This is a genomic window from Enterococcus sp. FDAARGOS_553 (assembly GCF_003812305.1).
In the GTDB taxonomy this organism is placed as follows: Bacteria; Bacillota; Bacilli; order Lactobacillales; family Enterococcaceae; genus Enterococcus_D; species Enterococcus_D gallinarum.
Genome location: NZ_CP033740.1, coordinates 2,720,933 through 2,778,603, shown reverse-complemented (window position 1 = coordinate 2,778,603; position 57,671 = coordinate 2,720,933). Strand labels below are relative to the sequence as shown.

Genomic DNA, 57,671 nt, shown 5'->3' with positions numbered 1-57,671 from the left:
ATCAAGCAGAAGATCTAGCAGGTAAAGATGCAGTCTTTAAAGTAACAGTTCACGAAGTCAAAGCAAAAGAATTGCCTGAATTAGATGATGAATTTGCCAAAGATGTTGATGATAGCGTTGAAACACTTGCTGAACTAAAAGAAAAATACCGCAAAGAATTGACAGAAACAAAAGAAAAAGCTGCTGGAGATGCAAAAGATGAAGCAGCGATTCGCCAAGCAGTTGAAAACGCAGAAATCGTTGAATTACCACATTCTATGGTCCATGACGAAGTTCACCGCTCAATGGATGAGTTCTTGAACAACATGCAACGTCAAGGAATTTCACCAGAAATGTACTATCAATTGACTGGTTCAACGGAAGCTGACTTGCATCAACAATTTGAAGGCGAAGCAGAAACTCGTGTGAAAACTAACCTTGTGATTGAAGCAATCGCAAAAGCAGAAGGTTTGGAAGCAACTGAAGAAGACATCGAAAAAGAAATTCAAGAGCTTTCAGAAGCTTACAACATGCCTGTTGATCAAATCAAACGCGTCTTGACAGAAGATATGTTGAAACATGACATCACAATGAAGAAAGCCGTTGAAATCGTAACTGGTACGGCGAAAGAAGCTTAATTTTCATCAAAAGAGCGGCAAACGTCTTTTCCGATGTTTGCCCTTTTTGATTGATCAAAAAGCAATGGTGTGTATATTTCATACGATCGTTTTTTGCTTACTTTGCCTTTTTGAGCAGGATGATCTTGACTTATTTTGCGGACGTGGTCAATTGCTAAGAAAACGTAACGGCCATGAGAAATAGCTTTTTCTTTCAAATGAGTTATGATAAGATGATTAAAGACTGTAAAGATAGTAAAACCAATTCCACTCCTTTACAGGTTAGAAATTTATCAAGGGGTGAACAGTATGTACGACAACACAAATGGAAATGACGCTGTTCGTTGTTCTTTTTGCGGGAAGACGCAAGAGGAAGTAAAGAAGATCGTTGCCGGTCCTGGTGTATACATATGTAATGAATGTATCGACTTGTGCAAGGAGATCATTGACGAAGAGTTCTACGAAGAAGCCATTCGTGAATTTACCGAGGTACCTAAACCACAAGAATTGCTGCATATATTAAATGATTACGTCATCGGACAAGATCGTGCGAAAAAGACACTTGCTGTAGCGGTTTACAATCATTACAAACGAGTGAACGTTGAGCCGACCGCAGAAGACGTTGAGTTGCAAAAAAGCAATATTTGTCTAATTGGACCAACTGGCTCTGGGAAAACGTTCCTTGCTCAAACATTGGCCCGTTCATTGAATGTGCCATTTGCTATCGCCGATGCCACCAGCTTGACGGAAGCTGGATATGTCGGAGAAGATGTAGAAAATATTTTGCTGAAACTTCTGCAAGCAGCGGACTATAACGTTGAAATGGCAGAAAAGGGCATCATTTATATTGATGAAATCGACAAAATCGCTCGTAAAAGCGAAAATGTTTCGATCACGCGAGATGTATCGGGTGAAGGGGTGCAACAAGCGTTGCTGAAGATCTTGGAAGGGACACAAGCAAGTGTACCGCCTCAAGGTGGACGGAAGCATCCTCATCAAGAAATGATTCAAATCGATACGACGAATATTTTATTCATCGTTGGTGGTGCATTTGACGGGATTGATACCATCGTTAAAAACCGGATGGGTGAAAAAACGATCGGTTTTGGAACGAACAACAAACGGTTCTCAGAAGATGAAAGCATCATGCAACATATCATTCCTGAAGACTTGTTGAAATTCGGCTTGATCCCAGAATTTATTGGCCGTTTGCCGGTTATGGCAGCTTTAGACAAATTGACGACCGATGACTTGGTCCGTATTTTGACGGAGCCGAAAAATGCGCTAGTCAAACAATACCAAAAACTGTTAGCATTAGACGATACTGAGCTTGAGTTTGAACCAGCTGCTCTACGCGCGATTGCGGATAAAGCGATCGAACGCAATACGGGTGCTCGTGGTTTACGTTCGATTATCGAAAATATCATGATGGACGTGATGTTCAATGTTCCTTCTGATGAGTCGATTGAAAAAGTCATTATTACCGAAGATGCAGCCAAAGAAATCGGTGAACCGACAATCATTTATAATGAAGAAACAAAAAAAGCAGTTTGATTTTAGTAAGTCGGATAGTTTGATGACTATCCGACTTTCTTTCTGAAAGCATATGAGATTTTATTAGAAGGGAGCGAGCAGATGAAAGTACATGATGCAGAAATTGTGATTAGTGCTGTTTCACCGGCACAATATCCGGATACGCATTTACCGGAAATCGCGTTAGCGGGTCGTTCCAATGTTGGGAAGTCTTCCTTTATCAATACATTGATTAATCGAAAAAATTTAGCGCGAACGTCTTCGAAACCTGGTAAGACCCAAACATTGAATTTTTACTTGATTGAAAACACCTTGCATTTTGTGGATGTGCCAGGATATGGCTATGCAAAAGTTTCAAAAACGGAGCGGGCAAAGTGGGGGAAGATGATCGAGACGTATCTTGCAGAGAGACAGCAGCTGCGGGCAGTCGTCTCTCTAGTGGATCTGCGCCATGCGCCTTCTCAGGAAGATATTCAAATGTATCAGTTTTTGAAATATTATGAGATTCCAGTAATCGTGGTGGCCACGAAAGCAGACAAGATTCCTCGCGGGAAATGGAACAAGCATGAAAGTGTGATCAAAAAAGCGCTGGAATTCGATCCAGCAGACACCTTTATTCTTTTTTCTTCCATCACTAAACAGGGGAAAGAAGAAGCTTGGCAAGCGATAGAAGCGGCCATCAAGCAATAATAGATAAGAGGTAAGATGCATGGGGCAATCTCTCAGGACTAGAAAATAAACGGAGAAAGTTTGCTCCGGAACATCTTTTATCGGAAAAATTCTGTGCAAACAAAAAAAACATCGATTAGGATGTTTTTTTTGTTTGTTTTTTAAGATCCGTATTTTTTTCAGTTTCTTCTTTATCTTCTTTCGCATTCAAGAAGCGTTCGATGTCGGGTTTGTTCTCTTTTTTGTCATTGTCGGGAAGAATAGCAAACTCATCGAACATTTTATCAAGAGAATCTTCACGTTGGAATTTTAATCCCATATTCCCACCTCCAAGCGCCTCTAGTTTACCATGAAAACCAAAGTTTTTCATCTCAAAAGTAAGCGAAATAGTGTTCAATCATGAATCCCTTTACTATAATAAAATAAGAAGTACATAAAGAGGTGAGAAAGATGATCAAAACGAAGAAAATCTATGCCTTTATTCAATCGGCACAACTCGCCGATGCTCTGATGCGTGAACAAATAGCCAACTGGTTCGCTTTGGTCCGTCTTTCCTTTACCCCCACCAGCTACTATTTAAATCAAAAGGAAATCCACTCCTATGATATCGCTGAAGTACGCTCATTGCTGGAGGGAAGTATTGACGAGGTCAATTTTGAACTGATTTTAACCGATGGACAAAATGAATCCAGTATACACGTTGTCCAAGAAGCCGTACTGCAACGACATCTTTTTACATTTGATGTTTTTCAGGGATCGCGAGAACTATTACTGAGTTATATAAAGACCACAATGGAACAAGGCGGTCTCTTTAGTTATATTCGAGCTTATGATGAATTCCTCAATCATAATGTCGAAAGTGTAGAGAAACGCTATAACTTTCAGAAACCAGAAGAAATCGCTGAATTACCAAAGCGAAAAAACCATGCCAAAGAAATCGTGATCGATTGCAATCAATTTGCCGGATATGATGTTTTTTATAACGGGTTTTGTTTAACTTCCTGTTGGCGCATGTATTTCTCAGAGTACTATGAGCGAGTGTTGCCGTTAGTGATTATTAAAGATGCCCAACAAGTAGAACAAATCCAAACGATGGAGGAAGGGGTTGTCATGGTGGAGCTTTACCGTGATCCGTTTCAATGGGATCATCCTGCCAACCTTTCCTATCAACGTTTGTTTCGGGACCAAATCGGGGTGGATCAACTTACTTGGGATAACGGAGTAGGGATTTTGCGAGAACCGTTTATTGAATACGCGTTTGGCCATCAGTTGATCCAAACGATCCAATATCAAAATGATCGTTTACAGCCCACCGTCAAACGCAAAGCGACCCATTTTATCACTCGGAACTTTGATTTAGTTCGTGAGATTTACCAAGAACGTCGGGTGAGGGGATTGTTGAATGCACAGGCTTATTTCCCTTGGATCGACCAAGAAGGCATGCGGATGATGGATTACATTGTCTTAAAACCACAGTTAACGCTCGATAATGGCTTAGATGCTTATGAATTTTATATTCGCAGTCATTTAGAGGCGGATTACACTACGGAACATTTTGAAGAATACACCGTTTGTTTGCAGTTCTATTTGCCGCAAGAGGCGATGACAGATATTCCTATCGACGAATTGAAAGATCGTATGTCAGATGTTCGCTTTGGTTTATTGCATCGCAGCAAAAAATATACCTGGGTCAATCTAAAAAAAGAAACCCATCGCTTGCGGGTCTATTTTATGAATATGGAACGCTTAGCTGAACACCAATCCATTTCTGGAAATAAATAGAGCCATATAAAATAGCAAAGACAAGGAAGTTGAATGATTCTCGCAAAAAAATCTCCAGTGTGTTTCAAACACGCTGGAGATTTTTTTGCATAGGAGACGCTAGTTGTTTCACACAACACGTATTAAGCGGTAGTTACTTCTTTTTTTAACAAACCGAAGATGATTCCTGAAACAATCGCACCAATTAATATGAACAATAGGAATAATAATGGTTTTGATAGTAAAAGGACCACAAAGATCCCACCGTGAGGAGCCATCAATTGAATATTGAATGCACCGACTAGGGCACCAGTTAAAGCAGAACCAATCACGAAACTTGGAATGGCCCGAAGAGGATCAGCTGCTGCAAAAGGAATCGCACCTTCAGTAACAAAAGATAAGCCCATCACGATATTCGTCAAACCTGCTTCTTTTTGATCTTTAGTGAATTTATTTTTGAATAAAACTGTTGCGATAAAGATCGCCAATGGCGGCACCATTCCACCAGCCATGACTGAGGCCATTACGACACTACCACCTTCGGCAACCGTTGTGGCAAGTGTTGCTGTACCGAACACATAGGCAGCTTTGTTGATTGGACCACCTAGATCGGCTGCCATCATAGCTGCTAACAGAGCACCTAGTAAAGCGGCATTTGTTCCACTCAATCCTGTTAAGAAGCTGTTTAAGCCGTCATTGATCGCTTTCATTGGGACATTGATCATTAGCATGAGGAACCCAGTAATCAACAAACCAAAAACAGGGTAAAAGAGAATCGTTTTGATTCCGTCTAATGACTTAGGTAAACCTTTGAAAAGATTGCGCAAGAATTTGATGACATATCCTGCTAAAAATCCACCAATCAATGCACCAAGGAATCCTGCGCCACCACTGTTTGCCAATGCGCCAGCAGCAAAACCAACGATCAAACCTGGGCGATCACTGATACTCGATGCAATAAATCCAGCCAAGACAGGTAACATGAATCCGAAAGCGGCATTACCGATTTGATTGAACCAAGCAGCTTGTTGATTATAACTACCTAATTGATTTAAAGCGTCTTGCGGTACACCCATGAATTGATCGACCATAAAGGAAATAGCGATCATGATTCCGCCTGCAATAACGAATGGCAACATATGGGAAACACCATTCATCAAATCTTTATAGATTCGTTGACCAAACGTACCATCAGCAGAAGATTCTTCTGCAACTGTTTGTCCGCTACTGTGAAAGACAGGAGCATTACCGCTTAAAGCTTCATTGATCAGTTGTTCCGTCTTACGAATCCCGTCACTAACAGGACGATTCACTAGATGTTTGCCGTTGAAACGATCCATCTCGACCTTTTTATCAGCAGCGACAATGACGCCAGCTGCTCGTGCAATGTCCTCTTCTGTTAATCGATTTTTAATGCCTTCCGAACCATTCGTTTCAACTTTGATTTCTACGCCTAGTTCTTTGGCTTTTTTCTTTAATGCATCTTCAGCCATGTAAGTATGAGCAATACCTGTTGGACAGGCTGTAACAGCAACGATATAAGGGCGATCACTCACTGACTCTGTAGTTATGACATCTGTCTGTTCTTCTTTTTGTACTTCTGCTTCAGCAAATAGTTGTTGGACTGCATCCGCAGTTGGTGCTTTCTTTAATTTCTCAACAAATTCTGGATCAATCAACAAGCGTGAAAGAGCAGCTAAGGCTTGTAAATGGGTATCATTAGCTCCTTCAGGAGCAGCGATCATGAAGAAGAGGTAAGTAGGTTGACCATCCAGTGCCTCATAATCCACACCGGTTTTACTTTTAGCAAATAAAACAGTCGCTTCATTGACTGCTTGATTTTTCGCATGAGGCATTGCGATACCGTCGCCAAGACCGGTTGATGTTTGGGCTTCGCGAGCCAAGATCCCTTCTTTGTAGACAGCAATATCTGAAATGCGGCCAACTTCATAAAGTTTGGCAACCATTTCGTCAATCACACCTTTTTTATCCGTTGCTTGAAGGTCCATGATCATGGCATCTTTTAAGAGTAAATCGTTGATTTTCATTGTTTATCCTCCTTATATTAAGTCAAAGTATCTTTTCAATAACAACTTCTGGCAATAATTCTTGAATAAATGCTGATGTGGCTAAATCATCTGAAAAAGCAGTGGCGCTGCCGCAAGCAACTCCCCATTTAAAGGCTTCCAGTGCATTTTTTGTTGCTGTATATTGTCCGATAAAGCCAGCAATCATTGAGTCGCCAGCTCCAACCGAGTTTTTCAGTGAACGCTTCAGAACATTCGAGCGGTAGATTTCGTTTCCAGTAAAGAAAATGGCTCCATCTCCGCCAAGGGAGACAATGACATTCTTGGCGCCATCAGCGATTAATTTTTGTCCATAAGGTAAAATATCTTCGAAGGAGTGGAATGTCGTTTGATACAATTCCGCTAATTCATGATTGTTGGGTTTGATCAGCAACGGTTGGTCGGGTAATGCTGCGAACAACTCTGGACCCGTTGTGTCAATGACGAACTCGGCTCCAGCTTCTTTGACGATGGCGATCAACTCTTGATAGTAGTCAGCCGTCAGTCCATTTGGTTTGCTACCAGAAAAAATGACGATATCTTCCTTGGTAAGAGAAGACAGTTTGTCTTTCAATTGCTGACTTTCATCCTTTGAGATTGTTGGCCCTAATCCGTTGATTTCAGTTTCTTCGCCAGATTTTAATTTAATATTGATCCTTGTATCGGCAGCAACTTGTGTGAAATCGGTCGTGATTCTTTCATTGATCAGCCAATCTTCAATGAAACGTCCAGTGAATCCGCCAATAAATCCAAGTGCAGTGGAAGGGATCTGGATCCGCTGTAAAATACGAGAAACATTGATGCCTTTGCCGCCAGGAAGTTTAAAGTCTTGCTTCATTCGATTAAGTTCGCCCAATTGTAATGCTTCGACGTGGACAATATAGTCAATTGATGGGTTGAGTGTGACAGTATAAATCATTCGGATACCTCCATAATAGTCGTTTGTGTTCGAAATTTAGCCGCATAGTTTTTCGGACAGAAGTCTGTGATAATCTCTGCGTCTTCAATGGCAGCAACTTGAGCAAAAGTAGTTTGTTGAAATTTAGAATGGTCCAGTAATACATAAGCTTTTTGACTATTTTCAATCGCGATTTTTTTGATCATTGCTTCTTCAGGATCTGGAGTCGTAAAGCCTGCGTCTACATGAGCACCATTCATTCCAATAAAACAGCGATTGAAGCGCAGTTTTCGCAATTGCTCACTGGCACCGCTCCCCAAGACAGCGTTCGTACTGATTTTGATCGTTCCTCCTAAAATCAATGTCTCGATTCCTTGATCGATCAGTAATGCCGCATGTTTGACAGAGTTGGTTACAACCTTCACATTTGAGATCGATGACAAGAAAGGGATCATTTCTAAAGTTGTGGTTCCAGCATCCAAGTAAATGACCTCATCCTTTTTGATCAATGAGACGGCATATTGGGCGATTTTTTGTTTCTCTACTTGGAACTTTTGCGTTTTTTCTTTCATATTGGGTTCAAATCCAAGGTGCTGGATCTTTTTGGCACCTCCATGGATTCGGACCAAAACTCCCTGTGCTTCAAGTTCTTGTAAATCGCGACGGATAGTGGACTCAGATGCTTGTAATTGATGGATCAATTCGCTGACTTTCACGATATCCGTTTCTTCTAAAAGGGCTAAAATCCTTTGATGACGCTCTTCTGTAAGCATTTACATCACCTCTTCAATTGTTATGATAGCACATAAAACAGTCATAATCAATCACAATCGTTTAAAAACAATCAAAATGTAAGGGTAATACATTCTTAAACGGTCAAAAACGGTCGGCAAATTACTCAGAAAAGAATCGAAATGGGTTAATGTTTGACAAGAATGGCTATTCTTTGGCTTAATTATTTTTAGGGGGGAATTATATGAAGAATGAAGTGATATTGCAAGGCTTCGAATGGGACTTGCCTGCAGACAGTCAACATTGGAATAGATTGAAAGAAATGAGTAGTGAGCTTAAAGATTATGGATTTACAGCGGTATGGTTGCCTCCTGCATATAAAGGTACAGCGGGCGTCGAAGATGTTGGCTATGGTGTCTACGACTACTACGATCTTGGAGAATTTGATCAAAAGGGATCAATACCAACCAAGTACGGAACCAAAGATGAATATCTTGAAGCAATCAAAGCGTTGCAAGATCAGGGGTTGGAGGTTTACGCAGATATTGTATTCAATCATTTGATAGGAGCCGATGAAAAAGAAACGGCACCAGCGGTCAAATACAGTTGGGACAATCGCAACAAGCCGATAAGTGATGAAGAAGAAATCGAAGCTTGGACGAAGTTCACTTTCCCTGGAAGAAAAGGGAAATACAATGACTATGTCTGGACGTGGAAAAATTTTTCTGGCGTTGATTATGATGACCGAACCAACGATCATGCCTTGTTTAACTTTGCCCAAAAAGGGTGGGAAGATCAAGTGGATGATGAGATGGGCAACTATGATTATCTAATGGGCTGTGATTTGGATATGGAGAATCCAGAAACTATCGAACAGCTGGATAAATGGGGCAAATGGTATCAAGAGTTAACGAATGTGGATGGCTATCGCCTAGATGCTGTCAAACATATTGAGTTTAATTATTATGTTAATTGGCTTTTGAATCGCCGGGAAGAAAAAGGCAAAGATTTATTTGTGGTGGGAGAATATTGGTCGGGTGATCTGCCGAAACTAGAAGAGTATCTCGATTCTTCCGGAAATCTGATCCATCTGTTCGATGTGCCACTGCATTACAATTTCTATGAAGCATCTCATTCGAATGGTGCGTACGATATGAGTCAAATCTTTGCAGGTACATTGACTGCTTCTCGAGAAGACTACGCTGTGACTTTTGTCGATAATCATGATACGCAAGTCGGTCAGAGTTTACAGTCATGGGTAGATGGCTGGTTTAAAGTGCATGCCTATGCGTTGATCTTGTTGCGAAAAGCTGGAGTACCAGTTGTTTTCTGGGGGGATCTATTCGGTATTCCTGAACAAGGTATTGAACCAGTTGGAGAAGATTTAGAAAATCTCCTGAAATTGCGTGAAAAAATCTCCTTTGGCAATCAAGTTGATTATTTCGATGACCCAAATTGTATCGGTTGGGTACTGACAGGAGATTATGAGCACGAACTGTCTGGCTTGGCCGTGGTCATGACGAATGCCCAAGGTGCTGAGAAAGAAATGACCATCAGCGCCATTCATGGTGGTGAAACTTACGTAGATATTTTGAAAAATAATGAAGCAAAAGTTGTCTTAGACGAAACAGGTAAAGGAATTTTCCCAGTCAATGACGGTCAAGTTTCCGTTTATGTGGATGAACGTTTGGTGGAAAAATACTATAGCTAATTTCAGAAGCTGATTTTAGAAAGAACCGTTTGGTAATATTATACGACAGCGATTGTATGGCAATGAAAGAAGGAGCAAAACTGCAGAACATGTGTCTGTAGCTTTGCTCCTTCGATTTTTTTCTGATCGATAAATAAAGACAGGAGGATGTTGACGGCAATTTGGCAGCCAATGTTTAAGTCAGAGGACCATCAGCTAAATAGCTGATTTTTTTCTTCACTTCCGAAACACTATTCGAATCCGTTAAGATCAAAAGGGCATCACCAACTTTCATGATCGTATCTCCGCGGGTCAAAATTTCGTTTTCGCCACGACGAATGGAAATCAGCAACATGTTTTCTGGCCAAGGAAAGTCTCGAACGGCCATCCCATCAAATGAACTTTCTGCGGTTACCGGATACTCGATCACTGTTTTCGTTCCTCGGATATTCACAGCGGGTTCTTTATGCATCTTTTCAAGGAGAGACTCATAAATAGGATGACCACCAAGACCATCGACCACGATATAAGCTACTAAACTAACTAGTCCTAACGGCATTAGGTGATTGATTGATCCAACCATCTCTGTTACTAAAATAATAGCAGTTAAAGGAGCCTTACCGATCGCTGTAAAATAACCAGCCATTGATACGATCACGAAATTCTTGATATAAATAGGATCCAGACCGATCGACTGTGCCAAAAAGGTACCAAAGATCGCACCAATCAGCGCACCTAATGTTAAGATAGGAAGGAAAATCCCCCCAGGCAGTCCAGCTCCATATGAAATCATGGAAAAACAGTAACGCAAAATCAGCAACATGACCAAAAACAACAGGGGAGCCCCGGTTTCTCCTAAAGTCAAGATAATTTGATTCCCGCCGCCTAAATAGTCTGGTAAAAATAGACCGATTGGAATAATCAGCACAAAAGGAATCAATCCATACCAGTCAGAGGATATGGGTAGTTTTCCATACCATTTAGGCAAAGACAGCAATGTCCACTGGTAAAATCGTCCTAAGATCCCCAGTAAGATACCTAAGATGACTAAAGCACCGTAATATTTCAAAGGCAAGTCATTGATCTTTCCTTGGTAAAGGACAGGTTTCAATCCAAAAAAATTTAAAGAGACAAAGTTAGCAGTAATCACTGAAGCAAAAGATGTCAGCCATACAAGAGGTGAAAAGGAATGATGGATCTCTTCTAAAATGAACAGCAAACCGGCAATCGGTGCATTGAAAGCCGCCGACAATCCTGCACTGGCACCACTGGAAATCAATATTTTTTCTTCTGACTTTGGGGCTTTGAAGAACTGACTTAAACCTTGTCCGACAGCAGCACCTAGTTGAATCGAAGGACCTTCCCGCCCCAAAAAAAGACCCGATCCGACGGATAAAATGCCCCCGATAAACTTTTTCCAAAGGACAGAGAACCAATTATAATCGATCTCGCCACTTAACTTCCCTTCAACTTGAGGAATACCGCTGCCTTTGATTTGAGGTTCTGATTTTACTAAAAGGATCACAATAATTGCAGTGATGATAGAGAGAATTACCCACAGTATGATCTGATCTGGATGATCAGCAAGGTGTCGATAGACAGCAGCAACTTTTTCGCCTATCCATTCAATCGCAAGGCGAAACAAACTAACCACGATCCCCACAAATGCTCCTACCAAGATTCCTTTGCCTATAAAGGCCAGGCGGGTTGTATCTAAATAATGGATTTCATGTTTCTTCATCAAACTCCTCACTTTCCTTATTTAATTTAGCCCTTTTTTGAATAGATAACAAGTAATTTTTTTGAAGGACAAAAAAGAAAAATTTAGCAACTTTTCAAGGCGTTCGGTTTTCCCTACAATCGGATAATGCTATAATTGAATGGATTGAGAAAGAAAGGATGGTTAAAACCATGTCATCCAAAAACGAATTACTTGCGAATATGAATCCCCGGCAAAAAGAGGCCGTGATGCATACAGAAGGACCTCTGTTGTTAATGGCCGGAGCCGGTAGTGGCAAAACGCGGGTCTTAACCCATCGGATTGCTTATTTGATTGAAGAAAAAAATGTCAATCCTTGGAATATTCTAGCCATTACTTTTACGAATAAGGCGGCTAGAGAAATGAAAGAACGGGTGAATCAGCTTCTTGGATCTGGGGGAGAAGATGTTTGGGTCTCTACGTTTCACTCGATGTGTGTCCGGATTTTACGAAGAGATGTTGATCAGATCGGCTACTCTAGAAACTTTACGATCATTGATACCTCTGAACAAAACACTTTGATGAAACGAGTCTTAAAAGAGTTAAATATTGATCCAAAAAAATATGACCCGCGTTCCATTTTAGGAGCGATCTCCAATGCCAAAAATGAATTGTTGACTCCGGCAGATTATGAAAATCAACAAGGGAGCTTGTTTGAACAGATCGTAGGCCGCTGTTATGCGCTGTATCAAAAGGAATTACGAAATAATCAATGTATGGATTTTGATGATCTGATCATGAATACCATTCGCTTGTTTAAGGAAAATGAAGATGCACTGCAGTTTTATCAACGAAAATTTCACTATATCCATGTGGATGAATACCAAGATACGAATCATGCCCAATATACGCTTGTTAATTTATTAGCGGACCGCTTCAAAAATCTTTGTGTCGTGGGAGATGCGGATCAAAGTATCTATGGCTGGCGGGGTGCCAATATGCAAAATATTTTGGACTTCGAAAAAGATTATCCGGATGCAGCAGTGATTTTGTTGGAACAAAATTACCGCTCAACTCAGACGATTTTGAATGCTGCGAATCAAGTCATCAAAAACAACCGCAACCGTCCAGACAAAAATTTGTGGACTGAAAATAGAGCCGGTGAAAAAATCACTTACTATCGCGGGGATAGTGAACGAGATGAAGCTCGTTTTATTGTCAGTGAGATGCAAAAACAAATTGCAGATAAAGGACGTAAATTCGGCGACTTTGCTGTTTTGTATCGGACCAATGCTCAATCCCGGGTGATTGAAGAAATGCTATTAAAAGCAAACGTGCCTTATACAATGGTGGGCGGACGCAAATTCTATGATCGGAAAGAAATCCGTGATATCTTGGCTTATCTTTCGGCCATTGCTAACCCAAGCGATTCTCTAAGCCTAGAACGGATCATCAATGTGCCTAAACGTGGTATCGGGGCGACTTCTGTCGAAAAACTTCGTGAGTTTGCTTCGCTTCATGAATGGTCCTTGTTAGAAGCTGCGATGAATGTCGATTTAGCCAATATCTCAGGCAAGGCCGGCAAAGAACTTGGTAGCTTCGGCATGATGATGGACCAGTTTGCCCAAATGATTCCTTATCTGTCAGTGACAGAACTGACGAAAGAAATTTTGGATAAAACAGGTTACAAACAAGATTTGATCAATCAGAACAATCTGGAATCACAATCCCGGCTGGAGAACTTGGAAGAGTTCTTAACAGTGACCCAAGAATTTGACAAACGCTTTGAGGCACAAAATGAAGATGATGCCGATGCGCCAGAAGAAAAATTGACTGTCTTCCTCAATGACCTCGCTTTACTTTCCGATGTTGATTCCTATGAAGAAGAAAGCAGTCAAGTGACATTAATGACATTGCATGCGGCAAAAGGATTGGAATTTCCTGTGGTCTTTTTGATTGGGCTAGAAGAGAACATCTTCCCGTTATCTCGAGCATTGATGGAAGAAAGCGAACTGGAAGAAGAACGTCGTTTGGCTTATGTGGGGATTACTCGTGCAGAAGAAGAGCTATTCTTGACAAACGCATTTTCTCGTACATTGTATGGACGCACTCAATACAATCGTCCTTCTCGGTTTGTGGAAGAGATTGAACAAGATCTTCTGCAGTCACTGGGAGAAAGAACTCAGCCGAAAGGGGCAGCTGCTTCCTTTCAGCCTAAAGTTTTCAAACCAACGTATACCCAACCTCGTCAGTCCACTGTTTCGTCGAGACAAACCACGACTGCAGCCGGCAATCAATGGCAAGTGGGGGAAAAAGTCAACCATAAAAAATGGGGTGTCGGCACGATCGTTCGGACCACAGGGGCCGCCCAGGATCTAGAATTAGATGTCGCTTTTCCCCAACAAGGAGTAAAACGGCTGCTTGCAGCATTTGCTCCGATCGAAAAACTATAAGGAGGAATCGAAATGGCTGTGCCATCAACTGAAGTTCAACAACGAGCGGAAGAATTAAGAACCACTTTGAATCAATATGCCTATGAGTATTATGTGAAGGATCAGCCGTCTGTCGAAGATTACGTCTATGATCGACTTTATAAAGAACTTGTTCAATTAGAAACGGATTACCCGCAGCTGGTCACAGAAGATTCTCCTACTCAGCGAGTGGGTGGAATCGTTCTGCCTGGATTTGAAAAGGTCATCCATGATATTCCTCTGTACAGTTTGAATGATGTGTTTGATAAAGAAGAAATCATCGCTTTTGATGCGCGAGTCCAAAAAGCGCTAGGTCGTGCCGTTGATTATGTCTGTGAATTGAAGATCGATGGGCTATCAATCTCTTTGAAATATGAGAATGGACGGTTTGTGCGTGGTGCAACACGGGGTGACGGAACAGTCGGCGAGAATATTACGGAAAACTTGAAGACAGTCAAGTCAATTCCATTAAAATTGAAAGAACCTGTTTCATTAGAAGTCCGAGGCGAATGTTACATGCCTAAAGCTTCTTTCATCCGTTTGAATCAAGTACGGGAAGAAGAGGGCTTAGAGGTATTTGCCAATCCTCGAAATGCCGCAGCAGGAAGCTTGCGGCAACTGGATACACGGATTGCTGCCAGCCGTAATTTGAGCACATTCTTATATACTCTGGCAGATTTCGGTCCTATCGAGGCACACGATCAATTCTCAGCGCTTGATGAATTAGACAGTTTGGGTTTCCGGACAAATCATGAACGGCGTTTGTGCCGAACGATCGATGAAGTTTGGGCGTATATCGAAGAATTTCACGAAAAACGCAGTGAGCTGCCTTATGAAATCGATGGCGTTGTCATCAAAGTCAATGACTTCTCCGATCAAGATACACTAGGATTTACGGTTAAAGCTCCTCGGTGGGCGGCAGCTTATAAATTTCCACCCGAAGAAGCAGAAACGACCATTGAAGAGATTGAATGGACAGTTGGACGCACAGGTGTTGTGACACCAACAGCGGTCATGACGCCGGTTCGAGTAGCTGGTACAACAGTAAGTCGTGCCAGCCTGCATAATGTCGATTATATTCGCGCCAAAGATATTCGCTTGAATGACTCTGTGATTATCTATAAAGCAGGAGACATCATTCCAGAAGTTGCCAACGTATTGACGGATAAACGGTCAAAAGCCAGTGAGCCCTATCCGATTCCTACCCATTGTCCCATTTGCGACAGTGAATTGGTCCATTTAGATGAAGAGGTGGCACTGCGCTGCATCAATCCGAAGTGTCCTGCACAAATGAAAGAAGGATTGAGTCATTTTGTTTCCCGAAATGCTATGAACATTGAAGGGTTAGGCCCACGAGTTCTTGAACAAATGTATGAAAAGCACTTAGTTGCTGATGTTGCAGACCTATATTATTTGACGGAAGAACAATTGTTGACATTAGACAAAATCAAAGAAAAATCGGCAAACAATATTTTGTCAGCAATCGAAGCCAGTAAAGAAAATTCTGTTGAGCGTTTGATATTTGGCTTAGGGATTCGCCATGTCGGATCTAAAGCAGCAAGAATTCTTGCGGAACATTATCGCAATCTGCGTAATCTAAGCAAAGCGGATGAGTCGGAGATCGTTTCTTTAGAAACGATTGGGCAAACCATCGCGGATAGTATTGTCACTTATTTCAACAACGAAGAAGTCCATGATCTTTTAGATGAGTTGGAGAAAGCAGGGGTCAATTTTGATTACCTTGGTTTAAAAAATGAGGAGCTCTCGGCTATTGACTCACCCTTTAAAGGTAAGACAGTTGTCTTAACAGGAAAGTTGACTCATTTCACTCGGGAAGAAGCAAAGGAAAGAATTGAGAACCTTGGCGGAAAAGTGACGGGAAGTGTCTCAAAGAAAACAGATATCGTCGTAGCGGGAGAAGAGGCTGGTAGTAAATTGACGAAAGCGCAAAGCTTGGGCATTACAGTTTGGGAAGAGAATCAAATGGTGGCAGCGATTGAAGGGAGCCATAACCATGAAGATTAAACACTTCTTGATCGTCGCGATGTCGTTAAGCTTTTTGTCAGGTTGCGGCAATCTCAACAAAGGAATCACGAATATCAACGAAGGTGAAGAGACGGCCAGCGGTAATATTACCACTGGCCGTGTCGATAATTCTGTCTATCAGGCAGTCATGACAGACGGCAAGTACCAACCGAGTGCTGCTAGAGGATTGAATGCAGAGCAAATGAACAGCGGGTTCAATCAAACCAATTTTGAGAATGGCTTGCTGAGGCTGTCCAAGCAGACTTTTTCTGTCGATACGTGCTACTTTCAAGAAGGTCAAAAAATTCCTGCTGATACGATCAAGAATTGGCTGAAACGTGTCTCTGATGATAACCCGCAAGGTCTTAACCCTGCCGGTTCAGATCAGCCGCTTATTTTTCAACAATTGATGGAGCAAGATTTTATTAAAGAAGACGGCAAAACATTGGCAGGTATTAGTTTAGGCTTTGCCTTTAATACCGTCTACTATGGCAGCGACGAGACCATTTCTATCTCTCGTGATGAGTGGATGGCAAACGCGCGGAAGACAGTCAATGCTGTTTTGACACAAGTAAGAAAAATCAAAGGGTTGGAGACTGTACCTATCGTGATCGGTTTATTCGAACAAGCTGCTAAAGATGATATCGCCGGAGGCAATTATGTTTATCAAGCAGTCAGCCAAGATGGAGGAACAACTATCGATCAGTATGAGAAAGTAGCAGAGGCCCACATTATTTTACCTGTAGCTGCGGGGGTCACCAATGCTGCCACCGATAATGGTTTGGATAATAAGTTCAAAACATTTCGTGATGCTGTCATTAGTTTCTTTCCTGACTTGAGTGGTGTGACCGGCAATGCGTATTACGTAGATGATCAACTCCAAAAACTTGTTTTGAAAGTCGAGTCGAATTATTACAGTAAAACCGAGATCACCAGTTTTGTTCAGTATAGCGCAAAGCAAGTCGAATCTGTCTTCAAAGGAGTTCCTGGCGAGATCGAAGTCCAAGTTGGCTCTCTAGGGAAACAGCAAGCTTTTATTGCCCGTAAAGATGGGGCAGAAAAAATCGAGACCTACATTTTCAATTAAGTATGATAATTTTCAAAATGTATTTCATGATTTGCTGGAAAAGTGATACAATACATTGGAAAAACGTAAACGTATTTTTATGGATGCGAGAAAGAGGAGGATTTTATGGCGATAAGCGAAGAACAAGTCAAACACGTTGCCAAGCTAGCAAAATTATCATTCTCAGATGATGAATTACATGAGTTTACCTCTCAGCTAGGAAAAATTATTGATATGGTAGAAACCTTAGAGGAAGTAGACACAGAAGGTGTGCCATTTACATCAAACGTTGCTGAAACAATCAATGTGATGCGTGAAGATATCGCAGCAGAAGGCTGGAACCGACAAGAATTGATGCGTAATGTGCCGGAATCAGAAGATGGTTTCATTAAAGTACCAGCAATTATTGATAATGGGGAGGCCGGTGCGTAATGACAGAATTAGTAAGTAAAAGTTTGGAAGAGCTCCATGGCATGCTTGTTTCCAAAGAAATTTCAGCTGTCGATTTGACAGCAGAGACATTCGAGCAAATCAAAGCGACTGAACCAAAAGTGGATTCTTTTATTACATTGAACGAGTCAAACGCGATGGCATTAGCCAAAGCAATTGATGAGAAGGGTATTTCTGAAAGCAATGTTTTGGCAGGGATTCCGATTGGGATCAAAGACAATATCGTGACCAAAGACCTACTGACTACAGCTGCATCTAAGATCTTGGCTAACTTTGAACCAATATATGATGCAACTGTGATGGAAAAAGTCTACCAAGCAGACATGATACCAGTCGGTAAATTGAACATGGATGAATTTGCCATGGGAGCAAGTACGGAAACTTCCTACTTCAAAAAAACAAAGAATGCGTGGGATCATACCAAAGTTCCTGGCGGTTCTTCTGGTGGTTCTGCAGCTGCAGTAGCTGCTGGGCAAGTACCAGTCTCATTAGGGAGTGACACAGGTGGTTCGATCCGGCAGCCTGCTTCTTTCAATGGAATCGTAGGAATGAAACCAACATATGGTCGTGTTTCACGTTTTGGTCTGATTGCGTTTGCTTCTTCATTGGATCAAATCGGACCAATGACTCGTTCAGTAAAAGATAATGCACTGGCATTGTCTGCCATTAGTGGATTTGACGCCAAAGACAGCACTTCTGCTGGAGTAGCAGTACCAGATTTTGCTGCAGGGTTAACTGGCGATATCAAAGGTATGAAAGTTGCGCTGCCAAAAGAATATATGGGTGAGGGGATTCAACCTGGTGTCCGTGAAGCTGTGTTGAAAGCGGCAGAAACATTCCGAGCATTAGGAGCAACAGTCGAAGAAGTCAGCTTGCCTCATTCTAAATATGGCGTTTCCGTTTATTATATTATTGCCTCTTCTGAAGCAAGCTCTAACTTGCAACGTTTTGACGGAATCCGTTATGGCTACCGTTCAGAAAACGTAAAAAATCTAGACGATGTGTATGTCAATTCTCGTAGTGAAGGATTCGGAGAAGAAGTAAAACGCCGGATCATGTTAGGGACATTCTCATTAAGTGCTGGATATTATGATGCTTACTTCAAAAAGGCTGGACAAGTCCGTACATTGATCAAACAAGATTTTGACAAAGTATTTGCTGATTACGATTTGATTATTGGTCCTGCATCTCCAACCGTTGCTTTTGGTCTAGGTGAAAATATCAATGATCCAATCACAATGTACATGAATGATATCTTAACGATTCCAGTCAATTTGGCTGGATTGCCAGGTATGTCTGTACCAGCAGGATTTTCTGAAGGATTACCAGTCGGTTTGCAAATCATTGGTAAACATTTTGATGAAGCAACGATGTATCAAGCGGCTTATGCGTTTGAACAAGCAACTGATTTTCATACGAAAAAACCAGTGATTTTAGGAGGGAATAACGCATGAACTTCGAAACAGTCATTGGGCTTGAAGTCCACGTAGAATTAAAAACAAACTCAAAAATCTTTTCACCGGCGCCAGCACATTTTGGTGCCGAGCCAAATAGCAATACGAATGTGATTGACTGGGGTTATCCAGGGGTATTACCGGTGATGAATAAAGCCGCGTTAGAATTTGGGATGAAAGCAGCACTAGCGTTAAACTGTGAAATTTCCAAAGATACTCATTTCGACCGCAAAAACTATTTCTATCCGGATAATCCGAAAGCCTATCAAATTTCTCAATTTGACCAACCAATCGGTCATGATGGTTGGATCGAGATCGAAGTAGCAGGCAAAAAGAAAAAAATCCGTATTGAGCGGGTTCATCTTGAAGAAGATGCAGGGAAAAATATGCATGGCATCGGCGGCTATTCCTATGTGGATTTAAATCGTCAGGGCACGCCGTTGATCGAGATCGTTTCTGAAGCAGATATGCGCTCGCCAGAAGAAGCCTATGCTTATTTGGAAGCTTTGCGCTCTATCATCCAATTTACAGAAGTATCTGATGTGAAGATGGAAGAAGGATCCATGCGTTGTGATGCCAATATCTCTTTACGTCCTTATGGTCAAGAAGCTTTTGGTACCAAAACCGAATTGAAAAACCTAAACTCTATGTCCTTTGTCAAAAAAGGCTTGGCTTTCGAAGAAAAACGCCAAGCAAAAGTATTGCTTTCTGGCGGTGAGATCCAACAAGAAACACGTCGTTTTGATGAAACCACTAATAAGACAATCTTGATGCGGGTCAAAGAAGGATCATCTGATTACCGTTATTTCCCAGAACCAGATATTCCTAAATTTGTTATTGATGACGAATGGATCGAACGAGTACGGCAAACATTGCCAGAACTTCCACAAAAACGCCGCCAACGGTACATCAACGAACTTGGATTGCCAGAATACGACGCAATGGTCTTGACACTGACCAAAGAAATGTCCGACTTTTTTGAAGCAACCATCGATGCTGGGGCGGAACCAAAACAAGCATCAAACTGGTTGATGGGTGAAGTTTCGGCCTACTTGAACAGTGAAAAATTGGAATTAGAAGAAACCAAATTAACGCCGGATAATCTTGCAGGAATGATCCAACTGATTGCTGATGGAACGATCAGTTCTAAGATTGCGAAAAAAGTCTTTAAAGAATTGATCACCAATGGCGGCGATGCCAAAGAAGTTGTCAAAGCGAAAGGATTGATCCAACTATCCGATCCAGCACAACTTCTGCCAATGATCAATGAAGTCTTGGATAAGAATCAACAATCTGTTGATGACTTCAAGAACGGAAAAGACCGGGCAGTTGGGTTCTTAGTTGGTCAAATCATGAAAGCAACTAAAGGACAAGCGAACCCTGGCGTTGTGAACAAATTACTTCAAGAAGAATTAGCAAAACGATAAGAGGCGGAATATGAAAAGAGCCAGAGTCATTTATAATCCAACATCAGGAAAAGAACTGATTCGTAAACATCTTGCCGATATATTAGAAGTCTTAGAGAAAGCCGGTTATGAAGCCAGTGCTTTTGCGACGACTGCTCTCCCATTCTCTGCTCGCGATGAAGCGAGTAGGGCAGGGAGAGCCGGATTTGATCTGGTTGTTGCAGCCGGAGGCGACGGAACCATTAATGAGGTAGTTAATGGTATCGCTCCGCTAAAAAAGCGCCCCAAAATGGCGATCATCCCAGGCGGAACAACCAATGATTATGCTCGTGCATTGAAGATTCCTAGAAACGATGTGAAGGCTGCTGCAGAAGTCATTCTCAAGGAACAAACGATCAAAATGGATATTGGAAAAACTGATCGGGATTATTTTATCAATATCGCTGCAGGTGGACACCTGACTGAGTTGACCTATGATGTTCCTTCAGAGTTGAAGAGTGTGTTCGGTTATTTGGCATATCTTGCAAAAGGCGCAGAATTGTTGCCGCGAGTCAAACCAATCAAGATGCACTTTAAATATGACGATGGAGAATATATTGGCGGCGCTTCGATGTTCTTCCTAGGATTGACGAATTCAGTGGGAGGTTTTGAACAAATCGCCCCGGATGCGAAACTTGACGATGGGAAATTTTCGCTGATCATAGTGAAAACGGCAAATATTTTTGAGATCGTTCATCTGATTGCATTGATGATGAACGGTGGCAAACATATCAATGACCGACGCTTGATCTATACAAAAACGTCTCGTTTAGAAGTCGATGCGCCAGATGCAAAAGATCGTTTGATGATCAATTTAGATGGTGAATACGGCGGCGATGCCCCGATGATCTTTACCAACTTGCATAATCATATTGAATTTTTTGCTAACCTAGATCAAATTCCAGATGACGCAGTTGTTGGAGAATCTTACGAAGAACTTAGTCAGGGATTCATCAAAGAAGTCGAACGGTTATCAGATGAGGACATTAACGGTGATGGCTTTATCGGTGAAAAGCAGAAACAGTAGTAATCAAAAGAACATGAAGCGGTGCGCTTCCTGTTCTTTTTTTGAAAGGAAGAAAGAACATGTGGACAATTCCACTTCTTTTTTTTCAATAAAGGCTGCTGGATCAATCTTTTGTCTTTTTCCTTATTAAGTGAATCGCTTTGAATGTTTCACAATTGGTTCGTGTTTCACGATTTACAAAGCAAAGCGGAACCCAATGAAACAGAAAAAAACGAATGAAAATACTTCTTTTTTTTATATCAGTCGATAATTCGCTTTTTTTGTTAGCAAAAAAAAATTTATGTTCGTTATTTACGGTTGAATTTATGGCATCCTACTGTGCCAAATCGGTATAGAATATGCTATAATAATGAAACTAAGAAATGGGGGGACCAGAATGGCGCAGATTGATTCAGAAATGGCATTGAATCTGCTTTTAGAGGATGCCGAACGAATCAAACGATTGATTCGCAATCAAGAAAATAGTTTGTGTATTGCTCAGTGTAAAGCATTCGAGGAAGTCGTTGACACACAAATGTATGGCTTATCACGACAAGTCGCTTTCGCAACACGCTTGGGTATTGTAGACAATGCTGCTGGCCAACAATTGATGGCAGATCTGGAAAAAGACCTAAATCAATTGTATAGCGAAGTATATGAAGAACAAAAATCTACTGAAATCGGCAAGGAGGCATAATCTTGCCAGAAAAAGTTAAAAAAAGACACCTTTTAGACTATAGCATTTTAATACCTTACCTTATTTTATGCGTAACTGGTTTGATGATGGTTTACAGTTCGACCTCATATGTCGCAATGACAGCAAAGCCACCGACTACTTCAGCAGCTTATGTGATCAATCAAGCCGTTTTTTGGGTGGTAAGTTTGATTATGATCACGATCATGTACAAGATGAAAACTGATGTCTTTCGCAATAAGAAGTTTGTCCAAATTGCCATGATCGTTATTTTCTTTCTTTTGATCGCCGCCTTTTTCTTCCAAAAAAGGAATGGTGCATGGGGCTGGCTCTCGATTGCAGGATTCTCTGTTCAGCCAGCGGAGTACTTAAAGTTTATTATCATTTGGTTCTTGTCGGTCACATTCTCTTATCGCCAAGAGGGCATCCAGCAAGACTTCTGGGGTTCTGTGAGAAGACCAATGGCGATCGTATTGGCTTATACGGTGATTTTGGCCTTCTATCCCGATTTCGGGAACGCTGTTATTATTTTCATGCTGGCTTTTGTGGTTTTGCTGGCTAGCGGATTAAACTATGTGTATACCCTGATATTAGGTGGGGCCACAGTTCTCTTTAGTTTTTTGGCGATTACTTTTGTCAATTTGACAGGTGGGAAATTTCTGCCTGAATATATCTACAATCGATTTGCCGCTTTCACCAATCCTTTTGCCGATGAATTTGATACAGGACATCAAATGGTCAATGGATATTATGCCATGTTCAATGGCGGATTATTTGGTCGCGGATTAGGAAATAGTATTCAAAAACGAGGCTTCTTGAATGAAGCCCATACCGATTATATTTTTTCAATCGTGATGGAAGAACTTGGCTTGATTCCCTCAATCGTTTTGTTAGGGATTCTCTTTTATATGGTAGGAAGAATGTTTTTGATTGGCATTCGATCAAGAGATTCCTTTAATTCCATGATGTGTATTGGGATCGGGACATTATTTATGTCACAGATCTTTATCAATTTAGGTGGGATCACCGGCTTGATTCCGTTAACGGGGATCACTTTTCCTTTTTTGAGTCAAGGAGGATCAAGTTTGTTAATGTTGTCGATTTGTATCGGCTTTATTTTGAACATTAGTGCAGAAGAAAAGAGGAAACAATATAGTTTGAATTATTGATCAATGGAATGGAGTGGTATGATGAAAAAAGTATTAGTCGCTAATCGTGGAGAAATCGCGATTCGAGTTTTCCGTGCGTGTGCAGAGTTGGGCATCAAAACAGTGGGTATCTACGCTGCAGAAGATGAATATTCAGTCCATCGTTTTAAAGCGGATGAAGCGTATCTTGTCGGAAAAGGCAAGCGCCCCATTGAAGCCTATCTGGACATAGAAGATATTATTCGCACCGCGAAAAAGGCCGGTGCCGAAGCGATTCATCCCGGTTACGGATTTTTATCCGAGAATTTAGCGTTTGCGCAACGCTGTGAAGAAGAAGGCTTGATTTTTATTGGACCTTCGACACACCATCTGGATATCTTTGGCGATAAAATCAAAGCCAAAACAGCTGCAATCGAGGCTGGTATCCAATCCATTCCAGGTTCCGACGGACCCGTCAACACTATTGATGACGTTTTGCTGTTTGCTGAAACCCATGGTTATCCAATCATGATCAAAGCAGCCTTAGGCGGTGGTGGCCGCGGCATGCGGGTCGCTCACGATGAGAAAGAAGCCCGTGAAGGTTACGAACGAGCGAAAAGCGAAGCGAAAGCGGCATTTGGTAGTGATGAAGTCTATGTAGAGAAATACATCAGTAATCCAAAACATATCGAAGTGCAAATATTAGGGGACAGTCATGGCAATGTTGTCCATCTATTTGAAAGAGATTGTTCTGTCCAACGTCGACACCAAAAAGTGGTGGAAGTCGCTCCATGTGTATCAATGAATGCTGCCCAACGAGAAAAAATTTGTCAAGCTGCGGTACAGTTGATGAAACATGTCGGGTATATCAATGCGGGAACCGTAGAGTTTTTGGTAGAAGGAGACAACTTTTACTTTATCGAAGTGAATCCTCGGGTTCAAGTAGAGCATACCATTACTGAAATGATCACTAACTTGGACATTGTAACGACACAAATTTTGATTGCTCAAGGGAAAGACTTGCACAAAGAAATCGGAATCCCGCAACAAAAGGATATCCACTTTGAAGGGGTTGCGATCCAGTGTCGTGTAACGACAGAAGATCCTGCCAATAACTTTATGCCTGATACTGGAAAAATCGATACTTATCGTTCACCTGGTGGTTTTGGCGTTCGGCTAGATGTTGGTAATGCCTATGCTGGCGCCGTTGTAACTCCCTATTTTGATTCATTGCTGGTAAAAGTTTGTACCCATGCAGCGACATTTGATCAAGCGATTCAAAAAATGATGCGCTGCTTGAAAGAATTTCGGGTTCGTGGAGTCAAAACCAATATTCTCTTTATGCGCAATGTTGTTTCTCATCCGCAATTTCGTTCTGGCGAAGCGAAAACGACATTTATTGATAATACTCCTGAATTGTTTGAGTTTCCTCGCATTCGCGACCGCGGAAATAAAACAATGAAATATATCGGTGAGATTACGATCAATGGCTTTCCGGGAATCGAGAAACAAAAAAAACCATTTTATAATGATCCAAGAATTCCGCAACAGATTGAGACATTGCCTGATTTCGTATCGGCTAAAACCATTTTAGATACTCAAGGTGCTGATGGCGTCATTCGTTGGATCAATCAGCAAAAAAATGTTTTACTAACGGATACGACTTTCCGTGATGCGCATCAAAGCTTGCTGGCTACACGAGTTCGTACCCAGGACTTCAAGAAGATCGCTGCGTTGACAGAAGAGGGGATTCCTCAACTATTCTCCAGTGAAATGTGGGGCGGAGCAACGTTTGATGTTGCTTACCGTTTCTTGACAGAAGATCCATGGGAACGGCTGCGTATGTTTCGTAAGAAAATGCCGAACACATTGTTACAAATGCTGTTTCGAGGATCAAATGCGGTGGGATATTCAAATTATCCAGATAATGTGTTAGAAGAATTTATCAAAGAATCTGCTGCGCAAGGAATCGATGTCTTCCGAATTTTTGATAGCTTGAACTGGGTTCCGCAAATGGAAAAAAGCATCCAAGCAGTAAGGGACGCAGGCAAAATTGCAGAAGCAGCGATCTGTTATACCGGAGATATCAATGATCCGACTCGTCAAAAATACTCGATCGATTATTATAAGGATATGGCCAAGGAGTTGCAAAATCTTGGTGCACATATCATTGCGATCAAGGATATGGCAGGATTGCTGAAACCACAAGCGGCGTATCGCTTGATCAGTGAACTGAAAGCGAGTATTGATGTACCAATTCATCTGCACACCCACGACACGAGTGGCAATGGCATCATCACTTACTCTGCCGCAACCAAAGCGGGTGTCGATATTGTCGATGTTGCTATGTCTGCAGTCAGTGGAGCAACTAGCCAGCCAAGTATGAGTAGCCTTTACTATGCGTTAGTCAACGGCGAACGTTGTCCAGAAATTAATGTCGATAATATCCAGCAGTTGAATCATTACTGGGAAGATGTGCGTATGTATTACCATCCTTTCGAGAATGGGTTGAATGCTCCTCAGACAGAAGTGTATAAACACGAGATGCCTGGTGGTCAATATTCGAACCTGCAACAACAAGCAAAAGCAGTGGGACTTGGGGAAAAATGGGACGAAATCAAAGAAGTTTATCATGAAGTCAATATGATGTTCGGTGATATCGTCAAAGTCACGCCATCATCAAAAGTGGTTGGCGATATGGCTCTTTTCATGGTACAAAACGGGTTATCTGAACAAGACATTTATGATAAAGGTGAAACCTTAAGTTTTCCAGAATCAGTCGTTACTTTCTTCCAAGGTGAACTAGGTCAACCAGTCGGCGGTTTTCCAAAAGAATTACAACGGATCATTCTGAAAGGTCGGCCAGCATTCACAGAACGTCCTGGTGCGTTTGCTGAACCAGTAGATTTTGAAAAAGTCAAAGCCGAATTAGCAGAAAAGATCGGCTACCAGCCTAAAGCAGAAGAAGTATTGAGCTATTTGATGTATCCGCAAGTCTTTTTAGACTACCGAAAAGCATATGAACAGTTTGCCGACGTCAAGGTCCTAGATACACCAACATTCTTTAATGGGATGCGATTAGGTGAAACGATCAATGTTGAACTTGAAAAAGGGAAAATCTTGATCATCCGCTTGGATGAAATCGGCGAACCAGATATTGAAGGCAACCGCACGTTGTTCTTTAACTTGAATGGACAACGTCGGGAGATCTTAGTCAAAGATCATTCGATCATCAGCTCCGTTCAAACAAAACGCAAAGCTGAGCCAACAAATAAAGAACAAATTGGTGCAACGATGTCAGGTTCTGTTCTACAAGTATTAGTCAAAAAAGGGGATCGGGTAGCGAAAGGACAAACCGTTCTAGTAACTGAAGCGATGAAGATGGAAACAGCGATCGAAGCTCGTTTCTCAGGTGTGGTAGAACACGTCTATGTTGCAGAAGGAGAAGCCATCACATCAGGTGATTTGCTGATCGAAATCAAAGAGAAGTAGGAAGTAGGTCTTGAAGATGAAACGTAGAGGAATTTTATTTTGCTGCTTGTTTATTTTGGCGCTGGTCGTCGTCTATCTGCAGCCAGTATTTTTTCAGCGGGTTTCTCCTTCAAGACCTCTTTTTGATAATCCTGTAAAAGCGCCTACCAATTTGAATTATGAACCAATCAAAGCAGATGGCTTAGCAAAAGCGATCGGTGAACCTCTTTCTGATTTTGAAGAAGATTTTGGCTCGCCGATACGCACGTATCGCACAGGATATGACTTTGAAGTTCGCGTATACAATCACCTAGATGATCAACAATATCTCGAAATCAACACCGACGGCGAAAGTGTTCAGGCAATCAAAGTGATTGGCCAAGGCGGCGCATCCTTAGCCCCATTTTCGATTGGGATGACAATGACAGATCTTACAGAGCTTACGATGATCTATCCGAATTTTACATTGAGTCAAAATGATCGTTCAGTGAGTTTTGAACTTATGGAACAAGATATGAACTATCGTCCCTTAGTGGCGTTTGACAATGGCACTTTCGCGGTTTTGTTTTTTGATCAAAAGACATCGGAATTAGCAGCAGTCACTTATCTGGATCAAACGACATTATTGAAGCTGTCTCCTTATCAATTAACAGAAGGGGAGCTGCCGCTGTTTCAAGAGTCTCAAACAGTGAACCAAGAAACAGCTGCTCTTGAAAAAGAAACGTTAGCTTTTGTGATCATCCAAAAAATGCGTGATCAAAAAGAGCTGGAAAGTTTTGGGATGGCTTTAGATACTCATAGTGAAGCCAAAGATCTCCTTCAAGAAATCACGGAGAATCTTTCGGATCACTTAACATCTCAACGGATTCATGCCTATCAAAAAGCATTGACAGCAGAACGAACCAGCACCTTCACTCTGACCCAAGAAGAATGGCAGGATATTTTAAAGGAAAAGGAAATTTCAACCGTTTCTTCCATCTTTGAAGCACCTGTCTACGATCCGACATTTACGATTTTATCATGGTATAGTGATCCTTCGGTTTACAATGTTTTATCGAATCAAACCCCTGAGAAGATAGGAATTGCTTTTTCTAAAGCAAATATGGTAGTCTTAATCCAAGAAGATGAGAATGAACACACAGAGGATAGCACATCAGATGATTTATAATGACCATTTATATGCAATTGAAGACCAAATTGAACAATTAATTTCCAGTATCAAGAATAGTCAGTTGTTTCGCTCTTATTGTTACAACAAGAAGGCGATGTACCAAGACCAAGAAGTATTGGGATTAATTGATTCATTTGTACATAAAAAGACCGATTTTGAAAAAATCGCTGCTTATGGCACGTTTGCTCCCGGGTATAAAGAACAGCAGCGGGCATTACGCAAAGCCAAAAGGGCACTTGATTTGAATCCTCAAGTCGGAGAATTTCGACACAGTGAAAACCAGCTGCAAGTCTTGCTTGATGAGATCACAGTGTCGATTGCTGATTGTTTCTCAGAGGAAGTCAAAGTGGACGCTGGAAGTCCTTTTTTTCAATCAAAATCAACATGTGGAGGAAGTTGTCATGCAAGAGGAGACGAAAGAAACGTTTGAGATCCAAAAACGACGGGGACTGATCGTATGGGTCTATAGTTTACGCCAATTAAAAAATTTACGCAGATTCGGATTTGTCCATTATGTGTCACGCAAAATGAAATATGTGGTCATGTACTTGAATGAAGAAGACTATGAAATGAAAAAAAATAAAATCGAACAATTTCATTTCGTACGGCAAGTGGAACCTTCATATCGACCAGATGTTGAGATGAATTTTGCGGAAAAAATCGGCACTGACGCAGCATATCAAGTGAGTGATGATGGATTTGATGTGGAAGAAAAAAATACGACGATTCGATTGGCAGAAAATGTATAACAAAAGTTTGGGTGCCAATCGCACCCATTTTTGTTGCTCAAAAAGATGACGGTCACTGGAATACTTTTTTAAGAAATTATGGAACCTTTGGAGGAACGCATATGCGTGTTGTTGCAGGAGATTATCGAGGAAGAAAATTGAAGAGCTTAAGCGGGGATAATACCCGACCAACCACCGATAAAGTGAAAGAATCGATTTTTAATATGATTGGTCCTTATTTAGATGGCGGCTTGGTATTGGATTTATTTGCGGGCAGTGGCGGATTAGCTATTGAAGCTGTTTCTCGCGGCGCCGCACATGCCATCTGTGTCGATCGCAGTTATCCAGCGATTAAGATTATTCGAGAAAATATTGGCATCACAAAGGAGCCCGAAAAGTTTACTGTTTTAAAAATGGATGCCAAACAAGCCCTAAAAGAATTTGTGGGCACTCAACAGCAGTTCGACTATATTTTTTTGGATCCTCCTTATGCGAAGCAAGAGCTGGTTTTGCAGCTGGAACAAATGGTACAAGCGGATCTTATGGCAACTCATGCGGTCATTGTTTGCGAAACAGCAAAAGAAGTGGATTTGCCAGAGAGGATCGGCACATTGGTCCAAAGTAGACGGCAGGTTTATGGGATTACGGCAGTCACGATTTATAGAAATGAGGGATAAGATGAAGAGAATAGCATTATTTCCGGGCAGTTTCGACCCATTGACTGCTGGTCACGTAGATCTGATCGAACGGGGAGCTTCCCTTTTTGATGAATTGATCATTGGTGTCTTTGTGAATACTAGTAAAGTCAACTTCTTTACCGGTGGCGAAAAAGTGGAATTGATCACTGAGGCACTAGCGCATGTCCCGAATGTTCGCGTTGTTGCGCAAGAGACGGAATTGACCGTTACGGCTGCCAAAAAAATGGGTGCCCAATTTTTACTGCGAGGAATTCGGAGTGTCAAGGATTATGAGTACGAACGAGATATCATGGAAATGAATCACCACTTAGATCCGACGCTCGAAACAGTCTTTTTATTGGCAAATGCCAAATACAGTTATATTAGTTCAAGTTTGCTAAAAGAAATCTTGCATTTCGGTGGCGATGTGGAAGCCTATTTACCACCAAATATTTACCAAGCAATCGTAAAGAAGCGTGATGCTCATGAATCTTAAATCAACCGTTAAATATACCTTATTACTTGTTGCAGCATTAGTAGTTGCCGCCTGTGCCTTTTTACCAATCCCTTATTATATTGAACAGCCTGGGGCAACGATCAATTTGAAAGAACTAATTACAGTCAATGACCAAAAAGATCAAAACGATGGCTCGTTTTCATTGACCAGTGTCGGTATTCGGCAGGCAACCGTTTTTACGGCAATTGGCAGTAAATTTAATCAATTTCAAGACTTGGTTTCTGAAGAAGAACTTTTTGGCGGTGCAACGGATGAAGAGTACAATCGGATCCAACGTTACTACATGGAATCCTCTCAAAATAGTGCCATTGAGCAAGCACTGAAGCTAGCAGATATTCCCTACACAATGAACTATAAAGGTGTTTATGTTATGGGTGTAGAGTCCAACTCTAGCTTCAAAGGAAAAATTTCTGTTGGTGATACAGTAGTAGCTGTCAATGGAAAACGGTTTGACAACAGTCAAGATTTTATTGATTATGTTCAAAGTCAAAAAGTCGGTGATAAGATCCAAGTGACGTATCTCCAAGATGATGTAGAAAAAGAAGCAACCGGATCGCTGATTGAATTGCCATCGAATAAAAAAGCCGGCATCGGCATTTCGTTAGTTGACCATACGGAAATAAGTTCAGATCAAGATATTGTTATTGATGCAGGAAATATCGGTGGGCCATCAGCAGGCTTGATGTTCACATTAGAAATCTACGAACAATTGACGCAGCAAAACCTGCGTAAAGGGCATAATATTGCCGGTACTGGAACGATTTCCAGTGACGGAACCGTTGGCCGCATTGGTGGTATCGATAAAAAAGTAGCAAGCGCAAGTGAAAGTGGTGTAGAAATCTTTTTTGCACCAGAGGATGAAATCACGAAGGAAGAAAAAGAAGTTGATCCTTCGATCAAAACAAATTATCAAGAAGCTTTAGCAGCTGCGAAGAAACTAGGGACTGACATGAAGATCGTACCAGTCTCAAATGTGCAAGACGCACTAGATTATCTCAAAACGCTTAAATAAAAAATTTTACTTAACGAAATAGAAGCAAGAATCCATCAGGAAGCAAGAACCATCAGATAGAAAAACAATTTATCAAGTCAAGATTGTATCCTAACGATCCAATTGTAACGACGGAACAAGTTTTCTAGCATGGAAGAGATCTTGCTTCTTTTTGTCTGGATTTTTTTAATGAAGGTAGGCTGGATGTCATCGGTATGCTATACTTTTAATCAAGGAGTGTGAAGACTGTGGAAATCAAACGACAACAACCAATCGTCGAAGCTTATCATTTCGATATGAAGCCTAAAGACAAAGAAATGGAAACCAAATTGAATGTTGGCTTTGCCCCGTTGAAGGTACAAGATGAAGAGTATATGAAACAAAATAGTATTATTGGCGCCCGCTTGGAATTTCAACTCGTTTTTCCTGAATATGTGCTGTCCGGTCGGGTAGGGCAGGTCAATCACATCTTGAACCGGCAAGTCCGTTCAGGTGAAGACTTAAGCAAAGCGGAGACAGACCGCTTAGTGGAGCCGCTGTTTGATATTATCAAACGCTTAACCTATGAAGTAACAGAAATCATTACCGACAAACCAGGTCTGCAATTGAATTTCAATACGTCAAATGAAGCCTCAGAAACATCAGAATCATCAACAACAGAGGAGTGAGAGATATGTTTGCGAATCAAATGCAGATCATATTATATGTAGAGGACGTGCCCAAATCCGTTGCGTTTTGGCAATCATTGGGATTTGAAATCATTGAAGAGCAAACGGCAGATGGGACTTCTATCGTTGAAATAGCACCAAGCAGCGAATCAGATGCTCGTTTTGTGCTTTATGATAAAGGCTTTATTGAAGCCCATTCTCCTGAAGTAGCATTGAACTCACCATCGATCATGTTTTTTTCGGAAGATATCACAACGCTTTACAAGAAATTACTAGATACAAATGTAGAAGTTGGCGACCTGATCCAGATGGAAGAACGAATGGTCTTTAATTTTGCAGATCCAGATGGTAATTACTTTGCTGTTTCTGGAAAATAAAAAAAGAGAATTCCCAGTACTTAACTGGAGAATTCTCTTTTTTTGATTCAATCAATTAACAATCAAAATTCAAACTATTTCTTACCATGTGCAGCGATAGCCCCTGTATCAAAAGCTTCTCGCATGTCTTTTTTAAAATGGATCCATTGTTGATGCAGCCAATTCATCTTCTCGCTCCTTTAGTTGGTTTTATTATAAGGAAAGGGCTAACAGTTGTAAAGTTTCGCTGGCTTTTTTATAATAATTTAAAGAAGGGGATGAACCCAAATGAAAAAACTCATTTACGTCATTAGTGATATCCACGGGATGTATGATCTTTTTAAAAAACTTTTATTGGATTACGATCCATCACTGCATCAGCTTGTTCTGATTGGGGACTTGAATGATCGAGGGCCACGAAGTAAAGAGTGTCTCTTGTTGGGTAAACAATTGGTGGAAGAGACAGGAGCGATTTATTTGCGCGGGAACCATGAAGAATATTTTCTGCAATTTTTGAACGCACCAGAAGACTGGTATTCCGCTTATGTCCGCAATGGAGGCAAGGAGACGATGGAAAGTCTTTTACATCCGGGAGCAACAGAAGAGTACTCGCCAACTGAGATTGCATTAATGATCCGGAGTCGCTACCGTGACTTAGTGGCGTTTTTGATGGCAAGGCCGCTTTCTTATGAATGGCAAAAATATCTTTTTGTTCATGCTGGTGTTGATTTGACCAAGAAGCATTGGCAGGATACTTCTGACCACGATTTTATCTGGATCCGAGAGCCATTTCATACTGGAGAAAATCATACGGGAAAAACAATCGTCTTTGGACATACCATCACACCCATGCTTCATGGTGATATGGAAACAACGGATTTATGGTTTCATGATAATAAGATTGGCATTGATGGAGGGGCTGTTTTTGGTGGTTCCGTTCACGGCGTGATTTTTGATGAAGACGGCATTGTACAAGATATTGAATATCAAAATTTAACCGGCCCTTGGCATCCAGACTTTTAAAAAACTTTTCTAATCATAGAGGAATCTATGTGTCATTATGACTATTGGGTCTAAAGGTCCTTGGAAAAAGATAGGGTATACAAACTATTTCCAAACAGATTAGTTAAGATGGATCCGCATAGTAAAAAGGAAACATCCATGCTTGGTAATAACTAAGGCTTTCGAGGACGTTGAAGAAAGATTTTGAATGTAGATGACACTTCCTGCTGATGATTCAGCGGAAGTGTTTTTTGCTGGTTTATACCTTGAGCTTTAATTTCGCACCTCATGTTCTGTATGTTCTGTTTTTAGCCTGTTACTTACGTCTCTTTTCTGAGGTGTCTTTTTTATGTTAAACTTTTTATGTTAAACTTAGAGCAGTTAAATTGAAAGGTGAACGAATATGGCAGAATTAAATCATGATGTGTTGCACTTACTAATGCAGGAAACCACATCTTACAATCAACGACAAATCACGAAAGTACTGGAACTGCTCCATGAAGGAAACACCGTTCCGTTTATCGCTCGCTACCGCAAAGAAATGACTAGCGGTTTAGATGAGGTACAAATTCGTGAAATTGAAGAGCGCTATCAATATCTGGAGAATTTGGAAAAACGCAAGCAAGAAGTTGCTCGGTTGATCGACGAACAAGGAAAATTGACTAGTGAATTGGCGCAATCGATTCAGCAAGCAACAAAAATGCAGCAGGTCGAAGATCTTTATCGTCCTTACAAACAAAAACGGCGTACGAAAGCAACTATTGCAAAAGAAAATGGCTTGCAGCCGTTAGCTGACTGGATAGCGGCATTTCCAACAACAGGAGATGTCTATGCAAAAGCGGCAGAATTTACCAATGAAGCCATCCCTGACCCTGAATCTGCGTTACAAGGTGCCCACGAGATCATTGCTGAAACCATTGGAGATGAGCCGATCTATCGTTCTTGGATCAGAAGTTATTTTGCAAATAAGGGAAGTTACACGAGTACACTTCGCGATGCTGAAAAGGATGAGAAAGGTGTTTATGAAATGTATTACGATTTTCAGCACCCCATCAATAAAATGGTTTCTCATCGTATTTTGGCAACGAATCGCGGTGAAAAAGAAGATGTTTTAAAGGTTGCCTTAGTCGTCGATGAGTCAAAAATCACTGATTATTTTGAACGGCAACTCATTAAGCACGCCAATTCACCAGCAACTCCATTTGTTCGTGAGGCTTATCTTGATGCTTATAAACGATTCATTGCACCATCGATTGAGCGGGAAATCCGCAATGAATTAACAGAGAAAGCAGATGAACAAGCAATTGCCATCTTCGGTGAAAACTTGCGAAATCTTTTGCTGCAGCCACCTTTAAAAGGAAAAATCGTCTTAGGGTTTGACCCGGCTTACCGAACAGGTTGTAAATTAGCTGTGATTGATGAAACTGGGAAAGTATTAGCCATCGAAGTTATTTACCCTCATAAACCGGCACCGATGAATAAACGCCAAGCAGCTGGTCCAGCACTGCAACGTTTGATCAATCGATACGGTGTCCAAATGATCGCTATTGGGAATGGGACGGCAAGTCGTGAATCAGAACAATTCGTTGCCGAACAATTGAAACAAATCGATCATGAAGTATTTTATGTGATTGTGAATGAAGCGGGTGCATCCGTGTATTCCGCCAGCCCAATCGCCCGTCAAGAATTTCCGGATCTGCAAGTGGAAGAACGCAGCGCCATTAGTATCGGGCGCCGACTCCAAGATCCTTTAGCTGAACTGGTCAAAATCGATCCTCAATCTGTAGGGGTTGGTCAATACCAGCACGATGTTTCACAAAAACGATTGAGTGACCAACTTGATTTTGTGGTCGAAACTGCCGTCAACCAAGTAGGGGTCGATGTCAATACTGCTAGTCCTCAACTGCTGCAGCATGTCTCAGGATTGAATAAAACGACTGCACAAAATATTGTTGCTTACAGAGAAGAAAACGGTAGCTTCACGCAAAGAAGCCAATTAAAAAAGGTGCCTCGTTTAGGACCTAAAGCTTATGAACAAGCGATTGGATTTTTGCGGATCCCTGGTGGGAAGAATATTTTAGACAACACTGGAATCCATCCGGAAAGTTATACTGCAGCCAAAGAAATTTTAGAAGTTGCTGGAGTTAAACTAACTCAACTAGGAGCCCAATCAGCAGAAGCCAAAGAACGACTCGCACAGTTAAATGTTGCTGATCTTTCTAAACAACTAGCGATCGGAAAAGAAACGATCACAGATATCTTGAAATCACTGATGCAACCTGGAAGAGATATGCGAGATGAGATGCCGGCACCATTATTGCGTAAAGATGTCCTGAGCATGGAAGACCTTAAACCAGGAATGGAATTGATGGGAACTGTCCGGAATGTGATTGACTTTGGTGCGTTTGTTGATATTGGTGTCAAACAAGATGGTTTGGTTCATTTATCAAAATTAAGCCGAAATTTTGTCAAGCATCCGAAAGACGTTGTCGCTGTCGGAGATATCGTTACTGTCTGGATTGAACAAGTCGATACCACGAAAGGCCGAATCAGCCTGACAATGGTTGATCCAACACACGGAAAATGACCACCAAAGAATTGCAGCAGCTCGTTGAAAAAGTTTCTCTAGAATCGTTTGGCAAACCATTTCAACATGAGGCGTATTTCAATGGGCGGCTAAAGACCACCGGTGGACGTTATCACTTAAGCGATCATCATTTAGATTTCAATCCGCATTTATTAGCTGAATTTGGTGTAGATACATTCATTCAAATCATCAAGCATGAGTTGTGTCACTATCATCTGCATTTAGCTGGCAAAGGCTACCGACACCGAGATCCAGAATTCAAAGCTCTTTTGGCAGCTACTGGTGGACTTCGTTATGCTCAAAGGATGATGAAAAATGCGAAGTATCAGTACCAGTGTCAACAATGTGGAGCTGTGATCAAGCGAACGAGAAGGCTGAACACTAAACGTTATGGCTGTGGAAAGTGTCGCGGACGCTTGAAAGAAATAGCGATTTGAGCAAAAAGTCAAGCCCAAAAACAAAACTCGTTGCTATTTTTTTCATTTTGTATGATAATGTAGGACGTGCAACAAATCTAAATGTTAATAAACATGCGTTTATTGTAATGTGAACTTGAGAAAAGAGGATTTTAAAAAATGGAAAATCAAGACAAAGTATATCATTTTGTTGGAATCAAAGGTTCCGGCATGAGTTCATTGGCTTTGGTTCTGCATGAAAAGGGCTATCATGTACAAGGTTCAGATGTGGAAGAGTACTTCTTTACACAGCGTGATCTGGAAAAAGCCGGAATCACATTACTGCCTTTCGATAAAGAGAATATTCAGCCAGAAATGGTGATTATCCAAGGAAATGCCTTTCCGGATACCCACGAAGAAATCCTTCGTGCGAAGGAATTAGGGTTAGAAATTACGCGTTACCATGATTTTATTGGTAAATTCATTCAACCTTACACAAGTATTGCAGTCACTGGTTCTCATGGTAAAACCAGTACGACAGGTCTATTGTCCCATGTGTTGAGCGGTGTTCGTCCAACTAGTTTTCTGATTGGCGATGGAACAGGTCATGGAGACCCTAACGCAGAGTTCTTCTCATTTGAAGCCTGTGAATATCGTCGTCACTTTTTAGCGTATTCTCCAGATTATGCGATCATGACGAATATCGATTTTGATCACCCTGATTATTATCAATCGATCGACGATGTTTTCTCAGCTTTTCAATCGATGGCCAAGCAAGTCAAAAAAGGAATCTTTGCGTTTGGTGACGATGCCTATTTAAGAAAATTAGAAGCAGATGTACCGATCTATTATTATGGTGTGAATGATGATGATGATGTACAAGCAAAAAACATTCAGCGTACAACGACAGGTTCTGAGTTCGATGTCTATATCCATAACGAAAACATCGGTCATTTCGTGTTACCGGCATTTGGCCAACATAATATCAACAACGCTTTAGGGGTCATTGCAGTAGCCTATAAAGAAGGGCTGGATATGACAGAAGTTGCGGAAGAAATGTTGTCATTTCCTGGTGTTAAACGTCGTTTCAGTGAGAAGAAAGTCGCTGATATGACAATCGTTGATGATTATGCTCATCATCCGGCAGAAATCAGAGCAACAATTGACGGCGCACGCCAAAAATACCCTGAAAAAGAAATTATCGCTGTTTTCCAACCCCATACCTTTACCCGAACGATTGCATTGATGGACGAATTCGCAGAGGCATTGGATCTAGCCGATAGCGTTTATCTATGCGATATCTTTGGCTCGGCTCGGGAATCTCGCGGCGATGTGAAAATTGAAGATCTTGGGAACAAGATTCAAAAGGGTGGACAAGTGATCAAAGAAGAGAATGTGTCACCATTATTGGATCATCAAGATGCTGTGATCATTTTCATGGGTGCCGGGGACGTACAAAAGTTTGAATCAGCCTATGAAAAGTTGTTGAGTAATACGACTCGAAACGTGTTATAAAAAATACGGAGCGATGACCAAATCAAATCACCCGAGCAGATCAACGAAACAAATGGTATCTCATTTGCACTGGCTGTCAACAGAACTATGATACAAAATCAACCAGTGAGACTTACTATTTAGCCTTCGTTGCTATTGCTCGCATCGATTTGACAAAAGTCAGCGCCCCGTTTTTGCTTTTTTGGGACATCGCACCACGAACTTGCACTTTTATCTGCATCTGATAAAATGAAATCAGAGTAAAATTATTTATTTTGGAGGAAATAAATTTGAACATTGGTAAACCGCGAAAATTAGGTAAGAAAATTGATGAAATCGAGGAAGGCGATTCGTTATCTTTAACAGAATCGATCGAAGACAGTCAGCTTTTGTTGTATCTCGGTTTGACAAATGATGCCAATCCGCTTTATATTCAGCATGACTATACCCAAAAAACAGAATACCAACGGCCAATCGTGCCTTCGGTAATGTTGATGGGGATTATTACAAGTGCGATTTCTAAACATTTGCCAGGACCAGGTTCTCATGTGGTGAATTTTTCGGTGAACTTTATTGAACCTGTTTTTCATTATGAGACGTTGACCTTCGATTTCGAAGTGATCAAAGTCGATAAGATGAAAGACGTAGTGACGATCTCTGTTGAAGCTGTCAATACGCAAGAAGATCGTGTGTTGGATGCAGTAGTGATGGTCCAACCTCCAAAAATCGTAGAGGAAGGTGAAGAAAATGAACAATGAAGTAGTTAATGCCCAAGGGCTCAATCGTTTTTATTCCAAAGTCTATCTATTTTTTGCTGTAGGACTAGGAATTAGCGCAGTGTCTGCCTACTTTTTCGGACAAGTATTTGCAGAACAAACAATGAATTTTATCCGTAATTTTCCACTAGGCTTTACAGGGTTATGGATCCTTCAAATTATTTTGGTCTTGGTATTAGGCGCAAAAGCGCAAAAGAATCCTTCGCTGACCATAGCAGGATATCTGGTTTACTCCCTTTTAAATGGGGTGACGCTGTCAGTTACATTAATGTATTATGACTTCGGATCGATCGCAGGTGCATTTGTTTCCGCAGCGATCACTTTCGGCGTAATGTCAGCATTTGGTATCATGACAAAACGTGATTTAAGTGTTGTGGGACGAATCGGCTACGGCATATTGATCGGGATCATCATTTCGACATTGCTGAATGTGTTTATTTTGCATAGTGGTCCAGTTGACTTTTTCTTGTCGATCGTGACAGTATTTGTCTTTATGGGAATCACTGCCTATGACAACCAACAGATCCGTAATCTATACCAAGCAACGAATGGCCAAGCAAATACTGGAATGGCTGTCTTCATGGCATTACAGTTGTATCTTGACTTTATCAACTTGTTCTTAGCGATTTTGCGAATCTTTGGTAAAAACAACTAATGAGGAAATGCGAGGAAACTCGCATTTTTTTTTGCAATTGGCTTAATCGAACAAAGGCAATCCATCGCTTTTCATGGATTTCTTTGATAGAATAAGAGAGAACTTTTGAGGTGAGGAGTTATTCAAATGACAAAAAATAAATTATTGCTAGTTGACGGAAATAGTGTCGCATTTCGGGCTTTTTTTGCACTGCACAATTCATTGGAACGTTTTAAAAACAACAATGGTTTGCATACCAATGCGATTTACGCTTTTCACACCATGTTTGAAAATGTAATGGCAAAAGAACAGCCAACTCATGTCCTGGTGGCTTTCGACGCGGGCAAAACAACTTTTCGGACTGCGATGTATGAGGAATATAAAGGCGGCCGTTCAAAAACGCCTGGAGAATTCAAGGAACAAATGCCCTATATTCGCGAATTGATCACCGCTTTAGGTGTTCAGTATTATGAACTGGACAATTATGAAGCGGATGATATTATCGGCACATTGGCACAAAAAGTTGACAAAGAGCAATTTGATGTTGTGGTATTATCTGGAGATCGCGATTTGACCCAATTGGCTACCGACCATGTGAAGGTTGATATCACAGTAAAGGGTGTCAGCGAGATCGAAAGTTATACGCCAGATCACGTTGCAGAAAAATATGATGGTTTAGCGCCATTACAGATCATTGATATGAAAGGATTAGCTGGAGATGCCTCTGACAATATTCCCGGTGTCACAAAAATCGGTGAAAAGACGGCCATCAAACTTTTGAAAGAATATGGTTCAGTTGAAGGAATCTACGAGCATATCGATGAGATGAAGCCAAGCAAGATGAAAGAAAACTTGCTCAATGATAAAGAGACAGCCTTTTTGTCAAAAAAATTGGCAACGATCGATGTGGATGCGCCAGTGGATGTGGCCATTGATTCATTGAAGTACGAAGGAAAAGATCTGGATAAATTGATTCCATTCTATCAAGAAATGAACTTCAATTCTTTCTTGGAAAAATTAAATGTGGTGACTGAACCGGAAGAAATGGAAGATATTCTTTTTGACGTTGTAACAGAGGTCACTCCGGAAATGTTTACTGAGGATATGGCTCTTTATATCGAGATGCTGGGCGATAACTATCATTTAGAAGATATCGTTGGTGTCGCTTGGGGGAATCAGCAAAAAATTTATGTGACCAATCAAGATGATCTCTTTGAAAATGAGTATTTTATTGCTTGGCTAAAAAATGCCTCTTCACAGAAGAAAGTCTATGATGCAAAACGAACGTATGTGGCGCTGAATCGTTATGCGGCTGCACCACAAGGGATTGTTTTTGATACATTATTAGCTGCTTACTTGCTAGATACCAATGATTCAAATAATGATATTGCTGGTGTTGCTAAGCATTATGGATTTGATGCGATTCAATCGGACGAAGCTATCTATGGCAAAGGTGTGAAACGAGGACTACCGGCAGATGAAGAAGTCTTTTTCGCTCATTTAGCTCGAAAAGTTGCGGCGATCAACTACCTTTCTGTCCGTTTGGCGAAAGAGCTAGCAGAGAAAAATCAGACTGCACTCTTTACTGATATGGAATTGCCATTATCAAAAATTTTAGCAGAGATGGAAATCACTGGGATTCGCGTGGACGCTTCTCGTTTGCATCAGATGAAGGGCGAATTTGCAGAACGTTTGCATGAAATCGAACAAAAGATTTATCAAGAAGCTGGCGAAGAGTTCAATTTAAATTCGCCAAAACAATTAGGCGTGATTTTATTTGAAAAAATGGGGCTGCCAGTGATCAAGAAAACTAAGACTGGCTATTCAACGGCAGTGGATGTTTTGGAACAGTTGAAGGAACAGGCACCGATCGTCGAAGACATTTTGATCTATCGTCAAATTGCCAAAATCCAATCCACCTATGTGGAAGGACTGCTTAAAGTGATTCAAGGAGATGGCAAAGTCCATACCCGTTACGTGCAGACTTTAACACAAACTGGACGTTTGAGTTCCGTTGATCCAAATCTGCAGAATATCCCAATCCGATTAGAAGAAGGGCGGAAAATTCGAGAAGCCTTTGTTCCAAGAGCCAAAGATTGGGTCATTTATTCTTCGGATTATTCTCAGATCGAGCTGCGGGTTTTAGCCCATATCTCGAATGATGAGCATTTAAAAGCGGCCTTTGTAGAAGGACAAGATATTCATTCAAGTACCGCTATGCGAGTCTTTGGGATCTCCACTCCAGAAGAAGTTACACCAAACATGCGACGTCAAGCAAAAGCGGTCAACTTTGGGATCGTTTATGGTATCTCTGATTATGGTCTCTCCCAAAATCTTGGGATCACTCGCAAAGCGGCGCAGCAATATATTGATACCTACTTTGAAAAATATCCAGGGGTCAAAACTTATATGGAAGAAGTTGTCCGTGAAGCGAAAGACAAAGGCTATGTGGAAACATTGTATCATCGTCGCCGCTATTTACCAGATATCAATTCCCGCAATTTTAATTTGCGGACATTCGCGGAACGTACAGCAATCAATACACCGATCCAAGGCAGTGCTGCAGATATTTTGAAAATTGCCATGATCGATTTGGATCGTCGTCTAAAGGAAGAAAAATTACAAGCAACGATGCTTTTACAAGTCCACGATGAACTTGTCTTCGAAGTACCAGAAGATGAATTAGAACGCTTAGATGCTCTTGTCAAAGAAGTCATGGAAAATGCTGTCTCACTGCATGTGCCATTGTTGACAGATAGTAACTGGGGCAAAACGTGGTATGAAGCAAAATAAATGAGGTGAAATGTTGTGCCGGAATTACCAGAAGTGGAAACAGTTCGCAGAGGACTAGAGAAACTGATTTTAAATAAAACGATCAAAGAAATGGAGATTCGTTGGCCCCGGATCATTGAATCTCCAGAAGTACCGATTTTTGCAGCGATGCTAAAAGGACAACAATTTCAAGCTTTTGATCGTCGAGGCAAATTCTTGATTTTCAAATTGACCGATTATGATCTGATTTCCCATTTACGCATGGAAGGCAAGTATGAATTTTTTGAAAAAGAAGGGGTGCCGGACAAACACACCCATGTGATTTTTCAATTCACTGATGGCAGTGAATTGCATTATCGGGACGTGCGAAAATTTGGACGTATGACTTTAGTTGAAAAAGACCAGAGCAGTACGTATAAAGGAATCATGCAGTTGGGGCCGGAACCATTGCCGGAACTGTTTCTGTTGACAGACTTTACTCGTGACCTAAAGAAATCAAAAAAAGCCATCAAGCCGCTGCTTTTAGATCAAAAGCTTGTGACAGGTTTAGGCAATATCTATGTGGATGAGGCTTTATGGGAAGCAAAGATTCATCCCGAGCAATCGGCAGCGACACTGAATGAAGCCGAAATTAACTTGTTGCATCGGGCGATCATTGATGTCTTAGCCCGAGCAGTGGAGGCAGGAGGCACAACGATTCGGACCTATTTGAATGCGTTAGGCGAAGCGGGGCATTTCCAAGTCTCTCTACACGTTTATGGTCAAACCGGCAATCCTTGTGTCCGCTGTGGTACCCCGATCGTAAAAACAAAAGTTGCACAACGAGGGACCCACTATTGTCCATTCTGTCAGCAATTACACGCGGGGACAGAAAGATGAGCTTGGTTGTAGGTGTAACGGGCGGGATTGCTACTGGCAAGAGTACCGTTGTCAAGTGCTTTGAAGAAGCTGGTATCCCAATCATCGATGCTGATATCGTTGCTCGCGAAGTGGTGGAGCCAGGGATGCCAGGGCTTGAAAAAATCAAAACTGTTTTTGGGCCAGAGGTCATCAATCCCGATGGGACACTAGCTCGGAAAAAATTAGGAAAAATCATTTTTGCGGATGACAATAAACGGGAATTGCTGAACCGCTCATTAGGACCCTTTATCCGTAAAGAAATCCTACGACAGATTGAAGTCATGAAAGCAAAAGCTGATCTTGTGATCGTAGATATTCCTTTGTTATACGAAACTGGTTATGAATCCCTGCTAGATCAAGTAGCGGTCGTCTATCTTCCGGAATCGATCCAGTTGCAGCGACTGATGAAGCGAGACCATTTAACCAGCATCGAAGCCCAACAACGTATCAATAGTCAGATGCCAATAGAAGAGAAGCGCAAACGGGCAGATATCCTCTTTGACAATCAAGGAACCATTGAAGAAGTTAAGACGCAAGTACAAGAATGGCTTGCTAAAAGAAAGAATTAAGACAGAGACACCGGCACAAAGGAGCCCCCTTTATTTCTGAAAAGCTAACAGTTGACGCATTATTTTGTCGTTTGCTGGAAACTGAAGTTAGAAAGGATATCTGGAAAGAGGCTTTGGTTGTCGCTGTCTCTTTTTTTGTTTCATTTTTTGTTTAGTGAGTTGCTTTTTGGTAAAACTGCCAGGCGATCGGAAGTGACTTCATGGAAAAAAACAGGTTTCCCATAAAAAGCAGATAACGTTTTTTCGTTAAAAATTTGCTGGCGCTTGCCAGAAGCGTGGATTTTACCATTTTTCAGCATCATGATATGGTCAAAAATCGGTAAAATCTCTTCTGTATGGTGGGTCACATAAATCAACGTAGGTGATTCCTTGTGCGCCATCTCGCCAATTCGACTTAGCAATTCTTCTCGAGCAAAAAGATCCAATCCATTACAAGGTTCATCTAAAATCAACAATTCGGGATTTGCCATCAAAGCGCGGCTGATTAAGACTAATTGACGTTCCCCTTGAGATAACTGATGAAATGGCTGGCCAATCAGTTGACTGCCGCCAGTTGAACAAAGAATGGCAATAGCTTGGTTCAAGTCTTTCATTTGGTAGTCTTCATATATACCGATACTAGCATATTTTCCCGATAGAACGACCATTTCTGAGAGCTCCTGAGCAGGAATCTTCTCTTGCAAGGTCGCACTTATCCAACCAATTCTGCGCTGAAGGTCTGGCACAGATGTTTTTCCGTAGACTTGACCTAGGACTTGCCGTTTGCCAGAAGTCGGCCAGATCATCCCAATGATCAGTTGTAATAAAAGTGTTTTGCCAGCACCATTTAATCCTAAAAGTGCCCAATGCTGATTTTTAGCAATTTGCCAGTTGATGTCTTGCAACAAAACAGTTTGCTTGCGAACCAACTGGATGTCTTCAAAATTTAAGATGTCCATAAACTGCTCCTTGTCAAAGAGTATTCTGAAAATTTGATTCAGTATACCATATCTTTAAATGAAGCGCATACGTATCTTTTGTCAATCGAAGAAATTCTTGCTATGCTAATAAAAAAGGAGGAATCATCATGGGATCATTGAAAGACGAAAAAGATGTAATTGTTGGTTCTGCAAAAGAAAAAATTGGTGAATGGATCAATAATGAAAAAATGGAACAAGAAGGAAAAGAACAGGCAAATGAAGCAAAAGCCAAAAAAGATCACCGTCAACAACAGGTAGACGAAATTGAGGATCGGCATGATGAATTAGATGCTCAACCAGGTGATAAAACATTAGAAACACTTGGTCGGGACCGATTGCTAAACGAAAATGAAGACACAGATGCTGCAAAGATCTCTTCAACCGAACGACGGGATGCTGATCATTTGAAACATTATACAGGAATCGAAGAAAAACTCTAGACAGGATCTGGAGTTTTTTTTATGATAAACCATATTCGTCAATCAATATAAATAGATAAAAAAGAAGAAAATCCTGTTTTAAAAGGTATCAATAATTCCACTTTGACAAGAAAAGAATGCTGTCTGCGGACAATGATTGACAACCCCTGAAGGAAAAACTATAATAGCCAATGACTTTCCACAAAAAAGGGAAGTCCAGGAGGTGGTCAACAAATGCTGAATTCTGCATTGTCCTTGACTGTGATCAGAGGAATTTATCAGTAATATCTTTTGTTTTTTCATTAAAGAGAGGATCGATATCTATTATGATTACCATTGAACCCTATCAATTTCATTTCATCAAACATCAAGTCCAACAATTAGTTCGGACTTATCAGTCTGTTAATGATCGCCATACGATTCGCACAGTTGAAATGTTAACTGAAGAAGCCATTCAACCATTTTTTTCTGAGGAGGACAAAGAAGCACAGTCTCTGATTCGTCAATTTTTTGATTCATCTTTGACGATGTCAAAGAGCTTGACCATTCTTGAAGCACTAAAAAAGAATGTCCGACCTTTTCAAGTGCCTTCAGTCAAACAAACAGAGAAACTGTTTCGTAAAGTAAAAAAATTAAAAGTACCTGATTTTTCCCAAACAGACCTTCGTGATTATACGTATTTGGCTTGGGATGACATCGGCAGTCAAAGTAAATTTATGATCGTAAATACTCAAAAAGGCTACCAAGGAATCTATGGTCATTTATCTACAGAAGTAAAAAAAGGAATCTGTCCTTTATGTCAACATGAGTCTACTGTCTCCATGTTTTTATCGTTGACAAAAAGTGGTGGCGATGGAACATACACCAAACGAGGAAATTACATTTGTCGCGACAGTGAGCAATGCAACCAACAAATGGAACAACGGGAAACTCTGGATGAGTTTGTGTCACTGTTACAAATGAGATAAGGAGGAGAACGACAGAATTGATTCTGTCGTTTTTCTTTTGTGGCTAAAAAAACAACCGTCACATTATTTAAATTTGTAATATTTCTTTCGCTTGAAAGACTTTACCTATTAGATAGAAGAATTTCATGTTATAATTAAGCATATAAATCATCGCTGTCTCGCTATCATTCGAGACACGGAAGAGAGAACGGGGTGGAACTATGCAATGTCCAAAATGTCATCATAACAATTCTCGAGTGATTGATAGCCGCCAAGCCGACGATGGTCGCGTGATTCGCCGCCGCCGCGAATGTGAAAACTGTGGTTATCGATTTACCACATTTGAACGAATTGAAGAAGCACCATTATTAGTTATTAAGAAAAATGGCGCTCGTGAAGAATTTAATCGTGAAAAGATATTAAGAGGGTTGATACGCTCTGCTGAAAAAAGACCCGTTACAATGGAACAAATGGAAAAAATTGTTGATCATGTGGAGAATCGTGTGCGAGCACTAGGTGAAAATGAAGTTTCGACAACGATGATTGGCGAATATGTCATGGAAGATCTAGTCGACTTAGATGAGATTGCTTACATTCGGTTTGCTAGTGTCTACCGCCAATTCAAAGATATGTCAGTCTTCTTAAAAGAATTGCAGGATATCGTTGAAAAGGCAAAAGAACCAAGTGATCCGCAAGAAACAGCAGACAATCAAGAGGAATAGGAGGTCCCTGAATGGTGGGCAACATATTACCAAATCAATTGTATCGTGTCTTCAAAAGTCGTCCACTAACAACTGAAGGGAAGGATGCGCTGATTCATCTTTATCAGCCAATCATCGAAAGTGATGCCTTAGCACTCTATCTGACACTGACTGCGGATCAGCAGGATCCGCAAGAAAGTGAGTTTATTCATCTAGATATTTTGAATGCGATGAATGTAGGGTTACAGCGTTTTATTCAAGCACGAAATAAGTTAGAAGGAATCGGCTTACTCAAAACGTTTGAAAAAGAAGATGACGAGTTGGGAATCACATTTTTGTATCACCTGCAAGAGCCAGTTCATGCGAGCGATTTCTTTCAAGATGAACTCTATAGTTTCTTATTGCTTAACCATGTTGGAGAGCGAAAGTTTCGACAACTTGTTTCGTTGTTCCAACCAGCAAAATGGCAAGCAGAAGGCTATCAAGAAGTTACGGCTTCTTTTATGGATGCTTATCGCTTGGATACACAACAATTTGCAGCCAATGAAGAGGAATTACAGGAAGTCAATGGCAAATTCCAAGACACTCAAAGCAGACTGGTGTTAGATGAACAACAACTAGATTGGGATTTTCTTCTTTATGAAGCTCAACGTCGCTACATCCGTGCAGACAATTTCGATAAAGATTTTCGGCAAAAACTACTCCTATATCATTCATTATACGGCTATGATGTGATGGAGCTGTTGGATCTGATGACAGATTCGGTTTCTTTAACTACTGGGAAAATCGATCAGAAGGCATTAGAACAATTGATTTTACAAAAAGCACGGACGCGTTTTACCAAAACTGAAAATAAAGTGGATCCCACTTCAGATGAAGAGATCCGACGATTTAATACATTAAAACAAAATGGGTATAGTGATAACGATCTAGCATTGATCCGCGAAAGTGAGAATAATGCGCCGATGGCATTCTTGAAAGCAATCAAAGCTGAAAAAAAGAGCTTTGTCACAGACTCCGAACAATGGCTGCTAAAAAGCTTAGTGGAACGCTCGCCATTATCCAATAGTGTGATCAATGTTCTTATTCATTATGTGTTAGTGGTACAGAACAATGCGGCTTTGCCAGCAAGTTATGTCAATAACATTGCGGCACAATGGTCTGAATTGCAAGTAAAAACCGCGGAAGAAGCGATCAAGCATGTACGGGACTTAGTTAAAGAAGCAAAAGAAAAACGCACACGGCCGCAAAGCCCGTCTAAAAAGATCATTCGTGAAGAAAAACTGCCAAGCTGGGCCGAAAAACCAGTTGAAGAAACGACATTATCCCCAGAACGTCAGGCAGAGATCGACAAAAAACTGCAAGCCTACTTGCAAAAGAAAGCAGGTGACAATTAATGGAAGATGTTGGGAAGAATCTATCAAAAATTTTAGACAAACGAAACTATCGCGATCGTTTCTCAGAAATGATGGGGGACGTATTGAAAGATCCGGATGTCAAAGAATTCATTTCAGAACATCGGGAGGAACTGACAGATGCAGATATCCAAAAAAGTTATGCGAAACTCTATGAATTTGTTCAAGAAAAACGAAAGTTTCGTTTGAATGACCCTACGATGATTGCACCTGGATATGAGCCACGACTAGCGTTGAACTTTCATTTTATCGATGTCACTTATGTGCCCACGCAAGAGCTTTTAGCGCATCAACGACAAGAAGAGATCCGTAGTCGCATCAAAGCAATGGATATGCCGAAAGATATTCAAGAGGCCAATTTTGCTCAGTATGAAAGTACTCCCGGCCGGGGCGAAGCTTTGATGGCTGCAGTCGAGTTTATTGAAAACCTAAAAAACGATCCAAGGGCTTTTCACAAAGGATTATATCTGGTGGGTAGTTTTGGGATCGGCAAAACTTATTTACTAGGGGCAATTGCCCGGGACCTTGCGGAAGCAGGTTATACGACGACCCTTGTTCACTTCCCGACATTTGCTGTCGAAATGAAACAAGCAATCGGCAAAGACTTGGTTGGCGACAAACTCAATGCAGTTAAAAAAGCCCCCATCCTAATGATGGATGATATTGGTGCAGATGCCATGAGCAGCTGGATCCGTGATGAAGTCTTTGGTGTCATTCTGCAATATCGGATGCAAGAACAACTGCCAACGTTTTTTTCCTCCAACTTTTCCATGCAAGAGTTAGAGAAGCATCTATCCGTTACTCAACGTGGAGAATCAGAGCCATTGAAAGCCAAGCGGATCATGGAACGAATTCGTTACTTGACAAAAGAGATCCAAATGACTGGCAAAAATCGCCGGAATTCGGAAATATAGAAGAGAGGAGAACTTCTTATGAAGAAATTGACGATTTTAGGTTTGGCTTTGACAACCTTATTATTAGCTTCCTGCGGTTCGCCGTCAGATAATGATTCGATGAGTGAAACAACTAAAAACGATGAAAGCACAACAAATAGCACTGTCGAAAGCGAGGCAACGACTATTTTTACAGGAGTTCTTCAAGAAAATGCAACAGCTGGCGACAACGAAACGATACAGATTTTTCTAAATGATATCGAAGCAGTCGACGATCAAGAAACGATTGTTCCTAACTTTCAAACAGACGGCGTGATCCTACACGCACCGCAAGAATCATTTGAAGGTCAAGTTTCTGAGTTGACCAAAGGAACAACGGTCCAAGTCACATTGTCAGGCTTGCCAGTAATGACTATGTCAATCCCACCTCAAGTTCCAGGAAATTCAATCAAAACAGTTGAAATCGTGCAATAACCCCACGCGTTGTCCCAACGGACAACGCGTTTTGCTGCGAATCACTGCGATTGGCTTGCGAAGCAAGACAGAGCAGATGATGAGCAGTACTAGACGACCGAAGGGAGAGTAGTAACCTTCGTATGAATCACTGCGATTGGCTTGCGAAGCAAGACAGAGCAGATGATGAGCAGTACTAGACGACCGAAGGGAGAGTAGTAACCTTCGTATGAATCACTGCGATTGGCTTGCGAAGCAAGACAGAGCAGATGATGAGCAGTACTAGACGACCGAAGGGAGAGTAGTAACCTTCGTATGAATCACTGCGATTGATACTCAACTGGGTGACGGGAGCGCAGTAACCTTCATATGGATCACAACGATTGGTTTGAAAAGCAAGATATGCAAGTTTTCTTTACGAAAAGTGCAAAAGCAACTCTAGGCGAAGTAAAGCCGTAAATAAAAGGAGTAAAAACTCTCCCTTTAAAATGCAATAAAGAATGATATACTATTTCTGAAGGAGTGACGTTATGAACGAACAATCATTATCTCTGCGATTGACTCGTGTTGGCGAACAGATTCCGGATCAAGCCCGCTTGGCAGATATTGGATCAGATCATGCCTATTTACCCGTGGCATTGATGCTACAAAATAAAATTCAGTATGCAGTAGCAGGTGAAGTTGTAAAAGGACCATTCGAATCTGCTTCACGGCAAGTCAAAAAAAATGGCTTGAGCGACAAAATCACTGTTCGCTTAGCAGATGGGTTAGCTGCAATCCACCCTGATGATCATATTGATACGGTGGTTATTGCTGGTATGGGTGGCACTTTGATTCGAACAATTTTAGAAAATGGAAAATCTCAGCAGAAAATTACTGGGAAGGAGCGCCTTGTCTTGCAACCCAATGTGGGGGAGCGGACTTTGCGAGAATGGCTTCAGGAGAATAATTACATGATTTTACACGAAGAACTGATTGAAGAAAACCATAAAAACTACGAAATCATCGTAGCTGAAGAAGGCAGTAAAATCTATACACCACAAGAATTATTTTTTGGCCCGTGTTTATTGAAAGAAAAAAATCTCGTTTTTTATAAAAAATGGGCCCATGAATTGCAGCAGCGAGAAATCGTTTTGCAAGAACTAGAGAAAGCGGCAATTCCTCCTCAAGATAAAATAAGTGAGTTAAACGAACAGATTGATTGGATCAAGGAGGTGCTGGAATAATGTTAGCTAGAACGTTTATTGAACGTTTCGAAAGATATTGTCCGCAATGGTTAGCAGAAGATGGTGATCCAGTGGGATTGCATATCGGAACGTTGGACAACGAGATCCAACGGGTAATGATGACATTAGATGTTCGTCCAGAAGTCGTTGCAGAAGCAATTGAAAAACAAGTAGACTTCATTGTTGCCAAACATCCACCGATTTTTCGTTCCATACGTCGTTTGAGAGCCGATGATCCGCAACAAAAAATGTATATGGATCTGATCAAACATAATATTTCGGTCTATGCTGCGCATACGAATATGGATATTATTCATGATGGGTTGAATGACTGGTTTTGTGAAATGCTTGGAATAGAAGAAACCACGTATCTCGTTCCCACCCATACAATCAAAATGAAAAAATTGGCTGTTTTTGTTCCAATTGAGCAAGGCGCATTAATGAGGAAAGCTTTAGGAAAAGCTGGAGCTGGACAGCAAGGAAATTATCAAAACACCAGCTACTCACTGATTGGTACCGGCCGTTTTACTCCTCAAGAGGATGCGCATCCTGCGATTGGTGAAATTGGGGAAGAAGAGTCGGTACAAGAAGCAAAAATCGAAGTGATTTTCCCAGAAACCATCACCGAAAAGGTGTTGCAAGCGATGGTTGAGGCGCATCCCTATGAAGAACCCGCCTATGACCTTTATTCCTTGGATAACTTGTCTCAGCATTATGGGATCGGGCGAGTAGGTCAATTAAAAGCACCTGTTTTGTTGGAAGATTTCATCGATGAAATCAAAAGTGTTTTTCAGTTAGAGGGGTTGCGTTTGATCGAACCAAAAGCAAAGCGGCAAAACGTTCAACGGATTGCTATATGCGGCGGCAGTGGCGAACAGTTTTATCAAGAAGCCGTGAATGCCAAAGCAGATGTATATATTACTGGAGACATCAGTTATCACACCGCTCATGATATACAAGCAAACAGCTTGACGGCAATCGATCCAGGTCATAACATTGAACGGGAATGTATCCCTCGTTTTATCAAAAAATTCAATGAATGGAAAGCGGAAGAAGGTTGGCAGGTAGACTTTATTCCTTCAGAGACTTCCACAAATCCATTCCAATATAAATAGGAGTGATCAATTATGTACGAAAATTTATTACCGCGTTTTTTAAGATATGTAAAGACGGAAACTCGTTCTGATGCGACAAGCCAAACAACACCCTCCACACAAACGCAAGTGGCGTTTGCCAAGACATTGCAAAAAGAAATGGAAGAATTAGGACTTCATGATGTCCATTATAATGAGGAAAATGGTTTTGTGATTGGTACGTTACCAAGTAATGTTTCCGAACCAGTTCGTTCCATTGGATTTATCGCACATATGGATACGGCGGATTTTAACGCGGTGAATGTGGATCCCCAAATTATTGAAAACTATGACGGTGAGTCAACGATCAAATTGGATAAAGAGGGCAAATTTACACTGAATATCAAAGACTTTCCTAATTTGAAAAATTATCGTGGAGAAACATTGATTACGACAGATGGCAGCACGCTTTTAGGAGCCGATGACAAAGCAGGTATCGCAGAGATTTTGACGGCGATGGAAATTTTGCTTAACCATCCTGAAATCAAACACGGAGAAATCAAAATCGCCTTTGGACCAGATGAAGAAATTGGGGTGGGGGCTGATAAATTTGATGTGGCTGATTTCAATGTTGATTTTGCTTATACCATGGATGGCGGTCCAGTGGGTGAGTTGCAATATGAAACTTTCAATGCTGCACAAGCTGAACTAACGATCCAAGGGAAAAATGTGCACCCAGGAACCGCAAAAGATACGATGATCAATGCTTTGCAATTGGCGATTGATTTTCATAATCAATTGCCAACAGATCAAGTGCCGGAAAAAACCGATGGTGCGGAAGGCTTTTTCCATTTGATGGCGTTGAACGGAACCGTCGAAGAAGCAAAAATGGCGTATATCATTCGTGATCATGATCGTGAAACGTTTGAAAATCGTAAAAAACAATTGCTTACAATCCAAGAAAAAATGAATGCCCAATTTGACGAAGCAAGAATCCAAATGGATTTATATGATCAATATTACAACATGAAAGAAATCATTGAAAAAGACATGAGTATTATTGAGTTAGCTAAGTCTGCAATGGAAGATCTGGGTATCGAGCCAGTGATCGAACCAGTTCGAGGCGGAACAGATGGATCGAAGATCTCTTATTTAGGGATTCCGACACCAAATATTTTTGCCGGTGGTGAAAATATGCATGGACGCTATGAATTTGTTTCCTTGGAATCAATGAAAAAAGCAACTGATGTAATCGTGAAGATTGCCGAAAAAAACGCACAGTAGAACTTTATTTTGTTTCGTTTTCAAGTGGAAAAATATCGCTTGATAATGAAAAATGAGTTGAATAATGGGCTGAGACTTGATGCAGAAGTCTGCACCATTCGCAGCCCTATTTTATTTAGGAAGTGAAAAATATGAAGATCATGGTTTTATATAATGATACGGCTGGTAAAAGCGATGCCAAGGATACTGCAGAGTCTTTTAAGAACTATCTAGAAGAACATGATCCTAAAAGTGAAGCAGTCTTGCAACCTTCCAATCCTGATATTGAGCCGGAAACAATCCAAAAAAATGCGAAAGAACATCAAATCGATACGATTGCAATCATTGGTGGAGACGGTACAATCCATCATGCGCTGCAAACATTTGTGGATCAGTTAGATAAGCTGACAGTGGCAATTATTCCAGGCGGAACGGTCAATAACTTTGCCCGTATGTTAGGGATTCCTCTCAAACCTGAAGAAGCATTTGAAACGATATTGAATGGGACTGATCGACAAATTGATTATGGATTGGTCAATGACTCCATGATGATCTCGACGATGACCATCGGATTGCTGGCCGATACGGCAGCGGCTACTTCGCAAGAAGAAAAACAACAGTTCGGACCACTCGCTTTTACCAAGCGGTTTTTCCATTATTTATTCAAAAAGAAACAATACAAATTAGAAATTATTGCAGACGGAAAACGCTGGCGTGGCAAGAGTCAATTGTTAACAGTAGTCATGTCCAATTCAGCTGGCGGATTTACCAATTTCGACGAGTTGGCACGACCAGATGACGGGCTGTTTCACATGATTTTATTGCCAAAACTCAATCTATTGGAATTCATTATTTATTTGCCCCGGATCATACGTGGTCGTATTGCGAAAGTGCCAGGTGTCGAGTACTTTACTGCAAATGAAATTGAGATTCGTGCTCAGGAAAAAACTGTTTATACACGAACTGATGGCGATCCGACAGATAATCTGCCTGTTAAAATGAAGGTGATGAAACAGGCCCTTCGTGTCCGTGTTCAAGAAGAAGACTTGGATGCTAAATAATATCAACCAGAGGAGAAATGATGACAGAATTTATACAAAATCCATTGTGGTTTTATTTACTTATAGCGAATCTTTATCTTTTTGGCTTGATGGGGTATGATAAATACCAAGCCGTAAGAAAAAAATGGCGTGTCCCTGAATGGAATCTGTTGTTTATGGGATTGATTGGCGGCGGAATCGGTGGATTGATCGCGCAACGCGTTTTTCACCATAAAACACGCAAACGTAAATTTTATATTTTTTTTGCTTTCGGTGTGATTGTAGATCTTCTATTGTTTATTAAGTTTGCCTAAGGAGTTAAAAATGAAAGCAAAAGTGAAATTTGCCTTAAACCTGCTATTAATGGTCGTGATCTTAGGTGCGATGTACTATTTTATTCGCAGCTCTATGACTGATATTTTGGCGGAATTAAGACAAACCAGTCTGTCGATCGTTACAGCAGTGATGGCGTTAGGAACAATTTACTTATTTATTGAAGGACGTTCCGTCAAAGAGATCGCTGTAGGATTTCAACCGGAGTTTACAACGAAAGACGGCTTATTTACCGTTTGTTACTCTGGATTCTATCGAATTATTACTTTTGGTGCTGGGACGTTGATATCAGAAGTCAATTTTTATCGTAAAAATGGATTGAAATTGTCACAAGGTGTAGGTGTGACTACGTTGCATATGGTCATGTATAAATTGGCGGTCTTGACTTATGCTATCGCAGGGCTAGTGATTCAATTTTCTTTATTCTTTGAGAAAGCCCCAAATATGATTTGGGTGATATTAGCTGGTATGGTCGTTACTTTTCTGATTATTGCCTTTTTACTTGCACTTTCTGTAAGTGTCAACGTTCAAGTCGCTTTTGTGGTAATCAGCGACAAACTTTTCAAAAGTAAGAGCATGCGCAAAATCATCGATACTTGCAATACGCAGATTTACTCGTTACGGGAGACAGTCTATTCGATTCTCCGTGATCGTACGGCTTTTTTACGGATCTATTTCTGGAATGTCGTTAAATTGGCTGCTTGGTATGTGATTCCTTATGTAGTATTGGCACCTAAACATCCAGAAATCGACTTCTTACTGACGCTTTCTTTTGTCAGCTTTGCAGTGATCCTATCGGGTGTTATTCCTACGCCGGCTGGAATCGGTTCGTTTGAATTTGTTTATATGTTACTTTTTGGACCAATGGTAGGGACTGTTGATGCAGCGTCATCGATGTTGCTTTATCGATTTGCTACTTTTATTTGGCCATTCGTGATCGGTTTCGTCTATGTCATTTTGGAAAAACGCAAAACCATGAGTGCTGAGTTGGAAGAGTTGAAGAACGAAAAAGCGTGAGCAAAGGAATGAAACTTTTTCTTTCTCCTATTAAATCTAAATCAAAAAAATCTCGAAGGCATGCCTCAAAAACTTCAGCTAGTTCGCTGAAATTTCGGCACTTCTTCGAGATTTTTTAGTGTCGTACTTATTCACTTAATTCAATAATTCGATCTGCAAAGTCTTCGTAGAAATCGGCTTCGTGGGAAACCACTAAGACAGTTCCTTGAAAATCAGCCAGTGCTGCATTCAGATTATCTTTGGTTGCTTGGTCAATATGATTAGTAGGCTCATCCAATAGAAGAAAATTGCTTTTGATCATCATCATTTCAGCAAGTTTGACTTTTGTTTGTTCGCCACCACTCAATGATTTTAGCGCTTCTTGTGCCAGCTGACTCGGCAATCCTGCACGGGATAATTGGCGGCGTAGTTCTTTGATTGTAGCTTTAGGAAATTTATCGCTCATATAGTGCAAAGGATTTTGTAATGGTTGTTCCCAAGTTAAGTCTTGCGAGAAATAATTGAATTTTGTGTGTTGGGGAAATGAAACCGATCCATTGATAGCCGGTATCTGACCTAAGAGTGTCTTGATCAACGTTGATTTCCCAATTCCATTAAACCCGCGAATAGCGATTTTTTCACCGTAGCGTATCGTCAAATCGATCGGTGACAAAAGCGGTTTGTCATAGCCAATTTCTAAGTGTGTTGTTTCCAACGCCAATGTTGTGACGATAGGGGCATAAGGAAAAGCAATATGCGGTGTCGGTGCATCTGTTGGTGGCGTTAATCGTTCGATTTTCGCTAATTGTTTTTCTCGGCTTTTAGCCATCGTAGAACGAGAGCCCGCTTTATATTTTCGAATATAGGCTTCCGTTTTCTTGATATGTGCCTGTTGGGCTTCATATTGTTTCAAATAACTTTCATTTTGCAACGCTTTGAGTTTCAGTGATTTTTCAAGATTGCCGGTATATTTCGTTAATTTGCCAAATTCAATATCAATGATATGCGTCGTGATCTGGTTGAGAAACTGTTGGTCATGAGAAACCACCAAATAGGTGCCATTGAAATCTTGGAGAAATTGAACCAGCCACTTGATGTGCTCATCATCTAAGTGATTGGTTGGTTCATCCAAGATCAGCATATCGGGTTTTTCCAATAACATTTTTGCTAAGATTAATTTTGATCGCTGACCACCACTTAAATTGACCAGTGGGGTTTCCATACCAAGAATGGCAATGCCCAGACCTTCCGCTAAGTCAGCAATCAGTGTGTCCATTTGATAGAAGGAACCTTGATCCAATTGATTTTGTAATTCACCGGCTTTTTCAAGTAACTCATCATCCAATGTTTCAGCATATTCACCATATAGTGAAGCAATTTTTGCCTCTTTTTCAAAATCAGCAGCAAAGGCTGAGCGTAAGAAATCGCGAATGGTTTGGGTTTCGTCCACATTGACATATTGATCCAAATAGCCCATTTTCAGATTTTTTGGGAAAGTGACCTGGCCTTCATCAGGAAGAATCTCCCCGGTAATGATTTTGATCAAGGTACTTTTTCCGGCACCGTTTCGTCCAATCAGTCCGACTTTCTCGCCACGATTGATTTGAACGCTGACTTCTTCATACAAGATTTTGTCGCCGAATTGTTGCGATAGATTTGATAGTGTTAACATGATTTTCCTCCATATAAAAAAGCCATAGACAGTCATTGTCTACAGCTTACAATCTTTTTAGTATCCACCAAAAACCAGGGCATGAGAAAGAAACCTCACTCCGTGTCTTTGATGAAGCAGATGCGCTAGGCGCTTGTAGGCTCTTAACAATGCTTCATCGTGTTCTTGTTAAGAGCAGATTTTCTGATAAATTTAAAGATAAATTTAAAATAGTAGCGTGACATCTGCTTTTCCTCCGTTGAAATGGTTCATTAAGCATACCATCTTAGCTTTCCTTATGTCAACTTTTGCTGATAGTTTGCTAAAAAAGAAAGTCAAAAAGTGCTTGCATATCTTTTGACCATTACTGACCAAAATGGTATACTACAATGTAGGAGAAATCCTAGAAATGACGGGGAGGTAGAACAATGAACCCAGAAAAAATGACAACAACTTTACAAAGTGCCATTGCAGAAGCACAACAAGTAGCGATAACACGCCATCATCAGGAGATAGATATCGCTCATTTATGGAAAATTTTATTGCAAGCCAATCAATTTGGCCGCAATTTTTATACGGACGCTGGTCTTGATGTCGATGCTTTCGAGAAGGAAGTTGACCGACTATTGGATGAAATCCCATCTGTTGAAGGTGGCAATGTTCAATACGGACAAAGCATGAGTCAAAACTTATTTCGTTTGCTTTCTGAAGCAGACCAACTAAAAAAAGAGTTCAATGATGAGTATTTATCGACTGAAGTCGTTTTACTCGCATTAATGAAACTAAAAAACCATCCATTGACCAATTACTTAAAAGGTCAAGGAATCAATGAAAAAGAATTAAAAGCAACCATTGAATCTTTGAGAGGGGGAGAACGTGTGACATCTCAAAACCAAGAAGAACAATACAAAGCCTTAGAAAAATATGGTGTGGACCTCGTTCAACAAGTCCGCAGTGGAAAAATGGATCCGATCATTGGCCGGGATGAAGAGATCCGCGATGTGATCCGTATTCTTTCAAGAAAAACCAAAAATAATCCTGTTTTGATTGGAGAGCCTGGTGTCGGTAAAACAGCGATCGTTGAAGGACTGGCGCAACGAATCGTTAGAAAAGATGTACCGGAAAACTTAAAAGACAAAACGATTTTCTCTTTAGACATGGGCGCATTGATCGCTGGAGCAAAATTCCGTGGTGAATTTGAAGAACGGTTGA

Annotated in this window: 52 protein-coding genes (2 of these 52 running past the window's edge); 45 read left to right on the top strand and 7 right to left on the bottom strand. The window is 41.0% G+C overall.

Annotated elements, in window-relative coordinates:
• The 3 genes from tig to yihA all read left to right on the top strand — a co-directional run.
• Nucleotides 1-617 carry the final stretch of a trigger factor gene (gene tig, locus EGX73_RS13785; RefSeq protein ID WP_123867012.1) on the top strand. Its footprint begins 667 nt before the window's first position, so 617 of the gene's 1,284 nt are visible here — the last part of the coding sequence; the start codon falls outside the window, past its left edge; the stop codon is at nucleotides 615-617.
• Nucleotides 618-905: 288 nt separating this feature from the next.
• Nucleotides 906-2,150, top strand: a complete 1,245-nt coding sequence (gene clpX / locus EGX73_RS13780; protein WP_005471356.1) for an ATP-dependent Clp protease ATP-binding subunit ClpX — start codon at nucleotides 906-908, stop codon at nucleotides 2,148-2,150.
• 81 nt (nucleotides 2,151-2,231) lie between these two features.
• Nucleotides 2,232-2,819, top strand: coding sequence for a ribosome biogenesis GTP-binding protein YihA/YsxC (yihA, locus tag EGX73_RS13775; protein ID WP_003126435.1), 588 nt, complete (start codon nucleotides 2,232-2,234; stop codon nucleotides 2,817-2,819).
• Between the two features lie 115 nt (nucleotides 2,820-2,934).
• Here the strand turns inward: yihA and EGX73_RS13770 are convergent, their stop codons facing one another.
• Complete coding sequence (locus EGX73_RS13770; protein WP_029486767.1) at nucleotides 2,935-3,117, bottom strand: SPJ_0845 family protein; 183 nt, start codon at nucleotides 3,115-3,117, stop codon at nucleotides 2,935-2,937.
• A 131-nt stretch (nucleotides 3,118-3,248) separates the two neighbouring features.
• Here EGX73_RS13770 and EGX73_RS13765 point away from each other — a divergent pair, with 131 nt between their 5' ends.
• Entirely contained in the window at nucleotides 3,249-4,580 is a 1,332-nt protein-coding gene (locus EGX73_RS13765; RefSeq protein WP_003126437.1) for a hypothetical protein, read from the top strand.
• A 122-nt stretch (nucleotides 4,581-4,702) separates the two neighbouring features.
• Here the strand turns inward: EGX73_RS13765 and EGX73_RS13760 are convergent, their stop codons facing one another.
• Genes EGX73_RS13760 through EGX73_RS13750 form a run of 3 tightly spaced genes read right to left on the bottom strand, consistent with a single transcriptional unit; the run spans nucleotide 4,703 to nucleotide 8,296 of the window.
• Nucleotides 4,703-6,607 (bottom strand): fructose-specific PTS transporter subunit EIIC, encoded by a 1,905-nt coding sequence (locus EGX73_RS13760; RefSeq protein ID WP_123867011.1) that lies wholly within the window; start codon nucleotides 6,605-6,607, stop codon nucleotides 4,703-4,705.
• A gap of 22 nt (nucleotides 6,608-6,629) precedes the next feature.
• Nucleotides 6,630-7,544: a 1-phosphofructokinase gene (pfkB, locus tag EGX73_RS13755; protein WP_003126439.1), complete on the bottom strand. Its 915-nt coding sequence runs from the start codon at nucleotides 7,542-7,544 to the stop codon at nucleotides 6,630-6,632.
• The gene (locus EGX73_RS13750; protein ID WP_003126440.1) at nucleotides 7,541-8,296 is read right to left on the bottom strand and encodes a DeoR/GlpR family DNA-binding transcription regulator; all 756 of its coding nucleotides are present in this window, start codon (nucleotides 8,294-8,296) and stop codon (nucleotides 7,541-7,543) included. Before EGX73_RS13750 ends, pfkB begins: the two co-directional genes overlap by 4 nt.
• 203 nt (nucleotides 8,297-8,499) lie before the next feature.
• Here EGX73_RS13750 and EGX73_RS13745 point away from each other — a divergent pair, with 203 nt between their 5' ends.
• Nucleotides 8,500-9,966, top strand: coding sequence for an alpha-amylase (locus EGX73_RS13745; protein ID WP_081132025.1), 1,467 nt, complete (start codon nucleotides 8,500-8,502; stop codon nucleotides 9,964-9,966).
• Nucleotides 9,967-10,141: 175 nt separating this feature from the next.
• Here the strand turns inward: EGX73_RS13745 and EGX73_RS13740 are convergent, their stop codons facing one another.
• Nucleotides 10,142-11,689 (bottom strand): ClC family H(+)/Cl(-) exchange transporter, encoded by a 1,548-nt coding sequence (locus EGX73_RS13740; RefSeq protein WP_172956417.1) that lies wholly within the window; start codon nucleotides 11,687-11,689, stop codon nucleotides 10,142-10,144.
• Nucleotides 11,690-11,856: 167 nt separating this feature from the next.
• Between EGX73_RS13740 and pcrA the strand changes: the two genes are divergently transcribed.
• The 27 genes from pcrA to coaE all read left to right on the top strand — a co-directional run bounded on the left by pcrA (nucleotide 11,857) and on the right by coaE (nucleotide 43,090).
• Nucleotides 11,857-14,097, top strand: coding sequence for a DNA helicase PcrA (pcrA, locus tag EGX73_RS13735; RefSeq protein ID WP_021149781.1), 2,241 nt, complete (start codon nucleotides 11,857-11,859; stop codon nucleotides 14,095-14,097).
• Nucleotides 14,098-14,109: 12 nt separating this feature from the next.
• Complete coding sequence (gene ligA / locus EGX73_RS13730) at nucleotides 14,110-16,140, top strand: NAD-dependent DNA ligase LigA (RefSeq protein WP_123867010.1); 2,031 nt, start codon at nucleotides 14,110-14,112, stop codon at nucleotides 16,138-16,140.
• Entirely contained in the window at nucleotides 16,130-17,227 is a 1,098-nt protein-coding gene (locus tag EGX73_RS13725) for a CamS family sex pheromone protein (protein WP_123867009.1), read from the top strand. The genes ligA and EGX73_RS13725 overlap by 11 nt, the downstream gene beginning before the upstream one ends.
• A gap of 105 nt (nucleotides 17,228-17,332) precedes the next feature.
• Nucleotides 17,333-17,638: an Asp-tRNA(Asn)/Glu-tRNA(Gln) amidotransferase subunit GatC gene (gene gatC / locus EGX73_RS13720; RefSeq protein WP_003126448.1), complete on the top strand. Its 306-nt coding sequence runs from the start codon at nucleotides 17,333-17,335 to the stop codon at nucleotides 17,636-17,638.
• Complete coding sequence (gene gatA / locus EGX73_RS13715; RefSeq protein WP_003126450.1) at nucleotides 17,638-19,110, top strand: Asp-tRNA(Asn)/Glu-tRNA(Gln) amidotransferase subunit GatA; 1,473 nt, start codon at nucleotides 17,638-17,640, stop codon at nucleotides 19,108-19,110. The genes gatC and gatA overlap by 1 nt, the downstream gene beginning before the upstream one ends.
• Complete coding sequence (gatB, locus tag EGX73_RS13710) at nucleotides 19,107-20,537, top strand: Asp-tRNA(Asn)/Glu-tRNA(Gln) amidotransferase subunit GatB (protein WP_003126451.1); 1,431 nt, start codon at nucleotides 19,107-19,109, stop codon at nucleotides 20,535-20,537. Before gatA ends, gatB begins: the two co-directional genes overlap by 4 nt.
• 10 nt (nucleotides 20,538-20,547) lie before the next feature.
• Nucleotides 20,548-21,582 carry a diacylglycerol kinase gene (locus tag EGX73_RS13705; protein ID WP_003126452.1) on the top strand — a complete coding sequence of 345 codons (1,035 nt, stop codon included), beginning with the start codon at nucleotides 20,548-20,550 and terminating at the stop codon, nucleotides 21,580-21,582.
• A gap of 376 nt (nucleotides 21,583-21,958) precedes the next feature.
• Nucleotides 21,959-22,258 carry a YlaN family protein gene (locus tag EGX73_RS13700; protein ID WP_003126453.1) on the top strand — a complete coding sequence of 100 codons (300 nt, stop codon included), beginning with the start codon at nucleotides 21,959-21,961 and terminating at the stop codon, nucleotides 22,256-22,258.
• Between the two features lie 2 nt (nucleotides 22,259-22,260).
• Nucleotides 22,261-23,424 carry an FtsW/RodA/SpoVE family cell cycle protein gene (locus tag EGX73_RS13695; RefSeq protein WP_003126454.1) on the top strand — a complete coding sequence of 388 codons (1,164 nt, stop codon included), beginning with the start codon at nucleotides 22,261-22,263 and terminating at the stop codon, nucleotides 23,422-23,424.
• Between the two features lie 21 nt (nucleotides 23,425-23,445).
• The gene (locus EGX73_RS13690) at nucleotides 23,446-26,874 is read left to right on the top strand and encodes a pyruvate carboxylase (protein WP_123867008.1); all 3,429 of its coding nucleotides are present in this window, start codon (nucleotides 23,446-23,448) and stop codon (nucleotides 26,872-26,874) included.
• 16 nt (nucleotides 26,875-26,890) lie between these two features.
• Nucleotides 26,891-28,021: a CAP-associated domain-containing protein gene (locus tag EGX73_RS13685; RefSeq protein ID WP_003126457.1), complete on the top strand. Its 1,131-nt coding sequence runs from the start codon at nucleotides 26,891-26,893 to the stop codon at nucleotides 28,019-28,021.
• Nucleotides 28,011-28,454 (top strand): YlbF family regulator, encoded by a 444-nt coding sequence (locus EGX73_RS13680; RefSeq protein ID WP_003126467.1) that lies wholly within the window; start codon nucleotides 28,011-28,013, stop codon nucleotides 28,452-28,454. The genes EGX73_RS13685 and EGX73_RS13680 overlap by 11 nt, the downstream gene beginning before the upstream one ends.
• Nucleotides 28,426-28,773 carry a YlbG family protein gene (locus tag EGX73_RS13675; RefSeq protein ID WP_003126468.1) on the top strand — a complete coding sequence of 116 codons (348 nt, stop codon included), beginning with the start codon at nucleotides 28,426-28,428 and terminating at the stop codon, nucleotides 28,771-28,773. The genes EGX73_RS13680 and EGX73_RS13675 overlap by 29 nt, the downstream gene beginning before the upstream one ends.
• 101 nt (nucleotides 28,774-28,874) lie before the next feature.
• Nucleotides 28,875-29,429, top strand: coding sequence for a 16S rRNA (guanine(966)-N(2))-methyltransferase RsmD (rsmD, locus tag EGX73_RS13670; protein ID WP_003126470.1), 555 nt, complete (start codon nucleotides 28,875-28,877; stop codon nucleotides 29,427-29,429).
• 1 nt (nucleotide 29,430) lies between these two features.
• On the top strand, nucleotides 29,431-29,925 hold the full coding sequence (gene coaD / locus EGX73_RS13665) for a pantetheine-phosphate adenylyltransferase (protein WP_003126473.1): 495 nt from the start codon (nucleotides 29,431-29,433) through the stop codon (nucleotides 29,923-29,925).
• On the top strand, nucleotides 29,915-30,958 hold the full coding sequence (locus tag EGX73_RS13660) for a SepM family pheromone-processing serine protease (RefSeq protein ID WP_021149767.1): 1,044 nt from the start codon (nucleotides 29,915-29,917) through the stop codon (nucleotides 30,956-30,958). Before coaD ends, EGX73_RS13660 begins: the two co-directional genes overlap by 11 nt.
• Nucleotides 30,959-31,185: 227 nt before the next feature.
• Nucleotides 31,186-31,605: a DUF1149 family protein gene (locus EGX73_RS13655; RefSeq protein ID WP_005471385.1), complete on the top strand. Its 420-nt coding sequence runs from the start codon at nucleotides 31,186-31,188 to the stop codon at nucleotides 31,603-31,605.
• A gap of 5 nt (nucleotides 31,606-31,610) precedes the next feature.
• The gene (locus tag EGX73_RS13650; RefSeq protein WP_029486777.1) at nucleotides 31,611-31,982 is read left to right on the top strand and encodes a VOC family protein; all 372 of its coding nucleotides are present in this window, start codon (nucleotides 31,611-31,613) and stop codon (nucleotides 31,980-31,982) included.
• Nucleotides 31,983-32,249: 267 nt separating this feature from the next.
• Nucleotides 32,250-32,984 (top strand): metallophosphoesterase family protein, encoded by a 735-nt coding sequence (locus EGX73_RS13645; RefSeq protein ID WP_003126481.1) that lies wholly within the window; start codon nucleotides 32,250-32,252, stop codon nucleotides 32,982-32,984.
• A 382-nt stretch (nucleotides 32,985-33,366) separates the two neighbouring features.
• A complete protein-coding gene (locus EGX73_RS13640) occupies nucleotides 33,367-35,550 on the top strand; it encodes a Tex family protein (protein WP_029486779.1) in 2,184 nt (727 codons plus the stop codon).
• Entirely contained in the window at nucleotides 35,547-35,987 is a 441-nt protein-coding gene (locus tag EGX73_RS13635) for a SprT family protein (RefSeq protein WP_123867007.1), read from the top strand. Before EGX73_RS13640 ends, EGX73_RS13635 begins: the two co-directional genes overlap by 4 nt.
• Nucleotides 35,988-36,125: 138 nt before the next feature.
• Nucleotides 36,126-37,460, top strand: a complete 1,335-nt coding sequence (gene murC, locus EGX73_RS13630) for a UDP-N-acetylmuramate--L-alanine ligase (protein ID WP_003126484.1) — start codon at nucleotides 36,126-36,128, stop codon at nucleotides 37,458-37,460.
• A 269-nt stretch (nucleotides 37,461-37,729) separates the two neighbouring features.
• The gene (locus tag EGX73_RS13625; protein ID WP_003126486.1) at nucleotides 37,730-38,197 is read left to right on the top strand and encodes a MaoC/PaaZ C-terminal domain-containing protein; all 468 of its coding nucleotides are present in this window, start codon (nucleotides 37,730-37,732) and stop codon (nucleotides 38,195-38,197) included.
• A complete protein-coding gene (locus EGX73_RS13620) occupies nucleotides 38,178-38,870 on the top strand; it encodes a Bax inhibitor-1/YccA family protein (protein WP_003126488.1) in 693 nt (230 codons plus the stop codon). The genes EGX73_RS13625 and EGX73_RS13620 overlap by 20 nt, the downstream gene beginning before the upstream one ends.
• 126 nt (nucleotides 38,871-38,996) lie before the next feature.
• Nucleotides 38,997-41,642 (top strand): DNA polymerase I, encoded by a 2,646-nt coding sequence (gene polA / locus EGX73_RS13615; RefSeq protein ID WP_005471398.1) that lies wholly within the window; start codon nucleotides 38,997-38,999, stop codon nucleotides 41,640-41,642.
• A 15-nt stretch (nucleotides 41,643-41,657) separates the two neighbouring features.
• Nucleotides 41,658-42,500: a DNA-formamidopyrimidine glycosylase gene (mutM, locus tag EGX73_RS13610; protein WP_003126490.1), complete on the top strand. Its 843-nt coding sequence runs from the start codon at nucleotides 41,658-41,660 to the stop codon at nucleotides 42,498-42,500.
• On the top strand, nucleotides 42,497-43,090 hold the full coding sequence (coaE, locus tag EGX73_RS13605) for a dephospho-CoA kinase (protein WP_029486781.1): 594 nt from the start codon (nucleotides 42,497-42,499) through the stop codon (nucleotides 43,088-43,090). The genes mutM and coaE overlap by 4 nt, the downstream gene beginning before the upstream one ends.
• Nucleotides 43,091-43,230: 140 nt before the next feature.
• On the opposite strand, the gene EGX73_RS13600 is transcribed toward coaE, so the two are convergent.
• Nucleotides 43,231-44,028 carry an ABC transporter ATP-binding protein gene (locus tag EGX73_RS13600; protein WP_003126492.1) on the bottom strand — a complete coding sequence of 266 codons (798 nt, stop codon included), beginning with the start codon at nucleotides 44,026-44,028 and terminating at the stop codon, nucleotides 43,231-43,233.
• A gap of 128 nt (nucleotides 44,029-44,156) precedes the next feature.
• Between EGX73_RS13600 and EGX73_RS13595 the strand changes: the two genes are divergently transcribed.
• The 12 genes from EGX73_RS13595 to EGX73_RS13540 all read left to right on the top strand — a co-directional run bounded on the left by EGX73_RS13595 (nucleotide 44,157) and on the right by EGX73_RS13540 (nucleotide 54,829).
• Nucleotides 44,157-44,489 carry a CsbD family protein gene (locus tag EGX73_RS13595; RefSeq protein ID WP_003126493.1) on the top strand — a complete coding sequence of 111 codons (333 nt, stop codon included), beginning with the start codon at nucleotides 44,157-44,159 and terminating at the stop codon, nucleotides 44,487-44,489.
• A 305-nt stretch (nucleotides 44,490-44,794) separates the two neighbouring features.
• Entirely contained in the window at nucleotides 44,795-45,436 is a 642-nt protein-coding gene (locus EGX73_RS13590) for an elongation factor G-binding protein (protein WP_003126494.1), read from the top strand.
• Between the two features lie 200 nt (nucleotides 45,437-45,636).
• Nucleotides 45,637-46,137, top strand: a complete 501-nt coding sequence (gene nrdR / locus EGX73_RS13585) for a transcriptional regulator NrdR (protein ID WP_003126495.1) — start codon at nucleotides 45,637-45,639, stop codon at nucleotides 46,135-46,137.
• A 14-nt stretch (nucleotides 46,138-46,151) separates the two neighbouring features.
• Entirely contained in the window at nucleotides 46,152-47,513 is a 1,362-nt protein-coding gene (locus EGX73_RS13580; protein ID WP_029486784.1) for a replication initiation and membrane attachment family protein, read from the top strand.
• Nucleotides 47,513-48,445, top strand: a complete 933-nt coding sequence (dnaI, locus tag EGX73_RS13575) for a primosomal protein DnaI (protein ID WP_003126498.1) — start codon at nucleotides 47,513-47,515, stop codon at nucleotides 48,443-48,445. Before EGX73_RS13580 ends, dnaI begins: the two co-directional genes overlap by 1 nt.
• An 18-nt stretch (nucleotides 48,446-48,463) precedes the next feature.
• Nucleotides 48,464-48,898, top strand: coding sequence for a hypothetical protein (locus tag EGX73_RS13570; RefSeq protein ID WP_003126500.1), 435 nt, complete (start codon nucleotides 48,464-48,466; stop codon nucleotides 48,896-48,898).
• 509 nt (nucleotides 48,899-49,407) lie between these two features.
• A complete protein-coding gene (locus tag EGX73_RS13565) occupies nucleotides 49,408-50,103 on the top strand; it encodes a tRNA (adenine(22)-N(1))-methyltransferase TrmK (RefSeq protein ID WP_081132033.1) in 696 nt (231 codons plus the stop codon).
• On the top strand, nucleotides 50,103-51,218 hold the full coding sequence (locus EGX73_RS13560; protein ID WP_003126502.1) for a Nif3-like dinuclear metal center hexameric protein: 1,116 nt from the start codon (nucleotides 50,103-50,105) through the stop codon (nucleotides 51,216-51,218). Before EGX73_RS13565 ends, EGX73_RS13560 begins: the two co-directional genes overlap by 1 nt.
• A 12-nt stretch (nucleotides 51,219-51,230) precedes the next feature.
• Nucleotides 51,231-52,460 (top strand): peptidase T, encoded by a 1,230-nt coding sequence (pepT, locus tag EGX73_RS13555; RefSeq protein WP_003126503.1) that lies wholly within the window; start codon nucleotides 51,231-51,233, stop codon nucleotides 52,458-52,460.
• Nucleotides 52,461-52,591: 131 nt separating this feature from the next.
• The gene (locus EGX73_RS13550) at nucleotides 52,592-53,500 is read left to right on the top strand and encodes a diacylglycerol kinase family protein (protein ID WP_103300801.1); all 909 of its coding nucleotides are present in this window, start codon (nucleotides 52,592-52,594) and stop codon (nucleotides 53,498-53,500) included.
• A 20-nt stretch (nucleotides 53,501-53,520) separates the two neighbouring features.
• A complete protein-coding gene (locus EGX73_RS13545; protein WP_005471409.1) occupies nucleotides 53,521-53,793 on the top strand; it encodes a DUF1294 domain-containing protein in 273 nt (90 codons plus the stop codon).
• 10 nt (nucleotides 53,794-53,803) lie between these two features.
• On the top strand, nucleotides 53,804-54,829 hold the full coding sequence (locus EGX73_RS13540) for a lysylphosphatidylglycerol synthase transmembrane domain-containing protein (RefSeq protein WP_005471411.1): 1,026 nt from the start codon (nucleotides 53,804-53,806) through the stop codon (nucleotides 54,827-54,829).
• A gap of 127 nt (nucleotides 54,830-54,956) precedes the next feature.
• Here EGX73_RS13540 and EGX73_RS13535 read toward each other — a convergent pair whose 3' ends face one another.
• Nucleotides 54,957-56,480 carry an ABC-F family ATP-binding cassette domain-containing protein gene (locus EGX73_RS13535; protein ID WP_005471413.1) on the bottom strand — a complete coding sequence of 508 codons (1,524 nt, stop codon included), beginning with the start codon at nucleotides 56,478-56,480 and terminating at the stop codon, nucleotides 54,957-54,959.
• A gap of 407 nt (nucleotides 56,481-56,887) precedes the next feature.
• Between EGX73_RS13535 and clpB the strand changes: the two genes are divergently transcribed.
• Nucleotides 56,888-57,671 carry the beginning of an ATP-dependent chaperone ClpB gene (clpB, locus tag EGX73_RS13530; RefSeq protein ID WP_103300803.1) on the top strand. Its footprint extends 1,820 nt past the window's final position, so the window shows 784 of its 2,604 coding nt (coding positions 1-784); it begins with the start codon at nucleotides 56,888-56,890; its stop codon lies off the right edge, out of view.

Excerpts from the sequence above, each read along its gene's own strand:
- clpX (WP_005471356.1), top strand. The coding sequence starts at position 906 with ATGTACGACAACACAAATGGAAATGACGCTGTTCGTTGTTCTTTTTGC.
- yihA (WP_003126435.1), top strand. The coding sequence starts at position 2,232 with ATGAAAGTACATGATGCAGAAATTGTGATTAGTGCTGTTTCACCGGCA.
- EGX73_RS13770 (WP_029486767.1), bottom strand. The coding sequence starts at position 3,117 with ATGGGATTAAAATTCCAACGTGAAGATTCTCTTGATAAAATGTTCGAT.
- EGX73_RS13765 (WP_003126437.1), top strand. The coding sequence starts at position 3,249 with ATGATCAAAACGAAGAAAATCTATGCCTTTATTCAATCGGCACAACTC.
- EGX73_RS13760 (WP_123867011.1), bottom strand. The coding sequence starts at position 6,607 with ATGAAAATCAACGATTTACTCTTAAAAGATGCCATGATCATGGACCTT.
- pfkB (WP_003126439.1), bottom strand. The coding sequence starts at position 7,544 with ATGATTTATACTGTCACACTCAACCCATCAATTGACTATATTGTCCAC.
- EGX73_RS13750 (WP_003126440.1), bottom strand. The coding sequence starts at position 8,296 with ATGCTTACAGAAGAGCGTCATCAAAGGATTTTAGCCCTTTTAGAAGAA.
- EGX73_RS13745 (WP_081132025.1), top strand. The coding sequence starts at position 8,500 with ATGAAGAATGAAGTGATATTGCAAGGCTTCGAATGGGACTTGCCTGCA.
- pcrA (WP_021149781.1), top strand. The coding sequence starts at position 11,857 with ATGTCATCCAAAAACGAATTACTTGCGAATATGAATCCCCGGCAAAAA.
- ligA (WP_123867010.1), top strand. The coding sequence starts at position 14,110 with ATGGCTGTGCCATCAACTGAAGTTCAACAACGAGCGGAAGAATTAAGA.
- EGX73_RS13725 (WP_123867009.1), top strand. The coding sequence starts at position 16,130 with ATGAAGATTAAACACTTCTTGATCGTCGCGATGTCGTTAAGCTTTTTG.
- gatC (WP_003126448.1), top strand. The coding sequence starts at position 17,333 with ATGGCGATAAGCGAAGAACAAGTCAAACACGTTGCCAAGCTAGCAAAA.
- gatA (WP_003126450.1), top strand. The coding sequence starts at position 17,638 with ATGACAGAATTAGTAAGTAAAAGTTTGGAAGAGCTCCATGGCATGCTT.
- gatB (WP_003126451.1), top strand. The coding sequence starts at position 19,107 with ATGAACTTCGAAACAGTCATTGGGCTTGAAGTCCACGTAGAATTAAAA.
- EGX73_RS13705 (WP_003126452.1), top strand. The coding sequence starts at position 20,548 with ATGAAAAGAGCCAGAGTCATTTATAATCCAACATCAGGAAAAGAACTG.
- EGX73_RS13700 (WP_003126453.1), top strand. The coding sequence starts at position 21,959 with ATGGCGCAGATTGATTCAGAAATGGCATTGAATCTGCTTTTAGAGGAT.
- EGX73_RS13690 (WP_123867008.1), top strand. The coding sequence starts at position 23,446 with ATGAAAAAAGTATTAGTCGCTAATCGTGGAGAAATCGCGATTCGAGTT.
- EGX73_RS13685 (WP_003126457.1), top strand. The coding sequence starts at position 26,891 with ATGAAACGTAGAGGAATTTTATTTTGCTGCTTGTTTATTTTGGCGCTG.
- EGX73_RS13680 (WP_003126467.1), top strand. The coding sequence starts at position 28,011 with ATGATTTATAATGACCATTTATATGCAATTGAAGACCAAATTGAACAA.
- EGX73_RS13675 (WP_003126468.1), top strand. The coding sequence starts at position 28,426 with ATGCAAGAGGAGACGAAAGAAACGTTTGAGATCCAAAAACGACGGGGA.
- rsmD (WP_003126470.1), top strand. The coding sequence starts at position 28,875 with ATGCGTGTTGTTGCAGGAGATTATCGAGGAAGAAAATTGAAGAGCTTA.
- coaD (WP_003126473.1), top strand. The coding sequence starts at position 29,431 with ATGAAGAGAATAGCATTATTTCCGGGCAGTTTCGACCCATTGACTGCT.
- EGX73_RS13660 (WP_021149767.1), top strand. The coding sequence starts at position 29,915 with ATGAATCTTAAATCAACCGTTAAATATACCTTATTACTTGTTGCAGCA.
- EGX73_RS13650 (WP_029486777.1), top strand. The coding sequence starts at position 31,611 with ATGTTTGCGAATCAAATGCAGATCATATTATATGTAGAGGACGTGCCC.
- EGX73_RS13645 (WP_003126481.1), top strand. The coding sequence starts at position 32,250 with ATGAAAAAACTCATTTACGTCATTAGTGATATCCACGGGATGTATGAT.
- EGX73_RS13640 (WP_029486779.1), top strand. The coding sequence starts at position 33,367 with ATGGCAGAATTAAATCATGATGTGTTGCACTTACTAATGCAGGAAACC.
- EGX73_RS13635 (WP_123867007.1), top strand. The coding sequence starts at position 35,547 with ATGACCACCAAAGAATTGCAGCAGCTCGTTGAAAAAGTTTCTCTAGAA.
- murC (WP_003126484.1), top strand. The coding sequence starts at position 36,126 with ATGGAAAATCAAGACAAAGTATATCATTTTGTTGGAATCAAAGGTTCC.
- polA (WP_005471398.1), top strand. The coding sequence starts at position 38,997 with ATGACAAAAAATAAATTATTGCTAGTTGACGGAAATAGTGTCGCATTT.
- coaE (WP_029486781.1), top strand. The coding sequence starts at position 42,497 with ATGAGCTTGGTTGTAGGTGTAACGGGCGGGATTGCTACTGGCAAGAGT.
- EGX73_RS13600 (WP_003126492.1), bottom strand. The coding sequence starts at position 44,028 with ATGGACATCTTAAATTTTGAAGACATCCAGTTGGTTCGCAAGCAAACT.
- EGX73_RS13595 (WP_003126493.1), top strand. The coding sequence starts at position 44,157 with ATGGGATCATTGAAAGACGAAAAAGATGTAATTGTTGGTTCTGCAAAA.
- EGX73_RS13590 (WP_003126494.1), top strand. The coding sequence starts at position 44,795 with ATGATTACCATTGAACCCTATCAATTTCATTTCATCAAACATCAAGTC.
- nrdR (WP_003126495.1), top strand. The coding sequence starts at position 45,637 with ATGCAATGTCCAAAATGTCATCATAACAATTCTCGAGTGATTGATAGC.
- dnaI (WP_003126498.1), top strand. The coding sequence starts at position 47,513 with ATGGAAGATGTTGGGAAGAATCTATCAAAAATTTTAGACAAACGAAAC.
- EGX73_RS13570 (WP_003126500.1), top strand. The coding sequence starts at position 48,464 with ATGAAGAAATTGACGATTTTAGGTTTGGCTTTGACAACCTTATTATTA.
- EGX73_RS13565 (WP_081132033.1), top strand. The coding sequence starts at position 49,408 with ATGAACGAACAATCATTATCTCTGCGATTGACTCGTGTTGGCGAACAG.
- EGX73_RS13560 (WP_003126502.1), top strand. The coding sequence starts at position 50,103 with ATGTTAGCTAGAACGTTTATTGAACGTTTCGAAAGATATTGTCCGCAA.
- pepT (WP_003126503.1), top strand. The coding sequence starts at position 51,231 with ATGTACGAAAATTTATTACCGCGTTTTTTAAGATATGTAAAGACGGAA.
- EGX73_RS13550 (WP_103300801.1), top strand. The coding sequence starts at position 52,592 with ATGAAGATCATGGTTTTATATAATGATACGGCTGGTAAAAGCGATGCC.
- EGX73_RS13545 (WP_005471409.1), top strand. The coding sequence starts at position 53,521 with ATGACAGAATTTATACAAAATCCATTGTGGTTTTATTTACTTATAGCG.
- EGX73_RS13540 (WP_005471411.1), top strand. The coding sequence starts at position 53,804 with ATGAAAGCAAAAGTGAAATTTGCCTTAAACCTGCTATTAATGGTCGTG.
- EGX73_RS13535 (WP_005471413.1), bottom strand. The coding sequence starts at position 56,480 with ATGTTAACACTATCAAATCTATCGCAACAATTCGGCGACAAAATCTTG.